49 protein-coding genes are annotated in these 57671 nt (G+C 42.8%); 20 read left to right on the forward strand and 29 right to left on the reverse strand.

All coding sequences use genetic code 11. The features are described from left to right. Window positions 1-138: 138 nt before the first annotated feature. From ssb to QO187_RS04010, 3 genes are all read right to left on the reverse strand, one after another. The gene (gene ssb, locus QO187_RS04000; protein ID WP_101204383.1) at window positions 139-762 is read right to left on the reverse strand and encodes a single-stranded DNA-binding protein; all 624 of its coding nucleotides are present in this window, start codon (window positions 760-762) and stop codon (window positions 139-141) included. 317 nt (window positions 763-1079) lie between these two features. Next, window positions 1080-1688, reverse strand: coding sequence for a DUF3833 domain-containing protein (locus tag QO187_RS04005; RefSeq protein WP_371547392.1), 609 nt, complete (start codon window positions 1686-1688; stop codon window positions 1080-1082). Window positions 1689-1817: 129 nt separating this feature from the next. Next, entirely contained in the window at window positions 1818-3182 is a 1365-nt protein-coding gene (locus QO187_RS04010) for an MFS transporter (protein ID WP_371547394.1), read from the reverse strand. A 667-nt stretch (window positions 3183-3849) separates the two neighbouring features. Here QO187_RS04010 and uvrA point away from each other — a divergent pair. Together uvrA and QO187_RS04020 are read left to right on the forward strand one after the other, a co-directional pair. Continuing rightward, window positions 3850-6756, forward strand: a complete 2907-nt coding sequence (gene uvrA / locus QO187_RS04015) for an excinuclease ABC subunit UvrA (protein WP_371547397.1) — start codon at window positions 3850-3852, stop codon at window positions 6754-6756. A gap of 311 nt (window positions 6757-7067) precedes the next feature. Beyond that, window positions 7068-7343, forward strand: coding sequence for a hypothetical protein (locus QO187_RS04020; protein WP_191114121.1), 276 nt, complete (start codon window positions 7068-7070; stop codon window positions 7341-7343). 144 nt (window positions 7344-7487) lie between these two features. Here the strand turns inward: QO187_RS04020 and QO187_RS04025 are convergent, their stop codons facing one another. Further along, complete coding sequence (locus tag QO187_RS04025; RefSeq protein WP_191114122.1) at window positions 7488-8456, reverse strand: P63C domain-containing protein; 969 nt, start codon at window positions 8454-8456, stop codon at window positions 7488-7490. 377 nt (window positions 8457-8833) lie between these two features. Here QO187_RS04025 and QO187_RS04030 point away from each other — a divergent pair, with 377 nt between their 5' ends. Then, on the forward strand, window positions 8834-9328 hold the full coding sequence (locus QO187_RS04030) for a transposase (protein ID WP_371547402.1): 495 nt from the start codon (window positions 8834-8836) through the stop codon (window positions 9326-9328). Window positions 9329-9420: 92 nt separating this feature from the next. Here the strand turns inward: QO187_RS04030 and QO187_RS04035 are convergent, their stop codons facing one another. Beyond that, window positions 9421-9702, reverse strand: a complete 282-nt coding sequence (locus tag QO187_RS04035; RefSeq protein WP_371547405.1) for a DUF503 domain-containing protein — start codon at window positions 9700-9702, stop codon at window positions 9421-9423. A gap of 117 nt (window positions 9703-9819) precedes the next feature. Here QO187_RS04035 and QO187_RS04040 point away from each other — a divergent pair, with 117 nt between their 5' ends. The 4 genes from QO187_RS04040 (at window position 9820) to QO187_RS04055 (ending at window position 13065) form a co-directional block, all read left to right on the forward strand. Continuing rightward, on the forward strand, window positions 9820-10608 hold the full coding sequence (locus QO187_RS04040; protein ID WP_371547589.1) for a threonine/serine exporter ThrE family protein: 789 nt from the start codon (window positions 9820-9822) through the stop codon (window positions 10606-10608). Continuing rightward, window positions 10609-11061: a threonine/serine exporter family protein gene (locus QO187_RS04045; RefSeq protein WP_371547408.1), complete on the forward strand. Its 453-nt coding sequence runs from the start codon at window positions 10609-10611 to the stop codon at window positions 11059-11061. Window positions 11062-11238: 177 nt separating this feature from the next. Continuing rightward, window positions 11239-12603, forward strand: a complete 1365-nt coding sequence (gorA, locus tag QO187_RS04050; protein ID WP_371547411.1) for a glutathione-disulfide reductase — start codon at window positions 11239-11241, stop codon at window positions 12601-12603. Between the two features lie 249 nt (window positions 12604-12852). After that, window positions 12853-13065, forward strand: coding sequence for a hypothetical protein (locus QO187_RS04055; RefSeq protein WP_057761343.1), 213 nt, complete (start codon window positions 12853-12855; stop codon window positions 13063-13065). Window positions 13066-13109: 44 nt separating this feature from the next. On the opposite strand, the gene QO187_RS04060 is transcribed toward QO187_RS04055, so the two are convergent. Together QO187_RS04060 and QO187_RS04065 are read right to left on the reverse strand one after the other, a co-directional pair. Next, on the reverse strand, window positions 13110-13733 hold the full coding sequence (locus QO187_RS04060) for a GNAT family N-acetyltransferase (protein ID WP_371547414.1): 624 nt from the start codon (window positions 13731-13733) through the stop codon (window positions 13110-13112). Window positions 13734-14100: 367 nt separating this feature from the next. After that, window positions 14101-15744, reverse strand: coding sequence for an FAD-dependent oxidoreductase (locus QO187_RS04065; protein WP_371547417.1), 1644 nt, complete (start codon window positions 15742-15744; stop codon window positions 14101-14103). A 243-nt stretch (window positions 15745-15987) separates the two neighbouring features. Between QO187_RS04065 and truD the strand changes: the two genes are divergently transcribed. Next, window positions 15988-17262: a tRNA pseudouridine(13) synthase TruD gene (truD, locus tag QO187_RS04070; protein WP_102092806.1), complete on the forward strand. Its 1275-nt coding sequence runs from the start codon at window positions 15988-15990 to the stop codon at window positions 17260-17262. Between the two features lie 111 nt (window positions 17263-17373). On the opposite strand, the gene QO187_RS04075 is transcribed toward truD, so the two are convergent. Both QO187_RS04075 and QO187_RS04080 read right to left on the reverse strand, forming a co-directional pair. Further along, entirely contained in the window at window positions 17374-18831 is a 1458-nt protein-coding gene (locus QO187_RS04075) for a diguanylate cyclase (protein WP_102092805.1), read from the reverse strand. A 292-nt stretch (window positions 18832-19123) separates the two neighbouring features. After that, window positions 19124-20005 carry a PHP domain-containing protein gene (locus tag QO187_RS04080; RefSeq protein ID WP_102092804.1) on the reverse strand — a complete coding sequence of 294 codons (882 nt, stop codon included), beginning with the start codon at window positions 20003-20005 and terminating at the stop codon, window positions 19124-19126. 291 nt (window positions 20006-20296) lie between these two features. Here QO187_RS04080 and ispZ point away from each other — a divergent pair, with 291 nt between their 5' ends. The 6 genes from ispZ (at window position 20297) to QO187_RS04110 (ending at window position 25206) form a co-directional block, all read left to right on the forward strand. Continuing rightward, window positions 20297-20848: a septation protein IspZ gene (gene ispZ, locus QO187_RS04085; protein ID WP_101205812.1), complete on the forward strand. Its 552-nt coding sequence runs from the start codon at window positions 20297-20299 to the stop codon at window positions 20846-20848. A 104-nt stretch (window positions 20849-20952) separates the two neighbouring features. Then, the gene (locus tag QO187_RS04090) at window positions 20953-21279 is read left to right on the forward strand and encodes a YciI family protein (RefSeq protein ID WP_102092803.1); all 327 of its coding nucleotides are present in this window, start codon (window positions 20953-20955) and stop codon (window positions 21277-21279) included. Window positions 21280-21335: 56 nt separating this feature from the next. Continuing rightward, window positions 21336-21725, forward strand: coding sequence for a hypothetical protein (locus tag QO187_RS04095; RefSeq protein WP_102092802.1), 390 nt, complete (start codon window positions 21336-21338; stop codon window positions 21723-21725). 124 nt (window positions 21726-21849) lie between these two features. After that, on the forward strand, window positions 21850-23919 hold the full coding sequence (gene mnmC, locus QO187_RS04100; protein WP_371547423.1) for an FAD-dependent 5-carboxymethylaminomethyl-2-thiouridine(34) oxidoreductase MnmC: 2070 nt from the start codon (window positions 21850-21852) through the stop codon (window positions 23917-23919). Between the two features lie 101 nt (window positions 23920-24020). Then, window positions 24021-24455 (forward strand): secondary thiamine-phosphate synthase enzyme YjbQ, encoded by a 435-nt coding sequence (locus QO187_RS04105; protein WP_371547426.1) that lies wholly within the window; start codon window positions 24021-24023, stop codon window positions 24453-24455. Between the two features lie 82 nt (window positions 24456-24537). Continuing rightward, a complete protein-coding gene (locus QO187_RS04110; protein WP_371547428.1) occupies window positions 24538-25206 on the forward strand; it encodes a hypothetical protein in 669 nt (222 codons plus the stop codon). 143 nt (window positions 25207-25349) lie between these two features. Here QO187_RS04110 and QO187_RS04115 read toward each other — a convergent pair whose 3' ends face one another. From QO187_RS04115 to ffh, 7 genes are all read right to left on the reverse strand, one after another. Further along, a complete protein-coding gene (locus tag QO187_RS04115) occupies window positions 25350-26027 on the reverse strand; it encodes a DUF4112 domain-containing protein (protein ID WP_371547430.1) in 678 nt (225 codons plus the stop codon). Next, a complete protein-coding gene (gene ubiA / locus QO187_RS04120; RefSeq protein ID WP_371547433.1) occupies window positions 26020-26937 on the reverse strand; it encodes a 4-hydroxybenzoate octaprenyltransferase in 918 nt (305 codons plus the stop codon). Before ubiA ends, QO187_RS04115 begins: the two co-directional genes overlap by 8 nt. Before the next feature lie 129 nt (window positions 26938-27066). After that, window positions 27067-27309 carry a hypothetical protein gene (locus QO187_RS04125; protein ID WP_371547436.1) on the reverse strand — a complete coding sequence of 81 codons (243 nt, stop codon included), beginning with the start codon at window positions 27307-27309 and terminating at the stop codon, window positions 27067-27069. Window positions 27310-27400: 91 nt separating this feature from the next. Then, window positions 27401-28300 carry a class I SAM-dependent methyltransferase gene (locus tag QO187_RS04130; protein WP_371547438.1) on the reverse strand — a complete coding sequence of 300 codons (900 nt, stop codon included), beginning with the start codon at window positions 28298-28300 and terminating at the stop codon, window positions 27401-27403. Between the two features lie 66 nt (window positions 28301-28366). Next, window positions 28367-29209, reverse strand: coding sequence for an undecaprenyl-diphosphate phosphatase (locus QO187_RS04135; protein ID WP_371547441.1), 843 nt, complete (start codon window positions 29207-29209; stop codon window positions 28367-28369). A gap of 142 nt (window positions 29210-29351) precedes the next feature. Next, on the reverse strand, window positions 29352-30053 hold the full coding sequence (tsaB, locus tag QO187_RS04140) for a tRNA (adenosine(37)-N6)-threonylcarbamoyltransferase complex dimerization subunit type 1 TsaB (RefSeq protein WP_371547592.1): 702 nt from the start codon (window positions 30051-30053) through the stop codon (window positions 29352-29354). Window positions 30054-30320: 267 nt separating this feature from the next. Then, window positions 30321-31868, reverse strand: a complete 1548-nt coding sequence (gene ffh / locus QO187_RS04145) for a signal recognition particle protein (RefSeq protein WP_102092792.1) — start codon at window positions 31866-31868, stop codon at window positions 30321-30323. Window positions 31869-32320: 452 nt separating this feature from the next. Between ffh and QO187_RS04150 the strand changes: the two genes are divergently transcribed. Further along, on the forward strand, window positions 32321-33085 hold the full coding sequence (locus QO187_RS04150; RefSeq protein ID WP_102091933.1) for an inner membrane protein YpjD: 765 nt from the start codon (window positions 32321-32323) through the stop codon (window positions 33083-33085). A gap of 85 nt (window positions 33086-33170) precedes the next feature. Here the strand turns inward: QO187_RS04150 and purU are convergent, their stop codons facing one another. Together purU and QO187_RS04160 are read right to left on the reverse strand one after the other, a co-directional pair. Next, the gene (purU, locus tag QO187_RS04155; RefSeq protein WP_160022284.1) at window positions 33171-34091 is read right to left on the reverse strand and encodes a formyltetrahydrofolate deformylase; all 921 of its coding nucleotides are present in this window, start codon (window positions 34089-34091) and stop codon (window positions 33171-33173) included. Between the two features lie 211 nt (window positions 34092-34302). Continuing rightward, complete coding sequence (locus QO187_RS04160; protein ID WP_371547446.1) at window positions 34303-42111, reverse strand: hypothetical protein; 7809 nt, start codon at window positions 42109-42111, stop codon at window positions 34303-34305. A gap of 485 nt (window positions 42112-42596) precedes the next feature. Here QO187_RS04160 and rpmB point away from each other — a divergent pair, with 485 nt between their 5' ends. Together rpmB and rpmG are read left to right on the forward strand one after the other, a co-directional pair. After that, window positions 42597-42833: a 50S ribosomal protein L28 gene (gene rpmB, locus QO187_RS04165; RefSeq protein WP_057761372.1), complete on the forward strand. Its 237-nt coding sequence runs from the start codon at window positions 42597-42599 to the stop codon at window positions 42831-42833. A gap of 128 nt (window positions 42834-42961) precedes the next feature. Then, window positions 42962-43117, forward strand: coding sequence for a 50S ribosomal protein L33 (gene rpmG, locus QO187_RS04170; RefSeq protein WP_010201403.1), 156 nt, complete (start codon window positions 42962-42964; stop codon window positions 43115-43117). Between the two features lie 185 nt (window positions 43118-43302). Here the strand turns inward: rpmG and QO187_RS04175 are convergent, their stop codons facing one another. The 11 genes from QO187_RS04175 to ispH all read right to left on the reverse strand — a co-directional run bounded on the left by QO187_RS04175 (window position 43303) and on the right by ispH (window position 53599). Then, complete coding sequence (locus tag QO187_RS04175; protein ID WP_101205798.1) at window positions 43303-43614, reverse strand: hypothetical protein; 312 nt, start codon at window positions 43612-43614, stop codon at window positions 43303-43305. Between the two features lie 221 nt (window positions 43615-43835). Then, a complete protein-coding gene (locus QO187_RS04180; RefSeq protein WP_057761376.1) occupies window positions 43836-44147 on the reverse strand; it encodes a hypothetical protein in 312 nt (103 codons plus the stop codon). Between the two features lie 106 nt (window positions 44148-44253). Further along, the gene (locus tag QO187_RS04185) at window positions 44254-44652 is read right to left on the reverse strand and encodes a hypothetical protein (protein ID WP_371547449.1); all 399 of its coding nucleotides are present in this window, start codon (window positions 44650-44652) and stop codon (window positions 44254-44256) included. Between the two features lie 211 nt (window positions 44653-44863). Continuing rightward, window positions 44864-45553 carry a ribulose-phosphate 3-epimerase gene (gene rpe / locus QO187_RS04190; RefSeq protein ID WP_057761380.1) on the reverse strand — a complete coding sequence of 230 codons (690 nt, stop codon included), beginning with the start codon at window positions 45551-45553 and terminating at the stop codon, window positions 44864-44866. A gap of 114 nt (window positions 45554-45667) precedes the next feature. Continuing rightward, complete coding sequence (locus QO187_RS04195) at window positions 45668-45949, reverse strand: TIGR03643 family protein (RefSeq protein ID WP_371547594.1); 282 nt, start codon at window positions 45947-45949, stop codon at window positions 45668-45670. Between the two features lie 229 nt (window positions 45950-46178). Beyond that, window positions 46179-47069: an S-formylglutathione hydrolase gene (gene fghA, locus QO187_RS04200; protein WP_057761382.1), complete on the reverse strand. Its 891-nt coding sequence runs from the start codon at window positions 47067-47069 to the stop codon at window positions 46179-46181. Window positions 47070-47182: 113 nt separating this feature from the next. After that, the gene (locus QO187_RS04205; protein WP_371547454.1) at window positions 47183-48664 is read right to left on the reverse strand and encodes a C13 family peptidase; all 1482 of its coding nucleotides are present in this window, start codon (window positions 48662-48664) and stop codon (window positions 47183-47185) included. A 320-nt stretch (window positions 48665-48984) separates the two neighbouring features. Beyond that, window positions 48985-50946: a molecular chaperone HtpG gene (htpG, locus tag QO187_RS04210; protein ID WP_371547456.1), complete on the reverse strand. Its 1962-nt coding sequence runs from the start codon at window positions 50944-50946 to the stop codon at window positions 48985-48987. A 515-nt stretch (window positions 50947-51461) separates the two neighbouring features. Next, complete coding sequence (locus tag QO187_RS04215) at window positions 51462-52277, reverse strand: thioesterase family protein (RefSeq protein ID WP_160022291.1); 816 nt, start codon at window positions 52275-52277, stop codon at window positions 51462-51464. Window positions 52278-52340: 63 nt separating this feature from the next. Further along, window positions 52341-52589: a hypothetical protein gene (locus tag QO187_RS04220; protein ID WP_371547460.1), complete on the reverse strand. Its 249-nt coding sequence runs from the start codon at window positions 52587-52589 to the stop codon at window positions 52341-52343. Between the two features lie 53 nt (window positions 52590-52642). Next, a complete protein-coding gene (ispH, locus tag QO187_RS04225; protein WP_057761392.1) occupies window positions 52643-53599 on the reverse strand; it encodes a 4-hydroxy-3-methylbut-2-enyl diphosphate reductase in 957 nt (318 codons plus the stop codon). Between the two features lie 373 nt (window positions 53600-53972). Between ispH and gmk the strand changes: the two genes are divergently transcribed. From gmk to QO187_RS04240, 3 genes are all read left to right on the forward strand, one after another. Beyond that, window positions 53973-54599 (forward strand): guanylate kinase, encoded by a 627-nt coding sequence (gmk, locus tag QO187_RS04230; protein ID WP_371547462.1) that lies wholly within the window; start codon window positions 53973-53975, stop codon window positions 54597-54599. A gap of 164 nt (window positions 54600-54763) precedes the next feature. Further along, window positions 54764-55024 carry a DNA-directed RNA polymerase subunit omega gene (gene rpoZ / locus QO187_RS04235; protein ID WP_057761396.1) on the forward strand — a complete coding sequence of 87 codons (261 nt, stop codon included), beginning with the start codon at window positions 54764-54766 and terminating at the stop codon, window positions 55022-55024. A gap of 346 nt (window positions 55025-55370) precedes the next feature. After that, complete coding sequence (locus QO187_RS04240; protein ID WP_371547465.1) at window positions 55371-57569, forward strand: bifunctional (p)ppGpp synthetase/guanosine-3',5'-bis(diphosphate) 3'-pyrophosphohydrolase; 2199 nt, start codon at window positions 55371-55373, stop codon at window positions 57567-57569. The last annotated feature ends 102 nt before the right edge of the window (window positions 57570-57671 follow it).

Genomic DNA, 57671 nt, shown 5'->3' on the forward strand with positions numbered 1-57671 from the left:
CAAGGTTGGATGGAGAATAATCTACCTAAACTATTTCATAATATGGGTTGTACTTCTTTTATTTTGGATTGACTATAGCAAGCATTAAAAAAGCCCTGCAGTTGCAGGGCTTTTTTACATTAAAGTCTAAGGTATATCCTAGAACGGAATATCATCATCTACAGGGCCGTCTGGCATTGCTGTAGGCTTAGATTGTGCAGGTTTCTGTGCTGGCTGATTGAACTGGTTTTGCTGAGCAGGCGCTTGATTATTAAAACTGTTCTGACCACCTTGAGCCGCTGGTTGGTTATAGCCGCCTTGATGTGCCATCTGGTTATTTGCTTGCTGACCAAAGTTATTCTGGTTGTTTTGGCCACCTTGATTATTATAGCCGCCACTCTGACCTTGGTTCTGACCACCAAAGCTATCTCCACCCTGACCGCCGCCAGTTTGACCATCGAGCATCTGCATTTGTTCAGCACGAATCTCAGTAATATAACGGTCTTGACCACTTTGGTCTTGGTATTTACGTGTGCGCAAACTACCTTCGATATAGACTTTGCTGCCTTTACGCAGGTATTGCGCTGCGATTTCACCTAGACGGTTAAAAAGTGCGATACGATGCCACTCTGTCGCTTCTCTTTTTTCGCCGCTTTGTTTGTCTGTCCACTGCTCTGATGTCGCAACCGAGATATTGGTTACGCTACCGCCATTGCTGAATTGGCGTGCCTCAGGATCTGCTCCGAGGTTACCGATGATGATAACTTTATTGACTCCGCGCATGATACCGTCCTTTTAGTTATGAATAATTTAATGAACTGTTTTAATCGTTATCTGATAGCATCAGTTGGCACTATCAATTGTATAATTTTACTTTAACCAATTTTTATCGAAATATCTATAGGCTACCTATGGTGCACGTCAGTCTATGTCGCTTAGATACTCTATCTTGATATACTAGTCGATATTGTAGAGTCCAATAAATAACAGGTAATAGATAAATATGCTGCTATTTTGCCATTTTAAGACGCTGAAGAACACCGTCTACCTTTATCGATATTGCATAGCACCTTACTTATTATCAAATGATTTAGAGATTTCTAGTTAGCATCAGAAGGCTTGCGATGCATGCTCAATGTCACGCTACCCAGCTCTACGCCAAATTTTTTCATCACTGAGCGATTGAGCATGACATCTTCATTGATAAGATACATCCAATCATCGAGCGTTACTTTATAGGTTTTGTCCTCGACAGGTAACTCTAATAAGTAATTCCAGTGCAACGTATTGCCAACCACTTTCCCTGTTGCCTCGCCAATGACATCACCTGCCACACCTTTCCAGCTGCCATCTGTCTGCTCAGTCAGACGCCATATACGCTGCGATTTCGTGCCATCTGCCCACGAGAACTTCTCGTTTAGGACAATGACATCATCTCCTTCGTGGGTCGCATCAATATCGACATAAAAGCGTTTTTTGACTTCGCCATTTCGACCTTGGAACATACCCCAACCATCAATTTGACCCGAAAAAAACTCATGCATGTCGAGCGTTGGTGTGGTGTTCTGATAGGCCTGAATATTTTGTGTAGCGCAACCAGAGGTCAGCAGCATGGCTGATAGACCAATACCTATTGTTAGCTTGGATATTGAGCGATGCGCCTTCTTTTTACCCTCAATGACATTACCAGACAACATAAATTTACTCATATTAATTCCTTTTAAATAGAGATAAATAGTTAGTTTCTATTGATTGATATTGGTGGTTTATGAGATTGCTGTCTGTACAATTTGTGCTATTTGTCTTTGTTTCTATATAGAAACATAAGCCTAAAGTTGTTATATATCTAGCGGACTCTGCGCCAAACTCGATAGCTGCTGACGTGAATCATCCGTCAACTGTGTCTTATCTAATTTTAAATAGGCGACTTGCTCTTTTGCCATTACGACCAGCTCATCAACACCATCTACTGCCAACATCTGCCGTGACCAATCTTGAATATTGATGTCTTTAGGAATAGTAACTGTCGTGCTCGATAGATAAGGAGGCTGAGAAATGGGAATAATGATAAGTAGTGCGGCACCCATAATAATAGCCAGCATGCCCCACGCCAACAAATTAGGTTGGCTCAATAACAGACCACCCATTGCCCCGCCTACAAATGCTCCAAAGAACTGACTAGAAGAGTTAAGCCCCATCGCCGTCGCTTTGTTGGCGACTGGTGCGCGCTTAGATATCCATGAGGGAATCGTCGCCTCAAGCAAGTTAAAGCCCATAAAGTACAGCAGCAAACCAAATATAATACCAACACCGACCTGACTACCAAGCGCGAGTATTACTAAAGCGGCGGTCATTAATGCAATCGCACCCAAAAAGACCTGACGCATTTTGCGTTTCTTTTCAGCGATTATGATAAACGGTATCGCGATGGCGAAGCCAATAAACAATAGCGGCAAATAAACCATGCCTTGCTGACGTACTGACAAGCCAAGTACGTCACTGAGCTGGTGCGGCAATATCACAAATATCGCTGTCATCGTCAGATGTAGCGCAAAGATACCGATATGTAAGCGGTTAAGATCGCCAATATTAAGGACAGTGGCTAACTGTTGACCGATGGTCTTATTATCCAGATTGTGCTTGAGCACGCGCATAGGCGTCGGTACTACCACCAATAGCAGCATCGCCAATATAGCAAATCCTGAAGTTAGCCAAAACAGCCCAGAGATACCGAGCGAGCCGACTAATAATGGACCAAAGGCAAAGGCCAGCATAATAGAGGTAGCAATCGTCAGCCCCATCGTGGCCATCGCTTTGGTACGCATTTCCTCACGAGTCACATCAGCCAGTAACGCCATCAGCACAGCAGAGACCGCACCACTACCCGCCAGCGCTCGACCAATAATCACTTCGTAAATATCCGTCGCATTTGCCGCAATCATGCCGCCGACAGCGAACAGTATCAATCCCAAAAAGATAATAGGCTTACGCGGGAATTTATCAGCAGCCAAACTCATCGGTATCTGAAAAATAGCCTGCCCTAAGCCATAAATACCAACGGCCAAACCAATCAAAAACGGCGTCGCGTGTGCATAATTGTCACCGTAGACAGAAAATACCGGCACAATCATAAACAAGCCAATCATACGTAAGGCAAAGATGCCACCGACTCCGAGGATTGCCCGTTTCTCTACGCTATTCATACTTGCCTCACTGGTTGATCATTGCTGGTTGCTCATTGCTATCTTTCACGACTAACACTTGCGCCATACCATGATTTATCACTACTGGTTTATCAAGGCATTGGCCTATAAATCAAGCCCCCTAGTATAAGACATTCGCCGTTTGGTTGCCGAGACTTTTGTCTTACTGGTGCAGTAACGTATGCGCCCTCAACCCAAGCCATTCATATTACGAGATTATTTTGTTACCAAGTGCATCAGATGCACAGTCATGCCTTGAATAATGCTGTCACCATGACAATAAAGTAAAACGTTGTCAGCACAATTAATGGCTCACTCACCCCATCTACGTAACGACGAACGCTTCTATAAAATGACATTTTGGTCAAAACCATAACAAACGATGCCTGTTACTTAACACTGATTTGATTTAGATTTGCTGAGTCCTATAAAAATAGTCATAGGAGCGACAAGCAACGTAAAGCCAAACAACAATAGAAAGTTAATAACTAGGTTGGCATAACTTTTACCTTATCAATATATGTACCTTTTATAACGACACTACTTATAACAACACTATAAATTTAGAATTATTCACCTTTTAACCAACCACTTTACTGATCTGTATTTACTTTTTGACTTGAGATATTTCCCAATCCCCTTTTAGCAAATAGGAAACCTGTAACCGATGGCACATGACCATATCGCAATACGCGGCGCACGTACTCATAATTTAAAAAACATCGATTTAGACATCCCACGAGATAAATTCGTGGTAATCACTGGCCTATCTGGCTCTGGTAAATCTTCATTGGCATTTGACACCTTGTATGCCGAAGGGCAACGTCGTTATGTCGAAAGCTTATCGGCATATGCTCGTCAGTTCCTCTCGCAAATGGAGAAGCCTGATGTCGATAGTATCGAGGGTCTATCCCCTGCGATTGCTATCGAGCAAAAATCAACCAACCATAACCCACGCTCGACCGTCGGTACGATTACCGAGATTTATGACTATTTGCGTCTGCTCTATGCACGCATCGGTACGCCATATTGCCCTGAGCATGGTGAGCCAATGGTTGCGCAGTCAGTCACTGAGATGGTCGATCAGGTCATGGCATTGCCAGATGACACTAAGATTATGATCTTGGCACCGGTGATACGCGAGCGTAAAGGTGAGCATACCGTCTTGCTTGAGCAGCTGATTGGGCAAGGTTTTGTCCGTGTACGCGTTGATGGTGATGTCTATGATACCGACGAGCTACCGACGTTGGATAAGAAGAAAAAACATACCATCGAAGTGGTGGTCGATCGCTTTAAAGTCCGTGATGACTTGGGCAACCGTGTCGCTGAGAGCTTAGAGACGGCATTACGTCTAGGTCAAGGACTGGTCACGCTACACTTTATGGATGGCAATCCAAAAGAAGGCGGTGACGAAAACCAAGTGATGTCAGCCAAACATTCATGCCCTGTCTGTGATCGTGCAGTGCCTGAGCTTGAGCCACGTATGTTTAGTTTTAATAATCCATACGGCGCATGCCCAAGCTGTGATGGTCTCGGTAAACGTCAATATTTCGCCGCTGAAAAACTGATTACTCATCATGAGAAGTCACTTAACCAAGGCGCTATCAATGGTTGGGATAAGCGTCATGCGTACTATTTTGGTTTACTTAGTACCGTCTGTAAGCATTTTAAAATCGATATGGATGCGCCATGGCAAGATCTGTCAAAAGAGCAGCAAGACCTTATCATGCACGGCTCTGGTAAAGAAAAGCTGACCTTTAATTTTACCGATGAGCGCGGTCGTAAGACCAATAAGACTGTACCATTTGAAGGTGTGCTTCCCTACCTAGAGCGTCGTTATGCCAAGACGCAAAGTAACCTCGTTCGTGATGAGTTGGCTAAATATCTCGCAGATACCACTTGTAACGTCTGTGACGGCGCGCGTCTGAATGAAATCTCACGCAACGTCCGTGTTGATGATCAGACCATTGCAGAAATCGTTAAGCTATCTATCGGTGATGCGGCTGACTATTATAAAACGCTAAAGATTGGCGGTCATAAAGGTGAAGTCGCCGAAAAAATCTTTAAAGAGATTAATGAGCGCTTAAACTTTCTCGTCAGCGTCGGGCTTGATTATTTAACACTCGCCCGTTCTGCCGAGACGTTATCGGGCGGTGAAGCGCAGCGTATTCGTTTGGCTAGTCAAATCGGTGCAGGTTTGATGGGCGTCATGTATGTACTTGATGAGCCGTCAATCGGTCTGCATCAGCGTGACAATGACCGTCTGCTAAAAACCCTAACGCGCTTACGTGACTTGGGCAATACGGTACTGGTCGTTGAGCATGACGAAGATGCGATTCGCCAAGCAGATCACGTCATCGATATCGGTATCGGTGCAGGCGTACATGGCGGTCATATTATCGCTCAAGGTACAGTCGATGACATCATGGCAAACAAAGAATCGCTGACTGGACAATATATGTCTGGTAAGAAAAAAATCGAGATTCCAGCTGTGCGTCATAAAGCCAAAACTATCGATGTAGAGGTCAAAGGTAAGGCCAAAGCCAAAAAAGTACCGATGACCATCGAGCTAAAAGGCGCGTCAGGTAATAACCTACACGATGTAGATTTGACCATTCCTGTTGGTATCATGACTTGTGTGACCGGTGTCTCAGGTTCGGGTAAATCAACGTTGATTAACCGTACGCTTATGCCATTGGCAGCGACTCAGTTAAACAGTGCCTCAACGCTGATTGCCGATAAGTTTGAAAGCATTAGCGGTCTTGAGCATTTGGACAAAATGGTTGATATCGATCAAAGTCCAATTGGTCGTACACCGCGCTCAAACCCAGCGACTTATACAGGCGTGTTTACCCCTGTGCGTGAGATGTTTGCCCAGACCCAAGAAGCACGTGCCCGTGGTTATAAGCCTGGCCGCTTTAGTTTCAACGTAAAAGGCGGACGCTGTGAGATGTGCCAAGGTGATGGTCTCATCAAAGTTGAGATGCATTTCTTGCCTGATATGTATGTGCCGTGTGATACCTGTGAAGGCAAACGCTACAACCGCGAGACATTAGAGATTCACTATAAAGGCAAAACCATCGCTGATGTGCTTGATATGACGGTTGAAGATGCCGTTGAGTTCTTCTCAGCGATACCAGCCATCTATCGTCGTCTGCAAGCACTGATGGATGTCGGTCTGAGCTATATTCGCTTGGGTCAGTCTGCGCCAACACTATCAGGTGGTGAGGCGCAACGTGTCAAACTGGCGCGTGAGCTTGCCAAACGTGATACGGGACAGACGCTGTATATCTTGGATGAGCCAACTACTGGTTTGCATTTCCATGATATCGATAAGCTGCTCAATATCCTGCATGCTCTACGCGATAAAGGTAATACTATCGTGGTCATCGAGCATAACTTGGATGTTATCAAAACGGCAGATTGGGTGATTGATCTAGGCCCTGAAGGCGGTAAAGGTGGCGGTATGATCATCGCTGAAGGTACACCTGAGGAAGTGGCGGAAGTCAAAGAATCCTACACGGGTATATTCTTAAAGCCAATGCTTGAGCAAGGTATGAAAGAAGTCAGCTAATACCCTTAAGTCCTGATTGATAAAAGGCCACTCTTTATAGGGTGGCCTTTTTATTGGGTGGAATAAAGCTATGCGCGAACCGCAAATCTAAATTGATATGCGTGTATAAACCCTCAAACTCTATTGCTTCGTTACGTTACCTTTCTTAATATTTATTAAATATACTTAAAAGTTAAATGTATTAATATTTAAGGGGTTAGATATGACGCGTAAACGCATACGATATAGAAACAACTGGTTAATAAAGATATAACCCTCACAAATTGCGTTACTCACTTTTGTACGACCTCTAAAACTTTTAAGGACTTCTTATGAAAAAATTACTATTTATTGTCTTAGCATCTACTGTTGGCGTTAGTGCCTGTGCGTCAAGCGGCACATCAAATGGTGCAAGCGATCGCAACCATCAAAGACCTGCGATGTCAGCGGATATGAAGCAAGCCATGGATGATTGTGCTCAACGAGCTGGCGTGAAAATGTCTAAAGAGAGTCGTCCAAGTAAAAGTGATATGAAAAAACTAGAAGCCTGTATGACTGCAAAAGGGTATAAAAAACCTGAAGGACATGGCCAAGGCCGTCCGCAATAACTAGCATTTTTTACATGACTGATGATGAAAGGCTACTCTTTAGGGAGTAGCCTTTTTTTGTTGGATTAGGTTTGGTTGATGTTGACATATAAAAACACTAAGCGAAAACTTGCCTAGGGTTTCATTTGATTAAGCATAAAATATTTAGTTGTTTGAGAGTAAATCATAATTTTCTGAAAAATCTGGATGTATTTTATCGACCGTCTCAAAAAACTCTTCTTTTGTTTTAGACAGTTTCATAATAGTAGTAACAGATGATACTAATTGCATTAGTTCTGGATGACCTTTGTCCGGAGTCAATACCTGATGTAATCTAGTGCCTTTATTACCTAGTTTTTTAGCTCTATTTTTTAGCTCTGGCAAAATTTCAGGCGCTAGTTTTTTGTATATAACTTTATTAGTCACATGTCCAAAAAATCCTGGACGCTTTACCTTCCCATTTTCAGGGGGATATGGCATGTCGTATAATCTAAACAATTCTTTATAATAGTCGTCAGGAAAAGTTTTAATCCAAGCTTGCAACTCATTATCTACGAACTTTTCGAATAGCTTAGCAAGTGCATCTTTTTTACGAGCTTCCTGATAGCCTGTAACTTCATCGACTAAACTAGTCATTCCTACTTGCGATAATGCTCTCACTAGTATTTCCGCTTTTTTAGCGGTGCCTATTTGAGACGGGTGCAATTTCTCCTCTTCTCTAGCTTTTAAATAAAGATCAGCAACTAGTGGAAGAATATTCGCATCATAACCGCTTTGAATATTACCTTTTAAATCGACATACTCAATCTTCTTAATTACTTTCCTTAAGTCATCAGATACAAAGGGCTGAAGATTTTTAGCATCCATAAAAGTAGGAATATTGACTAATCTTGCATTTCCTCTTCCAGGTCTATCAAGCGCATCAAAAACAGCGTTCTGTCTAATAACACGTACATCCCCTTCAATTACTGCTACATCTAAACTATTATCTCCGATCTTTATCTCACCTTCATAACCTGCTTTAGGCAAGCTAGCTCTATGTTTTCTTGCTTCTACTCCTTTCATAGCACGAGCCTTACGCTCTGATGTTGTCATTTTTGAAGCCGTTGCTTTACCACTGTTTTCGCGTCCCATACTTTTCAACTCCCTATTGGATAAAATTTAATTATATATACAAGTAAATTACTTGTAAAACTAAATTTTAAGTTAATTACTTGTATAATTGTATTACAAGTGATTAATCGGCAAAAAGCCAGCTCGTAGATTAGCTTGACGAAGGAAACCCAACAATCCAATATTAAGCTAAGTTAACATTGAATCTGTCGTAGGTTGGGTTAACGAAGGAAACCCAACTGTCTCGTATTCATCAAAACCAATTCGTTGGGTCTCATCCTTCGACACCAACCTACAATTTAAACGTGGAATCACCTACAATCCGTAGGTTGGGTGGAGCTTGCGACACCCAACAAAATTAAGTAATATCAGTTATTAGTTATAATTTGTAGAATAGCATGCAGTATCGAAGGCACTATCAAAAAGGAGCAACCTACTTTTTCACTATCAACCTAGCTGATAGGTCTAGCGATTTGCTAATCAAAGAAATTGCAACACTTAGACACTCCTTCAAACTTGTTAAACAAAAACACCCTTTCTACATTGATGCCATTGTTATCTTGCCAGACCATTTGCATATGTTATGTACTATGCCGAATAATAATGCAGACTTCTCTAAACGAATAAAACTCATTAAATATTACTTTTCTTATAACATGGCCAAAACAGAATCTATTTCGAGTAGTAGACTTAAGAAGAGCGAGCGTGGTATTTGGCAACGTCGATTTTGGGAGCATTGCATTCGCGATGAATCAGACTATCGAGCACATATTGATTATATTCATATGAACCCTGTTAAACATGAGTATATTAAACAGGTTAAAGACTGGCCATATTCCTCATTTCATCGATTTGTGACGGATGGCTTGCTTCCTATCAATTGGGGCGAATGAGAATATTTTTTTAAAGTAAACGTTGGGTGTCGCAAGCTCCACCCAACCTACAAGTTAGATATTTTTCAGACTTAAGGTAATTAACGTTTAACCTAAATAAACTCCCTTTCAACATTCATTACTCTTGCATCCACCGTACGCTCTAGCTTTTCCTCAATCTGACTACATTGCGACTCGACCTCACGTTTAGACAGCCCGACTATAACGAATGTCCATTCGCTGGCGTCATGGCGGTCACGCTCGCCACTTTCGCACACCGCAACGCTTGGCGTATTGCCAAAGCGCGCATGCAATCCGCCCATACGTTGGCGTTTTTCTTTTAATGAGCTACAGCCAGGTAAAGAAAAGGTCAAAGTTAGAATGACAATATGCATTTTATTCTCCTTGTGACAGTGGTTTACGCTTTATAATAGTAGCAAATAAGCACAGCAAGTTATGCTATCTTTACCTCTATCCATATCGATATCGCAGCCAATATGCATATTCCTCCAATGACTTCTATCAGCTACGTGCAGCAGCAGCGCATCACTCGGCTATGCGTGCGCTGCGGATTACTGCTTATGCAGTATGGCGCTGAGTCTGCCGTGGTAGTGGACTTATCGAAGCGTTTGGGGTTTGCATTGGGAATGAGTAGCGTCGAGTGTTCGCTAAATTTTAATGCGATCACTTTGACGACTATCTGTAATGAGCGTTGTATTACCACCACCCGAGATACGATCAATCAGAGCATCAATGTCAATTTATTGGTACAAATCCAGCAAATCATCAATAAAACCGAAGCCACTATCAATAATAATGATCTGATTGACCGCACAACCCTTGCGTTTGATGAGTTGGATAAAACGGTATACCCGACATGGCTAGTGGGCATATTTGTGGGCGCATCTTGTGCCGCGTTTGCTTATTTAAATGGCGGCAGTTGGTCGATTACCGCCGTAACCTTTATCGCGGGTATGGTGGCGATGTTTACTCGTATCTATTTATCCAAGCATCACTTTAACCCTTTTATTACCGTCATTGTGACGGCTTTTATTGCCTCTTTGATTGGGGCGACGACCTATTATTTTGATATTGGCAATAATGCCGATATTGCCGTGGCTTCTAGCGTGTTGCTACTGATTCCAAGCTTTCCGCTGATTAACTCTTTGTCCGATATCTTAAAAGGCTATGTCAATATTGGGATTGGACGTGCGGTTTTTACTTATATGCTGACCTTATCCGCCTGTGTGGGCATCGTGATGGCGCTGGTGTTACTACGCATACAGCACTGGGGGTTTTAGATGTGGTTTATTGAGACCGTTGTGCTGTCATGTATTATCACCCTTGGTTGGACGCTGATGTTCAGCGTGCCCAAACGCTATATTTTGCCGTGTTTGCTGATGACGGCGTTTGGCTTTGGGTTAAAAACGGCGCTTGTCTATCAGCATATACATCTGGTGGTGGCCAGCTTTTTTGGCGCGATGCTCGCCAGCTTTTTTGGCGTGTATTTTTCTAAAAAATATACCCTACCGCCCAAAGCGTTAATCTCACCCAGCGTCATCTGTATGATGCCAGGTATCGCCGCTTATAAGGCGATGGTCAGTATGGTGCAGATTGGTTACTTTGGCTTTTCAGACGAGTTATTTAGCCAAATGATGGTGTATTTATTCGAAGCCTTGTTTGTGACCTCAGGATTGGTACTGGGCTTGTCCATTCCTGGGCTGTTATTTTATAGACGGCGTGCCATAGTCTAGGCAGGTTTAAGTGGGTTTAAATGAGATTATTATGTGTTAGGCTATTTTTGTTTAAATACTTTTATAAACTGATGCTAGCTGGCACACCCTTATGATAAAAAACTTGTAAGATGGATTATCCATACCCATTACAATAGAGTTCAAAACTGTACCGATACTTAATGAAGAGACATAACAATGACAAAGCATTACGATTATATTTCCATTGGCGGCGGTAGCGGCGGTATTGCCTCCATTAACCGTGCCGCAAGCTATGGCAAAAAGTGCGCGATTATCGAAGCCAACCAACTGGGTGGCACTTGTGTGAATTTGGGCTGTGTGCCCAAAAAAGTAATGTGGTATGGCGCGCAAGTGGCTGAAGCTATCCATAAATATGCGCCAGACTATGGTTTTGATGTTGAGTTAAAAGGTTTTGACTTCCAAAAGCTGGTACAGAGCCGTCAACAATATATTGAAAACATTCACCGCGCTTATGACAATAACTTGGCCAAAAACGGCGTCGAAGTGATCAAAGGCTTTGCCAAGTTTGTCGATACCAATACCGTAGAAGTAAATGGCGAGCTGATTACCGCTGATCATATTTTGATTGCTACGGGCGGTCATCCTATTCAGCCAGACCTTAAAGGTGCAGAATACGGCATCGACTCTGACGGCTTTTTTGCGTTGAATCACTTGCCAAAACGCGTGGCGATTGTAGGTGCTGGCTATATCGCTGTCGAGATCGCAGGCGTGTTAAACAGTCTGGGTGCCGATGTGCATTTGTATGTGCGCAAACACTCGCCACTACGTACGTTTGACCATACTATCGTAGAGACTTTGCTGATAGAAATGGAACAAGCTGGCATTAAATTACACACCAATACGGTGATCAGTGAAGTCAATAAAAATGACGATGACAGCCTGGATTTGACCACCAACGATGGCGGTGAAGACTGTATCGATACTGTCGATTGCTTGATATGGGCGATTGGTCGCGCGCCATCGACAGACGGTATCAATCTGCAAGTGACAGGGGTTGAGACGACTGAGACAGGTAAAATCAAAGTCGATAAATTCCAAAACACCAATGTCGATGGTATTTATGCAGTCGGTGATATCATCGAGAACAGCGTAGATCTAACGCCTGTAGCGATTGCTGCTGGTCGCCGCTTATCTGAGCGTCTGTTTAATAATAAACCCAATGAGCACTTAGACTATACATTGATACCAACGGTGATTTTTACTCACCCGGCTATCGGTACGATTGGGCTGTCTGAAATCGACGCGATCAATCTGCATGGTAAAGAAAATATCAAGTGCTATACCTCAACGTTCACTGATATGTATAGCGCGGTCACTCAACATCGTCAAAAATGCACCATGAAGCTAGTATGCTTGGGCAATGACGAAAAAGTCATTGGTTTGCATGGTATTGGTTTTGGCGTCGATGAGATGATTCAAGGCTTCGCAGTCGCTATCAAAATGGGCGCGACTAAGGCTGACTTTGATAATACCGTTGCCATTCATCCAACTGGCTCGGAAGAGTTTGTGACGATGCGTTAAGCTCACTGTTTAACGTTTCTCTTATTCTTAGCTATTATAAAAAAGGATGCCATTTGAGCGTCCTTTTTTATTGTCAGTCATGACGTAAGCATATACCTTCGTATGCTTAAAACGCTCTTATGGCTTTTATATCGTACTGATGACTACTGTACTTTCTAATCATTATTCGCATTGAAAAATTTAAAGCAAGGCATACTGACAGCGCAATCCTGTTGCTGCTATGATGCCCTTAATACTGACCGTTGAGAGATGACTGTGTGGCAGGTGTACTTATTTATATTACCGATTGGGCTTGGCATCATGACATTAGCAGCGAGTTTGTTGTTCTTATTCGCTTATCTCATGTCGGATGATAATGCCACGCGCTTGCCAGCATTTAACTGGTTCAAGCGCTTAATCATTGTGGCATTTATGCTGCTGAGTATTGGTCTGTTTATGACCTTTGGTCATTTTTGGGGTTAATTTAGGTAGAATATTTTTTAATGCTTTTTACTAGGCCAAGTTGATTAGCTAACGACTTTTTCTAGTTCTAATAGCTCTAAATCATCACGCTTTGGCTCGCCATTGTTGCCATCATTGGGAAATGGCATTTTATTACCATTGAACTGATAACCACGACGCTGATAGTAAGCCAAAAGCTCAGGACGATGACTTAGTATAGACATAGTCAGACGGCTAGGCTGATTCAGTGACTGTAAATGACGATCTGCAAAGGTCTCAGCCGCTTGTAAAATCACATTGCCAACACCCTTCCCTTGTAGCACAGGATGTACCGCAAACATGCCGATATAGGCTTTCTTATTTGAGGCAGCATCAGTTTTGATATCGACAGCGATACAGCCAAGTATCTCACCCGTCTCATCTCCCTCACGATTGCCCGTTGTGGTTTTCGGATAAACAAAGTAATAGTGATTAGGGTCATTGATTACGGCGGCGAGCTCCGCTGATGTGGTCCTGATACCACCTATCAAATCGGCCTCATTGGTCCAACCTGCTGTCTCGCGATAGCAGCAATTCAATAATTGTTCAAGTGCGCCAATATCATCCAATGTCGCTTCACGCAAAAATACCGACTCTTTATCAAAATGGTCTGTTTTTATATTGCTGCTATTTATATTGTTTTCGCTCATATTATAATTTTTCCTTTTCCGTCTATGTATAGTTGCATTCAAATAATTTCGATACAAGAAAACCGAGTGCAAGCTATACATTAGTATACTTAATGAGGGTGACGATGTAGCGGATTTATGTGGATTTAGCCATATAAAAAACTGACTTAGATTACTAAGTCAGTCTAGGGGTATGTCATTACTTAGATTGTGCAGCTTAAAATGAGAAAAATTGTAGATAAACGAGGAAAAAATTGCCGTTAATATGAATATATTTGCAAAATTTCTGACGACGTTTAGCAAAATTTAGCCATTTTAAGACCACTAAATGTATTCATGTGCTAATTGATGACATGCCCCAGATACTAATACTTATTGTTTTATAGTACTAGCGCGATAATACATGCGCTTGCTCAATAATATCAAGCCCTGCATTAAGCTGAGCGCGTGTCGGTGCATGACCACGGCGTAATAGCTCGGAGAAGGCAACCAACTCTTTATCACGTCCAAGCGTACTTGCCGCACTAGCTCGTGTGTCTTCGCCGTCATCATCGAAGTAGTATTCTATATAGTCGTGCGTATCTGGCGTACCAAATAGAATATTGTGATCTGGTGTCTCTGCATGACCACTATAGCGTAGGCTCTTGCCATATTGCATGGTCCAAAAGAAAGGGATACGCGCCTCTAATGAGTCAACACTGTCGTCGCTTAGGATTGCAGCTGCCGTGACCATGCCATGCTGCAGCGCCACACGCCAATGCTCGATACGCATACGGCCCATTTGATTGCTGGCTTTTGCAATATCACCTAGCGCATAGACGCCATCGCGCAGCTGTAGATGCGCATCGACTTGTACACCATCTGGATCGTTAACTTCGCTCAATATCTCTGTACGTGGAGACACGCCAGTACCCAATATCACGATATCAGCATCAATATGCTCGCCATTCGCCAGCGTGACACCGCCTACATTTGAAAAAGTTTGGTTATCTCCATCCTTGTCTACTTGACGGTCAATCTTAGTGATTTCGTTGACGGTTGCGTCAAACACAAAATCGATGCCCTTCTCTTCATGTAACTTAATTAAGGCGTTACTCACCGTTTCAGAGACAATATTGCCCATCACGCGGCTACCTTGACCAATCACTGTAATAGAAGCTGTCGTACCAGCTTGTGCTAATGCCGAAGCGGTCTCCATACCGATAAAACCTGTACCAATGATTACCACCCGCTGATCATGACTGGCCGCTTTAATTAATTTGGCATCACTCATGCTGCGTAGCGTATATACACCATCCATTTCAGCACCTGTAATAGGTGGTAAGTTCGGTTTAGCGCCAGTGGCGACGACCAAGAAGTCTGCAGTCTGTCGCTCGCTGTTGCCATCATTATCCTCTATGACGACGGTCGCTTCATTGGGTAGCACTTCGCTAACCGTTTGGTTGAGGCGTAACTCAATATTGTTATTATTCACCCAGTCAACACCGCCCAATAGCAGCTTATCCTCGTCCATCTTGCCTGCCAAAAACGCTTTGGATAATAAAGGTCGGTTGTAAGGAGCTTTGTCATCTTTACTAATCAACGTAATCTTGCCGCCATAACCACCCTGACGCAACTGGTCGGCTGTCATAAATCCTGCACCGCCACCACCAACGATAATGGTATGAGTGTCAGTTAGTTTATCATTTTCGACCTGCCCCATTACCTGAGTTGAGGTATCGACTGTCAGATTATCACCATCATGAGTCAGCTCATACTGAGTCAAACCCTTTGTCGCTATCGGCTCTAATAGTGAGCCGTCACGACTATCAAAAGTCGCATGATGCCAAGGACAAACTACCCGATTGCCACAGCGTAATCCGTTACCCAAATCTGCGCCCGCATGTGGGCACTTACCATCGAATGCCCGGAACTCATCGTCATCATGAGTGATTAAAATGATACTATCGTCTTCTTGCTTATACGACTTCATACCACCGCTTGGGATATCCGCTTTACTGATGGTGACTGTGTTGATCGTTGCGTCGGTCATAATGCTTCCTTAACAGTTATAATGATGTCTAATGACAGCAGGTTGAAAATGACCGTAACCAACCAGACAAATTCAACTTATCCTATTATTTTTAATATGCTATGCATTGATAGTAGCAAGAGCGCCTCGCACACGATGTTTTTTTGTATGTTTGCTGCGTTGCAAAACGTAATTATGCGACTTTATTTTCCGCACTCCTTTTACTTCTAATCATCATTATTAAACAAAATAAAAGACGACCTTATGACTTCTCAAGACAACCAAAACGACATAACCACTACTGCTGGAGCCGGTTTAGATAGCCAAGCTGTAGCTATTGATCCAACAGCCAGTGAGCAAATTGACCTAGCTCATATTGATGTTGCCACTATTACAGATACTGCAAATTTGCCACAGCCAAGTTTGCAGCCAATACAGCAAGCGACTTATAAAGCCAATACGACTGATTTTATCGTTAATGAGCTATTGCCATTAGACTTCACTGGTGAAGGTGAGCATTTATGGCTACATATCGAAAAATCAGGCATGAATACTACTTATCTGGCGAAACTACTGTCAGAGTGGGCAGACATTCCATTACGTGATGTTGGCTACTCAGGGTTGAAAGACCGTCACGCGTTGACGACTCAGTGGTTTAGTTTGCGCATACCAAAGAAGCAATTGCCACCTACTGAGTTTGCACCAGTGGACATTGGCGAAAATGAGACTGTCACTATCCTTGCTCAGCACTGGCACAATAAAAAACTCAATCGCGGTACGCACCGTGCCAATCAGTTTGTTATTACTTTACGTGATATCCAGTTTGCGAGCGTTGGTGACAAAAATGGCGAAAATAACGCATCACCCGAGCAACTACTATCTGCAAAAGAGGCCGTCGAGCAGCACTTAACGCGCATTGGTGAAAATGGTGTACCCAATTATTTTGGTCCACAGCGTTTTGGTCGTCAGGGTAACAACGTCAGAGAAGCTTTATCACTGTTTGCTCGTCCGCCGCGAGAGCCGCGCCCACAACCAAAAAAGAGCAAACGTAAGCGTGCCCCTCGCGAGCAAAATACGATGGAATTGTCTGCTGCGCGTAGCTTGATATTTAATGAGATATTGGCAGCACGGGTACGTAATGGCAGCTGGAACACTGGCCTAGCAGGCGAGGTTTTTAATTTGGATGGTTCAGGATCGATATTCACTAGTGAGACACTAGATGATACGTTACATGCTCGTATTGATAGTGGCGATATTCACCCAACTGCCGTGCTATGGGGTACGGGTAACGATAAAGTCATCGGTAGCGCTGCAGATTTAGAGACCGAGGTAGTACAACACAGTCCACTACTTATGCAATTGGCAACTGGATTAGAGCAGCGTGATATCAAAGCGCAAAGACGAGCGCTACGCCTACCGATTGAGGCGTTAAGCTGGGAATGGTCGGACGATCAGACGCTAGTATTAAACTTTACTTTGAAGACGGGTAGCTTTGCCACAAGTGTGCTCGCAAGTTTAGTGCAGGAATTAGCGTCTTGATTGGATTAAATCGAAGCCTCAATTGGACCAATCAATAGAATATCAGCCATACCGATAATACTTATATAGTGTTAGCGGTATGGCTGTTTATTAATGGCTGATCGTTAATGACTAACAGCTTTTATAGAGCCATTGCTTACCGCCTTCTTTTTCAGCCCACATCTCATTTGCACTGACAACTTGATTGCGACCACGGTGCTTGGCTTCATATAAGGCCTTATCCGCTGTGCTAATAAGCCGCTGGCAGATATCACTAGGCAGCTTTTGCATTGAGGCTATTTGGCTTTCCGCGCGCTGAGTAGCAATTGGCTTGATAAGAGGTGACGTTCGAGCGACAGTCTTTTGCTGCGTAATCGTTTTGTAGCCTTGCGCGATACAATCTCGCTCTTCATGAGTTAAAGTATATAACCCAAAGCTTGCTGTCACATTAAAGTCAGCCAGACCTTCAATCTTCATAACATGTTCAGCAATATTGAGGCGTAATTGCTCGGCAATCATCATAGCACTATCGTGCTTCGTATCTGGTAATACAATTAAAAACTCTTCGCCGCCGTAGCGACTGATGATTGTCTTATCTGTTAATGATTGCGATAGCGTCTGCGAGATTTCAATCAGAACCTGATCACCTACATCGTGTCCATAATTATCGTTAATCTGTTTGAACCAGTCCAAATCTAACAGCATGACGCTTAAGTCTTGATATTCTCTCACCGTTGCCAAGGCATACTTCATCTTTTTCAGACCGTAGCGACGATTTTTAAGCTGAGTAAGCTCGTCCTGATTGGCGTGTCGTAAGGTCTCAAATCGACTATCATCTAATACCAACAGTAAGGCACGGAACATATAGACTATAAAAATCGCTTTTGGCAGCGCTAAATATAAATGCGTCGACCGCCAAAAAAATGCGGATGAGCGCTGTAGCTCGTTGATACTATCCCAATTTAAGACGTTGTTTTCAAAAGCCAACGCAGCAACCGCATTTTCAGCAGCCATAATCTCGTTGTAAGTTAGATAGTTATGACTTTCAAGCATGGGATGAATGACAGTCAATTGGCGTAAGTTAGGCAGACTGATACCAAAGTAAGGTGACATGATCGCTAATAGCATCAAGATAATATGCAGCCAAAACATACGCCAAGCATAGCGGCGCTTAATCAGCATCATGCCAAGCATAGCGCCGCCGACGAGCGACACGCCTGCAAACAGACTGCTATACCCTATCATCACAACAACAGTAGAAATGTAGGCGGTGTAAACCAAAACCAAAGCTATCTGCCATCTGCTTAAAACAATGTCATTATCATTGCTCGAATGAAATAAGCCTTTTACCATGCACAAAAAAAACAGTCCAACAAAGCTAATCCCAAGCCATAATGGATATAAATAATGTATGTTCACATAGGTGTTTAACGCATCTTGCTGCCACCAGACATACAAGCACCAGAACCAATGCAATGACACTTCTAACACGATAAATAAGGCCATCAGCGATGTTCGGTCAGCAGCCTGCCACTCAAAAATCATTTGAGAGATTTTGTTGTAACCTAGATGGGATATCGATACAGCCATAGAAGGGCTACCGCAGAGAGTATAAATGCATTAAAGGTGTAAATGCGTTGAATATATAAGCGCTAAAATCAGAGTGAAAGCATATTATCCGCTCTGAAATTTTCATATCAAGTGTTACAAGTTCTTGCCTTATTATCAATCTATTTTACGCATTTATTTCCCAATAATTTCTCTATGAATGCAATTTTGTTTACTTACCCATTCTTAGCCTTATTCATCATGATAAATAAGGCCCTATTGCTATTGAAAACAACCTTATTAGAAGTAACTGTAACAAGGTAAATCCTACTCACTAAGCAAGCGTTGCAAAAGACTCCCAAACCCCTTGCTGATCATCATTCAAAATAGGAACGTCGCCCAAACGTCGCCAAGGCATGTTACTACCATGAAAGTCACTACCAATAGATGCCGCAAGACCATGCTCAGCAAGGCTACGGTCGACCATTCTGCGGGTACTAATCGGCTCGCTAGTGGCTGGCAGTTCACAAGCATCGCCACCAAGCTGCGCAAACTCTTCGATCAGTTTACGCACGCGTGTCGCTGATAGTTGATATCGCGTGGGGTGTGCGAGCACCGCTTTGCCGCCGCAAGCATGAATCAGCTCGATACCATGCTGCATCGTTAACGCCTCGATTGCTACATAAGCAGGTTTGTTATCTGCTAGGTACTTATCAAAGGCTTTTTGAACGGTTTTGACCTCACCGCGCTCAAACAATACCTGTCCAATATGGGCGCGCCCGACTGCTTGTGGGTTACCGCCTGCTTTATCGAGCACTGCCTGCCATAGCTCATCATAACTAATATCTAATAGCTCACTCAATTTTTCGGCGATACGCTGACCACGAGTGGCTCGACTGTCTTGCAGTTGCTGCAGCGTTGCATGCATTTTTTCGCGATCAGTAAAGTCCAGTCCAAGTACGTGAATAATTTTATTGGTGGATTTATTCTTTCCGTAACCACCGCTTAATGTATGTTCACAACTGATCTCAACACCATTAATAATTTGCATATTGCAGGCACTGGCAGCGTCTCTTGCCTCATCAATCCCTGCCAGCGTGTCATGGTCAGTCAATGCCAACACATTGATGCCCGCTGCATGGGCACGTTGTATGACCTCGGTCGGTGCATAGGTACCATCTGAACAAGTACTGTGGCAATGTAAGTCAATTTTCATAAGCTGAGCCTTAAAGTGTTAAATAAAATAAGAGTAGAATAAAAGCTAGTGAGCAGACAGTCATTGTTACGATTATGTGCGTTGTAGTTTGTCTTGATGATTCTGTAGATTTAGCAGTTATCGTTACTGTATTCGTGTTTATATTTGGCCAGTGGCATGGTCATCAGTCGCAATAAAAAAGTATTACTCTGTAGGTCGCGTATATCGCATGATTATCGTGTTGATTGCTTTTTTTTGGTGCGGTAGACGTGTAAACTACCCCATACGTTTTTGTTGGACATACCCTTTGCTATGAAAGCATTATTAGACTTTATTCCCTTAATTGCCTTTTTTATCGCGGCGCGTTATAACGGTATTTTAGCAGCGGCAGGGGCTTTGCTCGTCGCCACTATTATCGTTTACGCCATTCATTTTATCCGTCAAAAAGGTAAGTTTGATAAGCAGCAATGGGTTGTCTTATTATTAACGATTTTATTCTGCGGCGGCACATTACTGCTGCGTGATGATATTTATCTGCGTTGGAAATCGCCCATTATCAATGGTATTTTTGCGTTGACACTATTCGTCAGTGCCGCTATTAATAAGCCATTGATGCAGCTTGCTATGAAAGAGGTATTTACCCTGACGCTTAGCGGCTGGAAAAAGCTAACCGTTGCTTGGGCATTGTTTTTTGCCCTAATGGCTGTACTACATTATATCACAGCGTTCACAATGTCAGATGAAGCATGGATCAACTTTAAGACCTATGGCTGGATTCCAATTATGCTGGTGTTTGTTGTGGCTCAATTTGCCGTGTTGAAAAAGCATCTCAACCCTGCCCTAACAGACAAAGCCACTAAATAGTTTCTGTTGCCTTGTCATAGCAGCAATCACTTTGTCGCTATGACGTTTATACTAAGCCCACATAAGCTCATCATTACTTTTTTATTATTCACTAAGGAAGTCTCATGTCTTTATTTGCAATCATTGGTCATGACGTGGCTAATAGCAGTGCACAACGTCTGATTACTCGTACTGAACATATTGAACGCCTAAAAGCACTGCATCAGCAAGGCCGTCTTGTTATCGCAGGTCCAACGCCTATCGAGCATGGCAAGAGCGATATGTCAGGCAGCTTAATCATTGCGGATTTTGATTCTATCGAAGCGGCTCAAGCTTGGGCAAACGATGAGCCTTACTTACGTGATGGCGTGTATAGTCATGTCGATATCAAACCATTTGTGCAAGCATTGCCAGCACCAACTGACAGTAACAATCAAGTAGCTGCATCGTGATCCAGAGAGTCTCTTTTTCACCTACCTGCTTCTACAAAAGTGCCCTGACTGGTCTCATGTTAGCGACAGCTGTTTCGGCGCAGGCTGCACCCACTACGCCTATAACACCTGCTGTTGATGCAACCGATCCGACAGCAATGATGCCATTGACTGGGCCAGTAGCGGCGCGTGCTTTGCCAACGAAAAACTCAGCGCTAGATATTAATGATACCTTGGCGGCACAGTTGCAACCATCTACTAAAGCATTGTCAGCTGCCAATCAAGAATTGCTCAGCCGTAATGCACAACTGCAGCGCCAAGTAAACGATTTACAGACTCAAGTAAATGTCTTGGTTTACGAAAGTAAAGGACAGTTGTTTCTATATGGTGCGTTTACCGTTTTGATTAGTCTATTAGTCGGTATTTTTGTCTCTTGGTTGGTATTTGTCCGTCGTGAGCGCTGGTAGCATATGCTGTGCTCGCACTGACTTGCATTACTCTACTTCGCTGCGTCTAACCAAATGTCGATATCATTGATCCGTCACTACTCATCGTTTAGCTACCGTTTCTGATATTTCTAAGAAGTGCCTCATGTCTACCGCTAATCATAAAAACCCTGAACACTTAAACGTTATCACGCCTGCCAAGATTGACTGGCAAACGGATGATACTGGCAATATGGTGCCAGTATCAGGTGAGTTTGGCGATGTGTATTTTTCTCATGCAGATGGTTTGGCAGAAACGCGTCACGTGTTTCTAGAGCACAATCAGTTACCAGAGCGTTTAGCACACCTTGCACCAAAGCAATGTTTTACGATTGCTGAGCTAGGCTTCGGAACTGGGCTTAATCTACTAGCAACATGGCAATTGTGGCGACAATTACGTGACACCAATCCGCAATTAGCAACGGCTCGCCTGCACTTTATTACTACTGAAAAGTTCCCTATACCGCTAGCGGATTTGACGCAGATACTTGCTTTATGGGGTGAGCGCGCGCCTGAGCTAATGGCATTTATTAAGCCACTTTTGGCTGCATATCCGCACCTGATTGCAGGCTGTCATCGTTTAAGTTTTTCTTATGATAACTTAACCGTCGATATGTGGCTTGGTGATGCAGCAGAAAGTCTAAGCAAACTGGTATTAGACCATTCTAACCAGCATACGTCTTGTATTGATGCTTGGTTTTTAGATGGTTTTGCGCCTTCTTGCAACAGTACGTTGTGGGCTGACAGTATCTTTGGACAAATGCAGCGTCTATCACGCCCTCATACGACTGCCGCTACTTACAGCTGTGCAGGTATCGTCAAGCGTGGACTAAGAGAGCATGGCTTTCACATTAAGAAAGTCAGGGGTTTTGGTCGAAAGCGAGAAATGCTCACCGCCACCATGACCGATACAGACCATATTGACGTTACTAGTGATAATAAAAATTGTGATAACGAAAGCCACGATGCGAAGCATATAACAACAGATAGCATCTTTAATCACACTGCCATCATTGGTGCAGGTGTCTCGGGTTTACTGACAGCTTGGTCGCTTGCCAATCGTGGTATTACCGTTACTTTATTAGATAAATCAGCGCCCTTGGCAGGTGCGTCAGGCAATCCTAGAGCATTACTTGCGCCCAAAATGACGCCGATTCACCATGTCGATGAGCATCTGCATACCATCGGTTACCTCCATAGCAGCAGGCTATATCGAGACCTTAATCGAACAGCCACACAGCTTAATACAGCATCAGTACTTGAACTGACTGGCGCCCTTGATTTACTCATAAAAGCCAATATCGGTACGGAACAAATTGCCGACTATCCTGACGAGATGGCGACCACCATATCGCATGAGCAAGCACAAATTACTAGTGGCTTAAAAGAGCAGAACTTATCAGAGAACTTGTATTTACCGCAGTCTGGTCTGGTCAATCCACAAGCATTAAAAGACATCATGCTGACTCATCCGCTCATTCACTTCCAGCAGTTAGAAGTGACTAAAATCAACGAGACTGATCAGCAGGTTCGTATCGAAGGTATTGATGAAAACCTTAACACTGTCACTATGACTGCTGATAATATCGTCATTTGCGCGGCATTTGAGAGCCATCAATTAGATCAGCGTATTTTTGATTGTCGTAAAATTCGTGGGCAGCTGTCTTGGTTTACCCCCTCGACGGAGCAACTAACAAAGCTACCTAAAATACCGCTTAAATATAGTGGTTACTGTGCGCGGTTCAAAGCACAGAGTGGAGATGACGAGTTAAATACTGTGGTCGCTGACGAGCCCTATTTATTGCTTGGTGCGAGTTTTATCCGCAATGACACAAGTACTGACATACGTGACGAGGAACATCATATTAGCCGAGACAAGCTCATCACTGCTATACCTGAAATGGCATCTGTCATTCCGGCAGATACGAGTCTATGGCAGGGACGATCTGGCATTCGCACCCAAACGCCTGATTACCACCCTATCGTTGGACAATTGGCAAATAGTCAGCGGAGGATATGGACAATGAGTGCGATGGGCGCAAAAGGTTATGCATTGGCACCTATTTGTGCTGAAGCATTAGCAGATATGATGCTAGGGTCATTCGCACCACTGTCAGAGACGATGCTCGCACGCTTATCACCCAATCGTACACGTTTACAGACGCCGCTTGTTTAAGAATAAATGGCTCTTGTGTAAATAACAGCAACGATTTCCATAGTTCATACTGTCTTATGATATCTTAATTTGATGTCGACTCTAATAATGAGATATACCCCATGAGCTATTATCAAACCACCCTTACTCTACCCGCCTATGCGCGTGGCATTCATATCATTACTCCGAAGGTTGAAGAAGCGATTTCTCAGCTGCTACCTCACTCTGCCAAGGTAGGGTTGGTTCATCTGTTTTTGCTGCATACGTCAGCCAGTCTTGCGATCAATGAAAATGCTGATCCAGATGTTAGACTAGATACAGAGGATTGGCTTAATAAAATCGCACCAGAAGATCAGCCAGAGTATCGCCATACCTTAGAAGGATCAGACGACCTGCCAGCGCATCTCAAAAGCATGATGCTTGGAGTAAGCTTGACTATACCGCTTGTCGATGGTGAGTTAGGACTGGGCATGTGGCAAGGTATTTACTTATGTGAGCATAGAAACCTTCAAGAATATGGCGGACAACGTAAGCTGGTGATTACGGTAAATACGTAATAATATACTGTCAATAAATAACAGATTGACCCTTGCCAATTACCACATTTACATAGAGCGCCATTAACGGATAAAGCTGATTATGAATACTTCTGTCTCAAAAACAATACACTCAAATAAGTCTAAGCGTCTATGTATTACCGCTCCTGCTATTTTCTTCAGCCTGTTGCTACTGACTGCTTGTCAAAAAGATCCAGAACCTGAAGCAACTGATACAACTACAGCTGAGACCTCAACGCAAACCACGCCAGTAACGACCAATATCAATGTTGATGAAGCTGAAAATAGCAACGTTGATGCAGCGGAAGATAGCAACGTAGATGATGCTCAAAATGTAGCGCAGAATGATACTGATTCAGAACGTGATATGAGCTTAACAGAGTTAAATAAAGATCTTAGTGATACTACGTCCACGGCAAATGATAGCGCTGAAAAACCTAATCCAGAACAAGCTATTAAAGGCGCACAAATCACTGATGTCCGTTATAAAAGTGCAGCAAGTGAGAGTTTGTCCGTGGTCTTTGAGACGTCGGCAGCTGGCATGCTTAACGCTATCATTACTCGTCCCAACCAGCCAAAAATGACCTTAAGCGCACCCGAAGGCCAAGGCAATAATCCTACGTATCAATCAGCTGACGGCAGTATCCAACTCGTCAGTCATGCTGGCGGCGGCACTATCGACCTTATCCGAAACAATAAAGTCACTAGCTTTGATGCCGTCAGTGCTGAAGCAGAAGTCATCACTGAATAAAGTCTGAGGCGGCCTTTGTTTCAATGCCCTATTTAAAACCATAAAAAAGGCGGCAAACGTTATTATCGTTGCCGCTTTTTTCGTTTCTGTGTATTACTCTCCACTGACTCGTCTCTACTAAGCTTTCTGACAAGTAATTGTATTTAACCAAACCCAGTCGATTGACCAAACATCCCAACCAACCAACTTATCACTGTCCACAGCCCCCAACCGACAAATACAATGACCAGCAGGCCAAGAAAATCAGGGACGTGCAGATATAACCAAGCAACGATTGGATTACGCCAAAAAAACCCAAAACGGCTTTGCTGCTGCTTGTCTTCTAGTGACTGGTGCAAAAACGGTCGATCCATATGCATGGTTTCGGTAATACCATACTCATGGTGTAGATGCTCGTGCACGATACCCAGGGTCTTACGGCTAGGGCGAATGAAAATATCTAATAGCGTACCAATGCCAGGTACGATACCAACGACCATATCAATAACTGCCAATCTAACCGCTGGCGTCATTTTATGAGCGGGCACACCTAACTGACGCCCTAATATAAATGCATAACTGGTCAATGCCAATCCTGCCAAATCTCCTGTTAGTGGAATGGTCGAAAGCGCCGCATCCGCACCCATTCCTTGCTTAGTAAAAGGCACTCGCACCAGCGAATCCATGGTATTAGCAAATTTTGCTAGCTTACGCTCAGTTGCGATAACTTGCTCACGAGTCAGACCATGTTCGGCAAGTTTTGCTTGATAGTCCGTAACTGACGCATTCGTATCAGACAGTTTCTTTGATTTGAACCTCGGCAATTTATCGAACTTATCCATTTAGCGTCGTCCATATGCAAGTAACTGCGATGAGCGCAAAGACATAGCGCCCTACCCAGATATTAGCTAAGAATGCCTGAAAGCAAGCCAAAGGATTGCGACTGGCACAAGCGCTGTTTTGTTTGGCAAACATCATCGCAACAAGCGCCAACCCAAATACTGGGGTTACGCCTAAAGTGGTCGGGGCAAAGTAATGCCACATAACCACACCCATCGTTAGCAAAAATAGCATCTGGAGTATTGAGATGATAATCACATCATAACGACCGAATAGTATCGCTGTTGATTTCACGCCAATCTTTAAGTCATCTTCACGGTCAGCCATGGCGTACTGGGTATCATAGGCTACTGTCCAGCACATATAAGCTAAGAATAGCAGCCAACACCAAATATCAGGAGCGCCCTGCACCGCCACATAGGACATCGGTATCGCCCACCCAAAAGCAGCTGCTAAAAATACTTGCGGCACGTGCGTATAGCGTTTCATAAATGGATAAATAAATGCCAATACAACGGCACCAAGCGACCAATAGAACACAGCTATGGGCAAGAAAAATAGTAGAATAGCACTTAACAGCACCAGTACTAAGAATGCAGCGACGGCTTCTTTACCAGATAAGCGTCCATCTGCTAATGGGCGGCCTTTAGTACGAGTCACATGACCATCTACTTTGCGATCCGCAAAGTCATTGATCGCACAACCAGCCGCTCGCATAAATATTGCACCAAGGGCAAATATCGCAAATACTTTGATACTTGGCAACGCTGCTGTCATTCCTTGCTGCTGCGCTTGACCCATTGCAGCGAGTAGTACGCCCCATAATGTTGGCCATAAGAGCAGCTCAATGCCGACTGGCTTATCAAAACGGGTTAGTTGGATGTATGCTTGTAGCTTGTCTTTAAATGTCATGGCTTTTTATTATCATTGTTGAATACTTTTTATGCGCGCTTATATATTTAACTCAGAGCAACTAAATTAATTTTTGAGTGGGTTGGTTGCTTAGTTTTAATGGACTAATTACTAAGTTTAATGGTCTGGTTACTGAATTTGTTGCCACAATTTATTCGCTTCGATCAGTGATAGCTCAGGATATTGCTTGCGCAAAGCTTTTAGTGCTAGGACTTTGTCTTTTTGTTTAGCTTGCTGACGTAAAAATGCCAGTTGCTCTTGTGGATTGCTCAGCTCTTTTAACCGTGCCTCAAGCCGAAGAATGCGAGTACGCAGCATGATATTAATCAACAATAGAATTGCACCCATAACCCAAATGATTAACGCTGACATTCCTTGCTCCTAAATCCATTAACTTTGAACATATAAGCTGATAACTTGCGTACATTTATAATCGTACATTCTTTACCGCAAACAGCAGCTGTCAGACAAAATACCCATCAAAGCGTACGGCTTCATTATGCCAGCTTTCACTAGCAGGCTCATCAGCAAGCAGCGGTGCAAACTGTGGACGCTTTACAACCACGCGACCTTGGCCTTGCGTATTTTGTTTAACAACGGTCTGTGCGCTATTTAGCAGCTGTCGCTCTTCATCTGATGTTGGTGGACGAGCCAATTGATGCAGTGCTTGCATATGCTTACCGACTTTTGCCCCTTTGCCTGTTTTGCTATCTTGATAGCTATCCTCTGGAAACATCGGATCCAGATAGACGACATCGACTGCCATAGCATCGTCTATTGCGGTGCTTGCTTCTAGATTCGCAAAATAACTGAGCGCATCAGTGTTAATAATCTGTAGACGGCTCATGAGCTTTTGCCAATTGGGTAGCGCACTCATACGCTGCTGCTCTGCAAGTAACAGCAATGCCATCAACGGCTGCTGCTCAAGCATAGTGACTTGGGCACCAGTACTGGCCAATATCAAACTATCATGCCCAAAGCCAGCGGTTGCATCAATAACATGACTATCTGATGTGATTTTGGCTGCTTGTAATAGCAGCTCAGACTTACGACCAGCACTCACTACACGGCGCTGCAACTTGTCCCACTCAGGTGCCACACTGAGCCCATCACTTAGCCATGATAGCTTGTCTTTATCATCTAATAATAGAATAGGCTGAGTAGATGCTTGGCTCAATTGCTGACGTCGCTTTTGAGTTATTTTCTCTGTAGCGACCTCTACATCTAAGATAATTGGTAATGTATGCTCAGCTATCAATGACTGTAGGCTCTCAACCTGTGCTTGCTGGCTGTCATTGACGTAGAATAACTGACAATGTACAACAGCATCTGTCTCGTCATACGTTTGGGGCACATTTGTCATAACCATCATCCTATTTGCTGCTTATTTTCACTATAAATTACTGGCGTGTTAAATCATAATGCAAATCTAGCTAGCCATTTGATAACCAAAGCCCCAAGCGGCGACCAACACGATAACACCCGTGATAATGCGTAACCAAGCAAAAATAGTAAAGTCACGGCGACTTACCCATGCCACAAGTAAGCGGATACAAAGTAGCGCCACTACAAATGATACGATGGTTCCAATACCTAGCACCAGCCAGTCTTCACTGTTGGTCAGTACGTCACCATGTTTGAGCAAATCTAACAGTGCCGCGCCTACAATGACAGGAATACCTAGAAAGAAAGAAAACTCAGCAGAAGCCTTACGTGAGACACCTAACCACAACGCACCAATAATCGTAGCACCTGAGCGTGATGTCCCTGGTATAAGAGCTAAACATTGGAACAAACCAATCATCAACGCAGTTTTTATGCTGACATCTTCAGCTTCTTCTGCAATGACCGTTTTAGGACGCTTTTCCACGTAAAATATCAGTAGACCGCCGATGATGAGCATAATGGCAACGACGATAGGATTAAACAAATAAGCTTTGATTTCATCGGCAAAAGTAAAACCAACAATCATCACAGGGATAGTAGAGACAATCAGACTCAGTCCCAGCTGTCTAGGATTGGTCATGCCCTCTGCTTTACCAGTCAGCAAGCCCATCAGCGCTTGCCATAACCTACCCCAATAGTCATAAATCACTGCTAAAATAGCGCCAAGCTGTACCACCACGACAAATAAATCAACTTTTTCTTTAGTCCAGAAACCCATCACATCTGCTGATAGAATCAAATATCCCGTACTAGAGATGGGTAAAAATTCAGTGATACCTTCAACGATACCCATGATGACAGCCTGAACAAATAAAACTATATCCACAGTGACTTTCCTAGAAACAGATTGGCCTAAAAAAACTGGCCTAAAAACAGACCGATTGGCTGTCCTATATTAACGTTGATTTTGTATTGGTATGTGCTTGCTAAACACTAAAAAGCTGGCTGCAAAAAACATATTTATAAAGCTATGCTTTGCCTTGCTCTTTAAGTGTTTTCCAAGCTTGATTACGTAGATATTTTGGCAATGCCTGCGATGCTTCCGTACCACCATCATTTGCAAACTGAGCAATACCAAGCTGCCCAATGACAACCGCATCTGGCCAAACATCTTCATGGCAGTCTTGCTGATCATGTCGTGCCAACAGCGTTGCGCCATTACCCGCAATAGGCAGGTTGAGCTCTGTTTGGCTATCATAATCTAATAGCTGCTCTGTACTATCAGTACCATCAGCCAATACTGGCTGCATAATGCTATGACCTAATTTGTCATCAGTTACCAACTCATACTGCCCAAAGTAGACTTGCTGCATACGAGCATCAAGGGCGCTGTATAGATGTGTCAGCCCATACTTCTGATACGCGCATTGTGCGATTGCTTGCAGGCTTGAGACGCCAACACAAGGCAAATCATGCGCTACAGACAGAGCCTGTACCACTGCCGTATTGATGCGGATACCACTAAACGCACCCGGCCCGCGATTGAATATCAAAGCCTGTATATCAGCAAGACGTAACTGCGCCTCGGATAATGCAGCATCAATCATGGGTAAAATCTGCTGAGTCTGCTGACGCTTTCCTGTTTCGGTATGGCTCGATAGTACCTGTCCACTCGAATCTAAAATCGCGATCGAACACTGGTCGAACACGGTATCCATTGCTAAAAACATCACAACCTCGGCTTTTACTTTTGGCGTTCTAAATTGATTTGTCAGATTTTACTAATTTTTCATCACGATCCATCGTTCATGCACTATAAGAATACTGACAGAATGGAGCAGCGCCTATCATAGCATTTAGGGTACACGAATTTTATTAATTTCTATATTTTTCACACTTTATTCATCTGTACTTATTCATAGCTAACCATAAAAAACCCTAAAGCTTAGGTAGCTTTAGGGCATATATAAAATACTTTCAGTATGCATCACGATGGCTTAGAAGCGTGTTTTAAACTTCTTTGGTGCTTGGTTTTGCATTTCTTGCATTTGCTTTTGCATCTCTTCAGTGCTTGGCATGTTATTTGGATCCAGTCCCATTTGCTTGGCCATTTGTTCTGGATTCACGTCTTTAGTACCACCTTGCTGACCGCCACCGCCAAACAATGGACCGCCGCCACCTGCTCCACCGCCGCCGCCCATTAATCCTTGCATAGACTTCATCATTTTACTAATGCCTTCAGGCTTTGAAATCATTTTCATCATTTTTGCCATTTGCTTGTGTTGCTTGAGCAAGCGGTTAACGTCTTGAATCTCACGTCCTGAACCTGCAGCGATACGGCGCTTACGACTTGGGTTAATCTTGTCAGGGTTTTTGCGCTCAAATGGCGTCATCGAATTGATTAATGCTTCCATTTCACGTACTTTTTCTTCTGGTTTGGCGTCTTCGACGGCTTTTTGCATATCTGAGCCGCCCATACCAGGCATCTTATCCAAGAAACCTGCCATGCCGCCCATGCTCTTCATTTGCTGGAACTGGGTCAATAGATCCTCAAGGTCGAAGTCACCGCCCTTTTGCATCTTTTTCGCCATTTTTTCGGCTTTATCACGGTCAATTTTCTGCTCAACTTCTTCGACTAGACTCAGTACGTCACCCATACCAAGGATACGCTGCGCGATACGCTCAGGGTGGAACAGCTCTAGCTCGTCTAGTTTTTCACCGCGGCCCAAGAACTTAATTGGCTTGCCGGTGATAGCGCGTACAGAAAGCGCTGCACCGCCGCGAGCATCACCGTCAGTCTTAGTTAAGATAACACCCGTCAACGGCAACGCATCATTGAAGGCTTTTGCGGTATTGGCAGCATCTTGACCCGTCATGGCATCGACGACGAATAGCGTCTCAGATGGGTTAACCGCAGCAGTTAGCGCCTTAATCTCATCCATCATGGTATCGTCGATATGTAGACGACCAGCGGTATCAATGATCAGAATATCTTGATATTGGATTTTGGCTTCTTCTATCGCACGTTTTGCGATATCAATTGGATTCTCATCTGTGCTTGAGTTCACAAACTTAGCATTCACTTGACCGGCTACTTGCTCAAGCTGTTTGATAGCCGCTGGACGATAAACGTCGGCAGAGACTAGCATGACTTTTTTCTTTTGACGCTCTTGTAAATACTTTGCCAACTTACCAGCTGTAGTCGTTTTACCCGCACCTTGTAGACCTGCTAGCAAATAAACAACGGGCGGCTTACCTGTCATCTCTAACTGCTGATTGGCACTGCCCATCATTTCGGTCAGCTCGTCGTGTACGATTTTGACAAATGCTTGACCTGGCGCTAACTCTTTTAGCACCTCAGCACCAAGCGCTTGTTCTTTTACGCGTTTTACAAAATCACGAGTGACAGGCAACGCCACATCAGCTTCTAACAACGCCATACGCACTTCACGTAGCGTGTCTTTGATATTGTCTTCGGTCAACTGTCCGGTACCGACGATGTTACGTAGGCTCGACGATAAGCGTTCTGTTAAGGTATCAAACATAAATAACTCTCAATTAAAATGGTTTTCAATTAAATAATACGCAATGAAAATAACTCTAAATCAAACCATTAAAATGGTTCGTAAATAATATTAGGATACGCTATAAGATATTAGGATATTGCATGACAAGGGACATGATAAAAGAATTATATTATCAATACTATAGCATTAACATGGCTCAAAACTTATAGTCGTTTCGCAAAGGACACAGCGATTATAATTGTAGTCAACTTTTTATAGATGACATATTTTATGTTTTGCGCTATGCAGCACTTCTGATCATTTATAAGTTATAAGCAAGATGGTGCTCAATTGGCACCCATTTTATGATAAATTGGACGATTATTCTAATCATTCTGATAATACCACTTTAGCGACACATTGAGCGGCAGTTTATGCTCAGTATAAGATGAGGCTTTTTATCTGTGCACTTTGCATTCTTACTTGCTAGCATGGCTTATATCTTAGTCAGCATCCATATTGGTTGGGCGCTGGTTCAGGACAAACCTATCCACAAAAGCCTCAGTTTGGGCTTATTGCTGGTCGGCATGGCGGCACATGCGGCACTGCTATATCCATACGTTGTGACGCTGTATGGTTTAAATTTCAACTTATTTAATATCATCAGTCTGACCAGTTTATTTTTCTTATTCTTTTATCTATTGTTCTGTTTATATCGCCCTATTCTTAGCCTTGGTATTTTGGCTGCACCCACTGCGCTAATAGGTATGACGGTCGGTTATGTCGGCCGCGCCCCTTATCAACCACTAACGGATGTCAGTATCGGACTTGAAATCCATATCATATTATCATTAGCTGCCTATTGTGTGCTGTTGATGGCTGCGGTACAAGCGCTATTTTTACGGCTACAAATACGTGAGCTCAAGCATCATACCATTCATCGCTTTTGGGTCAATAAACTACCCTCCTTGCAAAGTATGGAGAGTTTATTATTCGATATGCTATTGGTTGGCTTTGTATTGCTAAGTATCGCACTGGGGATTGGGTTTATCTATGTACAAGACTTGATGGCGCAGCATATTGTGCATAAGACTGTTTTTAGTCTACTGTCGTGGTTATTATTTGGTGTGCTACTATTCGGTAACTGGCGTGCAGGCTGGCGAGGCAAACGTGCGGCTAATATCACTATTTATGCTTTTATCCTATTAGCCATTGGCTTTGTTGGTAGCAAGTTCGTCTTAGAAATGCTCCTATAAAATATATGTTCAAAAAAAGGCGGTCAGTAACTGTTGCTACTGACCGCCTTTTTTACATTTTTAGCCGACTCACTACTAATTCTTCTTAGTTAAATACGACTGTCTTATTACCCGCCACAATCACACGGTTTTGCACATGCCAGTTTACAGCACGTGCTAATACGTTGCGTTCGATATCACGGCCGATAGCACGCAACTCTGTCACCCCTTGGCGATGCGTCACACGGTGTACATCTTGCTCAATGATAGGCCCTTGATCAAGCTCAGCTGTGACATAATGCGCAGTTGCTCCAATAAGCTTAACGCCTTTATCGTAAGCTTGACGATAAGGATCTGCACCCACAAACGCAGGTAAGAATGAATGATGAATATTGATAATCTGCATCGGCCAACGTTTGACGAAATCTGATGACAATATCTGCATATAGCGCGCCAATACTAACAAGTCGTTACCTGCCATCAACTTATGAATCTGCTCTTCTGCCTCTGCCTTATTGTCTTTGGTCACTGGCACATGATGAAAAGTAATGCCAAAGTTTTGTACTGCTTGCTTTAAATCAGGATGGTTGCTGACCACGCAAGTAATCTCGCAATCGAGCAATCCACGCTGATGTCGCCATAATAAATCTAACAACGCATGATCAAATTTAGATACCAAAATACCAACTTTAGTCTTCGTTGCATTATTATGTAGACGCCAATCCATATCGTGACGCTTGGCAACCGTATGCGCAAAGCTGGCTTCAAAATTCTCGATAATATCGCTTAATCCTGCCAAGGCAAACTCTAAACGCATAAAATATTGACCACCTTCATGCGCTGTTGAATACTGGTCAAGCGTAATGATATTAGCACCATAACGATGAATAAATTCAGAGACTGCCTGTACGATACCCGCTTGATCTTTGCATTTGATGAGCAGCGTGGCTGTATCAATAGCGCTAGGAATCTGTTTGCTCTGAGAAGCTATGGTCGATAATGAAACCGTTTTAGTGTTGTCTGACATAATTCGCCCAATATAAAAAATGATGACTTATCGCTGAAAAATTGCTGACAGCATAGTAAACCGGTTATTTTAATCTTTTTTGCAATATTTTGCTGAGCGAGTTGGTTGTTTTTGGTTATTTAAGGTGATTTGGTTGTTTAGAAAGATAAAGCAAAAACCCCCGACATGTGGTCAGGGGTTTTAAAATATCACTTTTCAGTATTTGGCAATGTTATTCGACTTTTATAGTTCTGGTAAAACCTGCTCCATTACTCACGACGCCTAACGTAGCTCCCAATTCAAACGCTTGATTAAAGTCTACAATAAAGCTGTTGTAACCTTGCGATTGTGCATTTGGACTGACACCATTGATCGATACTGCATAGCTTGGCTGATATGGTGAAAGTATCACTTTCGTAGTATCTTTTTCAGCATCGATATTAACACTCAAGCTATTCACACAAGTTGCGTTACCTGGACCAAATGGGCTAGCGTCTGCGATCCAAGGGCTGAATAAGGTATCACCAGAGATATCCAAGTCACCATCCAAGTATGGTAGCGAATAATTCAGGCTTTGGGTATTTTCACTACCATTCAGGAAAGTTGATGCGTCGAACCTTACTTTTACCCAGTTTGAATAACGGATGGGATAGCGAACTTGGAAATCAGCACGTCCCTCTGCATCAGTGACAAACGAATAACCATCTTCAGCAAATGTCCCACCAATGATAGCAACTGGGTTAATTGTATCCAGTACACCATTGTTATTTACATCATCGTCATTATCCAAGATGTAATTATACTCTGGACTGTCTTCACTCGTAATCCAGTTAGACCGTAACAAAATGGCAGATTTTTCAGAGAATGTTTTAGGTTCTGGCGTACTGATGTTACCTTCTCCATCTACTGTATTAGCCCCTTGATACGAAGTGCTACTATCTAGCAGACACACGCGACCTTGTGCATACTCTACTGCGTAAGACTTGATAGATACCTCTTTGTTGGCCACGGCTTGTCCTGAGCCATCCATAACCGATATCGAGCCATTAACTGTATAGTAGATGTCGTCAGAAGATATTTTATTAGCAAACGTCAATGTTGTATAAACAGCATCTTTTGATACGGTAATATTAGTGGACTTGCTACCAATATTATTAGGGTCATTCAATAGTCGAGCGTTGAGTGTCACACCATTAATCGGTGAGCTGGCGTTTGCCAAATACACTACACGTGCTTGACCTTTGCTATCAGTGATAGCAGTTGCAGCAGATAGCCTTCCTGCTGAAGAATCGGAAGCACGGCTAAAGACGACTGTTTGCCCTTCGACTGGTACATCATTTTTATCTTTGACGGTTGCGACAAGCTCCGTACTGCTACCTGGTGTGATAACTGATCTTACAGCTTGGAACAGTACCTTAGCTGGCGTAGTAGCTCTAAAACGTGTGTCTACGGTTGTTTGATACTTAAGACTACCCGCAGTACCTGTAGCGAATATACCTAGTACTTTAGCCTCTAGTACTGCTGTACCTGCCAACTCAGACGTTAGCTTCACAGGAACTGTAATCGTATAGCCATTTGCAGCTATATCAGTAGCTCTGATTCTTCTTGTAAAAATGACATCATTGTTGCCACTGCCATTATTAAACTGCCCAATAGTCGTTTGCACTTCAATAGTCTCACCAACCAGACTTTGTGCTAATTCTGGACTATCAGCACGAATTTGGACATTGATAGTTTGCTGCTCATTAACATCGTAAACGTCTTCAATATCGATGAAACTAATACCCGCTTGCGATACCTTAACCAAATCAATGCTACTGGTACTACGCTGAGTGGTCAGCTCTCGCTCACCCGCTGCTCTCACGAAGACACGTAAGTTACCATTGCTATCAAAGCTCAAATCATTTTCGTTGATTGTAAAGCTAGCTTTACCTTCTGAATCGGTGGTCGCGGTTGCATCACTAGCAATAAGGTTGCCGTCAGTATCAATGAGCTCTACGTTGGCATTTGCAATCGCAAGTCCCGTTCCATCAGTTAAAGTAGAAGACAGGGTGGTTGTACTGTTATCTTTGAGATTTTTTTCAGATGCTGTAAGGGTAAGTGTTGTGCCAATTGCAGATAAGCTCAGAGACTTTTGTTCCCGCACTTCCATATTGACAGTACCGTTAGCATCATATTGCGGCGTGACGATTTTAGCATTAATCACGACACTATGATTGAGGCGAGCATTGATACTATTAGCTGCTAACAATACACCTACGTCAACCCGACCACTACTATCACTCACAACTGTACTAGATGTAGTCAACGCAGCACCGCTTGCTTCTAAGTTTTCAATACTCAGCTGTATTGGCACTCCTGATAAAACACCACCATTACTATCTGTCACTCGGAAGGTCGCATTAGTCTGATCGCCACCAGTATTCAAAGTAGACTTATCAGAAGACGCTATTAGCTGATAGCTATCGATCGTAGCGGTATCTACTGCAACGATATAGTTTTGTACTAATGAAGTGTTTTCGGCAGTTGTTGTGGTCGCTGTTAATCGAATACCAGCTTCTAACGTTGCTTGGTTAACGTTAGCCCCATCTTCAAGAGTTAAGTTAAAGGTAGCTACGCCATCACTATTGGTAGTAGCAGTACCGTTCGAGATACTGACACCCGTTTTTATAGGGTCATCAACGTTTAAAGTAACTTGACGATTGGCAATAGCACCGTCTGTATTTTCTAAACGAACAAACACTTTGAACGTATCACCTTTGGTATTGACGACTTTATTTGCACCAATAGTAAGACTTTCAGTCGTACCGCTTGGATCAGGAGTTAGTGTCTTAACAGTACTGATTTTTGTAGCAATATTATCATTCTCATCAGTAGCTGAAAATACGACTTTGAAGCTACTACCAATGGCTGATTTTTGCGCATTCGTTAGTCCAGCTGGTACAGCAAGTGTGAAGCTCGCTTTACCTGAGTCATTCGTGGTTTGCGTACCACTGGTTACCAATCTAACCCCTTGAGCTGCAACAGCAGCAGGAAGCGCTAAATAAACCTGCTTATCCGCAATGACATTGTCCTTGCTGTCTTGGGCTATTACCTCAACCTGAGTCTCACCACCATTTAGATTTAGTGAATTTGGTGTGATAGCTATTAAATCAATAGCCGCTTTGGTTGACTGTATATTGAACTGAATATCTTGTTTTTTACCCGTCAATGTCTCAGTTAAGGTAGCCGTTAACTTTTGGTTTTTGAGTGTCGCTTTTTGCTCTGCAGTTAAGTTGCTTGGCACAATAACCGTAAAACTCGCTGCACCCGTAGCGCTGGTTTCGACAATATTATTATTTACACCCGGCTTACCGTTTACAGTTAATAATGCTGCTAACTCTTTATTCGCAAATTCTAATTGGATAGGCTGACCACTGATGCTTATATTGGTATTCCGAGTACTTAATCCAGCGTTCACCACAGCCGTATCACCTTCCCCATTCAATGTATAAAAAGGACGATTATTAATAAGGTTTGGTGAATTTAGTACTGTCAGATCAACTGCTGGCGTTAGTACATCTACTTTTGTGATAGTAGATGTATAAGTTTCCTCTTTTTCGACATACGACAGCTGGTAGTTAATACCTACACGCTTCAGTTCGGTACGCTCTGCTGCGGTTAGCCCTTTTGGAATAGTAACAATAAATGTCGTCTCACCACTAAAATCAGTAGTCGCTGTCGTTTGATTGACTGTAACGCCATAATCGAGTGCGGCTTTACCCAATTGAATAGCAACTGCTTGCCCTTTAACTGCTGTTTGATTGGCTTTATTTGATAGCTTAATGCTAATAGTGCCTTGACCACCAAGCTCACTAATAGAAGGCGTGATGATCTCGCTAAATTCTAAGCTAGTAACCGGCTGTACGACATCAATTTTGTTTTCAATTTTTGCTTCTGTACCATCGCTATCCGTCAAGGTAGCGGTATAAGCAATATCCGACGCCACCAACGACGCACGCTCGTCCTCATTGAGATCTTGGCTTAGATTTACGGTGAATACAGCATTGCCAGCTTCATTGGTTGTTTGTTCATTACCTTGGATACTAACGCCTGCCACATCCTTAATCACAAGCTTGACGTTTTTGCCAGCTGCAACACTACCGTTAGTCAGTTTCGCAGATACTTGAATCGTAAACTGCTTGTCTGTGACAGTGACCACTTTAGGTGAACTGATAGACGTCAATTTAATATCGCTCTTTTCTACAGCCGAGGTAATTTTTACAAGTGAGCTGCTAATACTGCTGCTCGCACCTGAATCTTCGATTGCCTTAGCAGTTAGTACAAAATCTTCGATCACTTCTAGCGCGTCTTTTTGTTTCTGCGTCAAGCCTGCTGGAACCCGAACGGTATAGCTCACCATACCTTTACTATCAGTCACTTGCTCAGAGCTGCCTTCGATACTCAGTAGACCTTGTTGGGTTAAAGCACTAGGTAAGCTTGCTGTTACTTTTTGACCTGTAATAGCACCACCGTTTTTGTCATTGACACGGAAGCTAATGATAGCGCTGCCACCTGAGCTTGATAACTGAACTTTATCACTAGTACCAAAGTTGATCTGATACTGTGCTGCCGGAATAATGACAGAGGCATTGTATCCACTGGTCACTACACCATCAGTATCAGTCAAGCTTACTGTATAATTGATACCTGACTTCACTAGTGCTTCACGTTGAGCTTGAGTCAAATCTTGACTTATCTCTACAGTGAATGTCACATTGCCCGACGCATCTGTTTTTTGCTCGTTATCTTTAATAGTCATGCCTGATACGTTATTAAGCGCTAGCTTAACGACTTTATCAGCTGCAGCGCTGCCATCTTTACGCTTACCTGATACGCTGATCGTGAACTGGTCTTTTAGAACATTCACTACCTTAGGGTTAGTCTCTGAAGTTAATACTGTCAAACTTGACTGAACTTTATTGCTTATGCTGATAGGCGTACTAAGAGCGCTGGTACTAGCGCCTGAAGTCTCGACTAAGTTGGCTGTCAGGAAAAATCCACTGGCCTTTTCTAAAGCTGCTTTTTGTGTAGCCTCTAATCCAGTAGGGATACGAATAGTATAACTTACGATACCTTTGTCATCTGTTGTCTGCGCAGCCGCACTATCTAAAGTCAATAACCCAGAGTCAACTAAAGATTTTGGTAGACTGACTGTGACTTTTTGATTACTTATAACGCCGCCGTCCTTATCATTCACTCGGAAGCTCACAATAGTACTACCACCTGAGCTTGATAGTTGTGCATTACTATTACTGCCAAAGTTGATTTGGTACTCGGAACTCGGGACAGAGGCTTTTACACTGTAGTTTTCAGTGGCAATACCATCGTCATCAGTCAATGTAGCTGTATAAGCAATACCTGTTTTTGCAAGTGCTTTGCGCTGTTCTAAGGTCAATGCTTGGTCTATATTCACGGTAAAGACTGCATTACCAGCACTGTTCGTGGTTTGTTCACCACCTTCAATACTAATGCCTTTTATACTATTAATGGCAAGCTTCACGGTTTTACTGGCGGCCGCACTACCGTCTGGACGCTTGGCAGATACCTGAATCGTAAACTGGTCTTTTAAAACGTTTACGACGCTAGGTGTGGTTTTTGCTGTCAGGACAGTTTTGCTCTTACTAGGGTCAGCAGTCAATAAGACGCGATTACTGCTAGTATTGATACTGGCACCTGAGGACTCAACCAGACGAGCAGTTAATACAAACTCACCTGCTTTTTCGAGTTCTGCTCTTTGTGTAGCAGACAGCCCTGCAGGAATGCGTACCATGTAACTTACGTTACCCTGAGCATCAGTTACTTGACTTGCAGCACTCTCAAGCGTTATTAAACCTTTCTGCGTCAAGCTGCTAGGTAGACTCGCTGTTACAGTTTGGTTGGCAATGACGCCACCATTTTTATCATTAACGCGGAAGCTTAAAGTCGTAACACCACCAGTGCTTAACAGTTTTTCACTACTGCTGCTTCCAAAGTTTAACTTATATTCAGCTACTGGAATAATAACTGGTGCTTTGTATTGCTCGGTGGCTACGCCATCTTCATCTGTTAATGTGATCGTATAAGTAATACCAGACTTCACTAACGCTTCACGCTGGGCTGTTGTTAAATCTTGGCTTACATTGATGGTGAATACTGCATTGCCTGATACATCCGTAGTCTGCTGGTTACCTTGAATACTCACACCTGCTACATTGGTGATCGTCAATTTCACTTCTTTCTCAGATGCCGCACTACCATCTGGACGCTTACCTGCAACTTGTATTTGGAATTGATCCTTCAATATATTGACCGCACTAGGAATGTTTTTCACAGTTAGGATCGTTTCACTTTCAGCCGTTACTTGGATACGCTCACTGTTGATGCTGCTACTGGCTCCTGATGTCTCAGTAACTTTAGCTGTCAAGATAAAGTTACCAATACCTTCTAGCTTGGTTCTTTGTGCAGCACTCAAATTGGCTGGCACACTAACATTATAACTAACCATACCCTTACTATCAGTTACTTGGGCAGCGGCACTGTCTAAAGTTAAAAGGCCAGTATTTACAAGCTCTTGAGGTAGGCTGGCAGTTACTTTTTGATTGGCAACTGCTCCACCATTTTTGTCATTGACACGAAAGCTAATAACAGCTTCGCTACCAAAACTAGAGATTCTACTTTTATTTTTTGTCGCAAACTTTATTTGATACTGAGAATCAGGGATATACGCTTCATTACCATAGGTGTCTGCGGTTACTGCACGATTAGGCTCTGATAAAACCACAGTGTAATTCACACCTTTCTCTACAATTTCTTTACGCTGCTCTGTAGTCAATGTAGAAGCTATGATTAGACTGACCACTGCTTTACCAGTAGCATCAAAGGTAAGAGCCTCTGTACTAAGCCTGACTCCAGCTATCGAATTGTTAAGTTTGATAGTTGCTTTCGCGCCATCGATATTCGTCGGTACTTTAGAGTTTTTGGCAGTAGCTGTAACAGTTAGAGGTTGCTCATCTCCATAAGCATTGAGCAATTCATCTCTACCTTCCACATCCAACACATAATCAGAGGTAGGCAGTCCTATAGATAAATTACCAGTTTCTTGCTTAGTCGCCCCACTTTGCTCTTGGATGCTAATAGCATATGCAATACCTTCTCCTATTAATAAAGCATCGCGCTCAGCTTTTGGAAGATTTTCATCTACCTTTACTTTGAAAACCGCAATACCATCTGTATTTGTGGATTTGCTATTACCGCCTATGATAGAAATACCTTTGATGCTATCAATACCCAAACCAACCGCTACGTCTTTGACGCGAGCACCCTTACTATTTTTGGCAATCACACTAAGGGTTGCTGTATCACCATATACATTTAAGACGTTATTGGAAACCGAACTAGTGGTCAATGAAGTACTTATATCAAGCTCACTTTCAACAACTTGAGTCCCATCTCCACTACCCTTTCTACTAACTGAGACTTTCAACTCCTGTGGTGCAATAGCTGTACCATCTGCTTTATTGGCAGTGGCCATTAAGGTAAAGCCGTTTGCAATTAACGCCTCTTTGTCTGCGACTGCCTGTGGGTTCAGCTTTAGTGTATATACTGCATTACCATCGCTATCAGTCACTTGAGTACTTTGACCTTCGATAGTGATACCGTTGGTTTCAGAACTCACTACTTTTAATGTAACTGCTTTGCCGATCATCGCACCACCTGATCCTACCTCGGCAGCTTTAACTGTAACATTGAAAAGAGCCTGCTCATCAGATAGCTCGATGATAGTAGGCGATGTACTAAGCTTTTGTAAAAAGAAATCAGGCTCAACCTCTGGCACTTGCTCTCCGCCACCATCGCTACCATTATCTTCGCCAGGCTGCTGAACCCCCAAGTCAGGTGCGGGTGCAACAGAATCTACAGTGTCACCATCACCGCCTCCACCACAACCTGCTAACGCTAGGGCGCAAGTCAAAGAAGTAAGTTGAAACAACTTAGAAGTAAAAGGTAATGAGCTATATGACATGTTTTTGACTCCGTATGAGCAGTAATTTATCTGAGCAAATAAGCAAAAAACCATTACCCAGAATCAGAAGAGATTGGTAATGATACATAGATTTACAGTAATACTGGTGTATTAACAGATTGTATTAAATATATAACAGCAACTTTACTGACTTTTGTTATAACTTACAACTAAAAATTAATCTTTACTATTAAACAATCAACAACATAGAGCGCTCATTTCAGGGTATAATAGCCCTCCTTTAATTCGACAGTTATTATAAAAATATTTGAGTATTCATCTGTTTTATGGTATAAATGTCGGCTTTAAAATTTTCTGAATTGGTCAGCCTGTTATTTGCCTTTAGATAGCAGCAAAACCAGCTCAACCTTCATATAGTTTTGTTTGGTGCAAAGCTGCCGCTTGCTGTGTCCATGCCGCAAAAACGTGCAACTTGCCCAGACTGGTATGAGAAAAACTCATACCTCATAGATTAGGAGTTCGCCATGTCTCGAGTTTGCCAAGTGACTGGAAAGCGCCCTATGGTGGGTAATAATGTTTCGCATGCAAACAACAAAACCCGTCGTCGCTTTCTACCAAACCTTCACAACCATCGTTTTTGGGTAGAGTCTGAAAACCGCTTTGTACGTCTACGTGTGTCTACCAAAGGTATGCGCATCATTGACAAACTTGGTATCGATAAAGTGTTAGCGGATCTACGCGCACAAGGTCAAAAAGTTTAAGTTAAAAGTAGCAGCTGGGTGATGACTCTCATCATTTAGGCTGCTGTTTTGCTACATTAGTTGTGGCAACTCATTCTTTGAGACACGTACCTATCGTTTGAAGACCCCTCATTTACAGGAAAGCTATCATGAGAGATAAAATTAAATTAGTATCAACAGCTGGTACTGGGTATTACTACACCACTACTAAAAACAAGCGCACTATGCCTGGCAAAATGGAAATCAAAAAGTTTGATCCAAAAGTACGCCAGCACGTGATCTTTAAAGAAGCTAAAATCAAATAACTCCCATCATTTGTAGAAGGCATTTTTATAAATACTTTCTATAAAGAAGTTATTTGAACAAAAAAAGGGTTTATCAATTGATAAACCCTTTTTTTATGACTGTAGCTTCATGTTGCTAAGCTACGTCTTCAGTCATTTGCCTTGACCAGTATTTATTTTAACTGGTGCTCAAAAATAACCAAAAATTAGCTGTAGTGTGTTGGTTCTTTATCATATACATGCGCATGCCACTTACTCATTTGCTTTTGCATAATGACCTGAATCGCAGCATGAATCATATGTTGACCAATCGCTTGAGTATCGCTACCAAGTAGTTCTTTTAGCTTGTCAGAAAAGTCAATCGTCATCAGCGGCGCTTCATCTTGTTCAGCATCACGCAACAACAATCTACCATCATCTGCTTCCACCAACTCTAACGTGGTTTCTTTGGCAAATCCTGCAAATTGATCGCTACTTTCGTTATCTACTTCTATATCATTATCGATATCGTATGGCATTAATGTGTTCCTTATTATCCCGTTTAGTACTGGTAGAGAAACTAGTCATTGCAAAGCAGTCATTTCTTAAAAATAAACTCATTCGGCAAATCTATCGTCTTACAGTAACGCGGGTAAATCTGTCTTACTCATACAATGGACGCTTTAACATTGGAATTCAAGGGCTGTCACATAAGTCTTCGCAATAAAAGCAAACTTGAATGCCATGTCGTTTGTATATATTAGTGCCAATAACGTAACTTTCCTAATGTAAATAAGAAGGCCACAAACATTCCAAGGTAATAAACCAGCTTTAGCTCAAGGCTAGGATCACGATACTTAAATGGCAGTGCAACGGTGGCCGTCGCAGTGGGCAATATCAGCAGCATAAGCAGCCAGTTTTCAATGACATTTAGCCAACCTTGTAAGTCGGTTCCGTGACGTAGTGACGCCAATCCCATTAATAAACAAGCGATGATTAAGCTAGTAAATAAGCCATTTGGTAAATCTTTAGGATAGATAATTTTAGCAATACTGGCTGGTACGATTCTCATATAAAATTCCAGTCATGCTTGTAGAACATGGCTTAATGATTAAAAAATATAAAATATCACGATATTATGTAGGCGCGAAAAAGCATTATACTTATAGCGAAACTACTTAACTGTAAGTACCCATCAGCCATAGCATCGATATACAAGAGGTCAAATAACCCAAACTAATCGCATTCCAACTTTCGATATGCAGGCCTTTAACTTTATTAAGTATGCGAGAGCCTACCCAAAAGAACAGCGGAATGCCTAGCATAAATGCAGGCACAATGACTGCAGCATGACGTAGCACTGTTTCAACATCATCACCAACCATCAGGCGAAAGCCATAACCTGCCAAGCTCAGTACAAGTGCAAACATCGCTAAGCCAATGGTGATACCTTTAGGTACCAAACTGCGCTGCGGTGTTTCACTTTCAAGTGCTTGCCTAGCTTGCTGATTCAACGCTTCATGAGAGCTTGCTTGCTCAGAAGGCTCTGTTGAACTGCTAGAACTGTTTGTGTCCATATTTCACCTTTGCGTGACTGACCATTATATAGAGTTGATTCAATTTAAAAGAGAAACAAGGCAACTGAGTGCAGATGTAATGCGATACTTCAAGCAAGGTTAACGCTGTCGCTCTTTTATATGGGGTTAACTATTATAGTCATAAGTTATACAGCACATTCTAATATTGTTATTGTATGGCTAATAGCGTTTATTAACCATGTAACGCTCGCTAGCTGTTGTTGGCTAATAGCAACTCTGCGCGCATCTCATCAATAGCCGCTTTATAATCTTCCTGATTAAAAATCGCAGAACCCGCAACGAACATATCAGCACCCGCTTCAGCAATCGCACGTATATTACTGGCTTTGATACCGCCATCAACTTCCAATCGAATATCTCGGCCACTAGTAATAATACGCTGACGGACCTGACGGACTTTATCTAAAGTACTATCGATAAACGACTGTCCACCGTAGCCCGGGTTCACACTCATTAATAAAATCTGATCTACTTTATCCATGACATAATCAAGATAGTGTAATGGTGTCGCTGGATTCAATACCAAGCCACACTCTGCGCCGCCATCTTTGATAAGTTGAAGCGATCGATCGATATGAGCGCTGGCTTCAGGATGGAAAGTAATGATACTAGCACCCGCTTCCAAGAACTGCTCAATCATACTATCGACAGGTGAAACCATCAGATGCACATCAATTGGCGCTTCAACACCATAGTCGCGCAACGCCTTACAAATCATGCTACCAAACGTCAAATTGGGTACGTAATGATTGTCCATTACATCAAAATGAATCACATCGGCACCCGACTCTAGTACCTTCTCAACTTCTTCGCCCAACCGCGCGAAATCAGCTGAGAGTATCGACGGTGCAATAAGATAAGGTTTAGCAGGACTGTTCATAATTGAGCTACCTAATTCATGTTTATATAAGATATTGATAAATTAAAAAGGAAATTTCAAGCGGCTCACCTATACTGCAAGCCCTTTATGTACTGATGTTAAATACTTAATTATCTAACGCTGCTTGTATTGGGTTTTGCAGTAAGCACGGCCAACTTCAAAGGAGCGCTTTGCTTCATGCTTGGTGGCACGATTGCTCACTCTCTGACGCCATAAGCGAAAAGATGAAGGCTTTAGCTCTTGGCGCATGAGTTTGATAACCCCAGTCTCATCGAGACCGTAGCTATGCTCTATAGCCCCAAATGGCGTTCTATCTTCCCACGCCATCTCTATCACGCGAGATATTTGTACATCATCAAGTACTCTATCGCCAGCGTCGTTGACGGTTTTTGCAATCAGCTCGTCTGACTTAACTTGAGACACTTCATCACTATAATCATTGCTACGTTGTTTATTTTGTAGAGCAGCATCCATATCAGCTTGCATAGTCGTTTTTGTAGAACTCGTATCTGCTGACTTATTCTTTGAATTAGAAGCTGTCAAATCTTGATAACTTGCCATAAAAATCACCTGTTGAGCATGAATGGAATAGCGAAAAATGTATCACGGTCATCTGCAGGGCATCTTAGCTCATTTGAGCCATATGCCAATGATGTTCGATATGATCATTAATCACCGTTTGGATAAAATAATAGCTGTGGTCATGCCCCGCTTGATAGCGTAATGTTAAGGGCTGTTTGGCTTTTGCACAAGCGTCTTGTAGTTTAGAGGTCTGTAGCTGACCTTCTGCTAAGAAGTTATCAGCTGCGCCTTGATCAACCAAAATGCTCGAATACTGCTGACCGACCTTTTCAATCATTTGTGAGGCGTCCGCTTGTGCCCATAGAGACTTATCATCACCGAAGTACTCTGTATAAGCAGCTTGCCCCCATGCAGACTCACTGGCTGCGCATACTGGCGATAAAGCCGATACGCTGACAAACTTACTTGGGAACTTGAATCCTAGCAATAACGCGCCATGACCACCCATTGAGTGTCCTGTGACACCGATACTGTGAATAGGAAACTCTGAACGTAGTAAGTCATATAGCTCATCGACGATGTAGCTTTGCATGTTGAAGTTGTCTGACCAAGGCGCTTGGGTCGCGTCAACATAATAGCTTGCACCTTGACCGACAAAATAGCGATCGTCGTTTGGTACATCACTATCTTCACTACTTCTAGGCGAAGTATCAGGTGCGATAAGTATCATACCAAGCTCGCTACATTTTTGCTGAAAATGCGCTTTATGAGTGACATTATCGGCATTACATGTCAAACCTGATAGGTACAATATCGCAGGACAACGTCGTCCAGCCAAGGCTTCATCAGGTAGATAAATACTAAACGTCATAGATGTTTTGGTAGACGTCGACTCGTGGCTATAATAATGCTGCTCACCGTTGAAACAGCGATTCACGCTTTTTTGGGTAAGCTGTTTATTGGTAGATAAACTATGACTATAAGAATTCTGCATGAGTGATATCCCTTTTATTCAAAATAGAACCAATGACGATGTTTAATAAATGCTCAACATCTAATAGTAAATCTGATATTGGCATTTATAAAATGCCAAATCTTACTTTGTGCTTATTCAGCGGCTATCTCTACTTCGTCTACTGACAGATTAGTAGCACTGTCAGGTAGAGTATTAACCGTTATAGAAGTAGCATTATTTGTAATACTAGCAACGGATGGCCGCGCCTTATCAAACAATACTTGTTCAAATGCAGGTAATGCTGTCTCCATTAAACTACCAATCACCATTTGTGGCTCTGATGGCTCAAAGCCCATGGCGCTCTCACGCTCATTGACCCGTATACTGGCGTCCTTAAAAGCTGACTCAAAACTGGTATTCCCTCGTAGGCTTTCAGCAAAAAACGCTTGACCAAAATAGGTCATCTCAGCTGTATTCGTGCAGCCAAACGAGGCTTTGTCAGCGGCTGATGCAGTAATCACTACCGTGGTTGGCGATGCCAATTCGTCAATAAACGAACCTGAGTAGCAGGCAGACACCACAATCACACGCCAGCGAATACCCGATGCGTCTAGCGCGTCACGCAACCATGTAGCATCTAAATTATCCATCGCAAGCGGCGGGTTTGCCAATTGGACGATATCTTGGTTACCATGTGAAGACAACGTCAAAAACAACACATCTTCATCCGCGTTCATCTGCTGACCGATTTTCTTTAAGCCGCGTAGGATGCTGGTTTTGGTCGCAATTGGCTCGTCCATCCAACTATACGTATTGTTAATTAAAGACAACGAGTGCCCACTAGTCCCAAAACGCACATCAAACAGCTCACGTACTTTACTGATCTCAGAACGAAAGACGTTTTGACCAGAGAACCCTGCCACACCCATAAAGTACCAGTCGGTTTTGCCATCGATACTTGGGTCTATACTATCCAATGCTTGCTGTAATAGACGTGGCTGCTGATACAGTGCCGCCTCTTCTAATACAGGCTCTACAGGTATTTGCTTAAAAATTGGCTGATCTGCGACATTACGCTGCCAGATAGTCAGCAACGCTACCGCACCGACCAATACAATGATTCGCTCCCACCATGGTATACGCAGACGACGGGAGAAAATCCAAAGTAACGCTAGCGTTTGCCATAAGAACAATACTAAAAACAGTACTGGTAAGAACGAATAACTCCAATTTGGCAACCAACCATAGCTACCAAAAAACTGCACCAAGCTTTGTAATAAGGCTGATAATGTATCAGCCACCAACCAAAGTACTACTGGTACAAATACCAATGCTTGGTTGCTGGCTCGCCGAGCCAAAATAATACCACCAAGCAAAATAATCATTGGCCAGATCAAATAACTGACCAATCCTTGCTCATTAAATATGCTGCCACTTTCAGCAGCTAACCATGAAAATAAGACATTACTACCAAGCGCCAATAACGCAAATACGGCAAACTGTACAAAAGTAGGTTTAACCCAAGAAAAAGCCCGTGTTGAGCCCACTAGCATCCACAAGGTTGCAATAATATTGGCAGCGAAATTGAGCGAAAAACGCTGAAGCGAGACGGTTTTTAACGACGTAAGTGACAAAGACTTAGACCTCTAGCCAGTCGAGAAAAATAAAATGACTCAATGATAATTATCTTAATGTAACAGCCGCGCGGTGCAATCAATTAACGATTTTTTGTACAGCATGCAGACATCGATTTATATTGAATTCACGATGGAGTGATTATAGAAGATGACTAGCATTGCCTAATATTTTAGCTCGCTAATCTATCGCGATTGTAACGGATTGTCGGTTAAGAGGATAAGGCTGATTTGTAAAATTCACTCAGATTTGGCTAAAAATTCAAATAAAAAAGGAGGCCTCTTATATAAAGCCTCCCTTTTTTGCTAATTACTAAACATTATCTCATCAATAGCTCATTGACGCGTTTTAGATAAGCGGCTGGATCATCTAGCTGACCGCCATCTGCCAATAATGCTTGATCAAAGATCACTTGCGCCAGATCATCAAACTGCTCACTGCTTTCAAGCTTTTTGATGAGTGGATGATCAGGGTTTACTTCTAGCGTTGGCTTACTTGCTGGTACGTCCTGACCCATTTGCTGTAGCATCTGAATCATTTGTGGTGATAGCTCACCTTCACCAACAACCAAGCAAGCTGGACTATCGACTAAACGAGTAGACACTTTGACGTCTTTAGCACGCTCGCCCAATGCAGCCTTTAGTTTATCAACTACTGGCTTTAGCGTTTCTTGGGCTTTCTCCGCTTCCGCTTTTTCTGCTTCATCTTGCAAGTCGCCTAGGTCTACTGCGCCTTTGGCGATGTTTTGCAGCGGTGTCTCATCGAATGAGGTCAAGAAGTTCATTGCCCATTCATCAACACGGCTGGTCATCAAGATAACTTCGATGCCTTTTTTCTTGAATAGCTCAAGTTGCGGGCTGTTTTTCGCAGCGGCTAGATTATCAGCGGTGAGGTAGTAGATGGCTTTTTGACCATCTTTCATACGGCCTTTATAATCTTCGAAGCTTGTTACCAAACCGTCTTGGGTGCTGGTGGCATAACGCAATAGCTTAGCAATACGTTCTTGATTGCCTGCGTCTTCGCCTAGACCTTCTTTGATGACATCACCAAACTCTGCATAGAATTGGGCAAACTTCTCTTGCTTCTCATTGTCTTCGCTATTAGCAAGGCTTGCAAGTAAGGTCAAAATACGGCGAGCGTTACCATCACGAATAGATTTTACATCACGTGACTCTTGTAGTAGCTCACGGCTCACGTTCAATGGCAAATCTGCTGAATCAATCACACCTTTCACAAAACGCAAATACATCGGTAGCAATTGCTCAGCTTCGTCCATAATAAAGACGCGCTTCACATATAGCTTTAGACCATGCTGCTGCTCACGAGTGTATAGATCGACTGGCGCTTTTTTAGGGATATATAATAGCTGCGTATACTGTACGCGACCCTCTACACGGTTATGCGTCCAAGTAAGCGGCGCATCCATGTCATAAGAGATATTCTTATAAAAATCGACATACTCATCATCTTCAATTTCAGAGCTAGAGCGAGTCCATAGTGCACTGGCTTTATTGATTGTTTCCCACTCATCAGTGAGTACCATCTCGCCACCAGCAGGCGTGTCGTCGTTCTCGTCTTCTTTTACATCTTCTTGCCAAATCTCTTTACGCATTTGAATTGGCAAACTGATATGGTCAGAGTATTTATTGACCAAACGCTTAATTTTACTGCGATCTAAGTAGTTATCTTCACCCTCGCTATATTCTTCTTTTAGATGCAAAGTAATCGCCGTACCGCGCGTGTCTTTGGTAATAGGTTCAACAGTAAAACTACCAGTACCATCTGATACCCAGCGCACGCCTTTATCCGCAGGCTCGCCCGCTTTACGTGATTCGACACTGATGGTATCAGCCACAATAAAACCTGAGTAAAAACCAACACCGAACTGACCAATCAATTGTCCGTCTTGCTTTTGTGATTCAGACAATTTGTCTAAAAATGCCTTGGTACCTGATTTAGCAATCGTACCTAAGTTTTCGATTGCATCGGCTTCGTTCATACCAATACCATTGTCGGTAAAGGTAATAGTTTTGGCTGCTTCATCGACGGCGATGCGGATTTTTAATTCGCCATCATCTTCATAGAGGCTATCATCATTTGTGCCTTCAAAGCGCAACTTATCACAAGCATCCGACGCATTAGATACCAATTCGCGGACAAAAATATCAGCGTTAGAATATAGTGAATGCGTTACCAAATGCAGTAACTGCGCCACTTCCGCTTCAAACGTATGTTTTTTTAATTCTGGATTCAGACCTTCAGCTTGAGTTGCTTCACTCATAAAAACTCCTTTAAATTCTATGAAAGACCTATGATCAGATAACGATACACTTACTAAAGCCGTTCTCATAATGTTAGAGAACCTGCCGTATGCAATACCGTTAAACTGTCTATACTAATAGGGGCATTGAGAAAAAATTCAAGCTCAAAAGCCCTATTCAATAAAAAACACCGCGCTGGTTTACCAAGGCGGTGTTCTGGTATCAGTTGTTTGCTTGGTTATTTAATTGCTCAGTTATTTTCTGATATAGCAATCAAAGCGCAAACAACAGCAACTATTCTGAATATGCTTCTATCAATAACTCCCAAAGAGTCGTCAGCTTTTTTGAAAATTGAGTATGGTTTTTCATAGTAACCTCTATGTCGATTAACATCGGCTTGTTAGTAATATTATCTTTTTAGTAATATTGACTTGTTAGCTACTATTAAAACCATTTCCCTATTATTTGTATAATTAATTGATTATAACGTATTGTTTCATTTTTCAAAATTATAAACTGGCTGACTCTTAGCCGTTTAACGTGGCATCGGACGAATAGTAAGGATTTGCTCACTACGACCAAAAGGCCCATGTACATCGTGCAGTACCGCACTGGTCAATCCGATACCATCATCGCCATATTGTTGTACAGCCTCGATACCGAGCCAGCGACCTTTTGGCGAGCGATGCATATGGATTTGCAAATCAGTATTGGGGAACATCCACTCTAACTTAGATAAACCAAGACCCAATCTTGGTACAACACCATTGGCAGTATCGACCATACCTAACAGATGCACCAAGTCATCAGTCGGCTTGCCTTCAATCATGTCGAGATCATTAGTAATCCATACCATACCGCGACCAGAGCGACGGTCTTCTGTCGCTACTAAACGCACGCTTTCAATAAAACCGCCCGGCCAGCCTTTCATACCTTCCCAAACTGGCAATTCTTCAGGTTTGTATTCTGCTGGTTGATCTTCAAGTCCGGCAATCTCACTGGTATCTTGAGTAATCAGTCGCCACGCTCTTGCTATAATGGCGTCACGGCCACGGCTGCTCATGACCGCTTCAATCAGCTCAATAGTCTTACCTGGTCGAATACAGCGAGTAGTAATAGTAAAATCGTCAAGCGGTATTAGCCCCAAGATATCAAGACTCACACGTGCGATACGAATATTAGGTTGTGGCGCAAAGCTATTAATCTCGGCTGTTAATAGGCCTGTTGCTGGCGCCATGTGCTGCTCATGCTCATTCCAAGCACCTTGAGCATGCTTGGTTGGCTGATAATACGCAACACTGACACCGTCTTCTTGTAATTCTCGTTTAATAAATTTGTAATAAGCAGTCATAGCTATTCTCTCTTTCCTATATTTGGCACTTTCACCTGTATTTTTTATTTATGCTTGTACTTTCTATTTATGGATAAGCTCTTGTTTTCTTAGCGTGAGAATCCGACGAGCTTTTTGTATGAAAAACAATAAACAAATCATGACTACTGCGAGCATCGCGTAAAAAAAGCTTTTTTCTGCCATAAACTTCATAATATTCATAAACAATACGAAGACCACTGCTGCCATCACTAGCATATTGAGTTTCAGTTGTTTGTTGACTTCAGCGAGCGTGGCCTCTGACAATACAAAGCGGAATTTTGGTTCTTTCATGCGACCTTATCCATATAAATGATGATTCATACAAATACAAACGTAAACACTAGTTACTTACCAACCTGAGTGACAGGAATCCGCAACGCTTTCGGTAGACTAAACGTTACATTTTCTTCAATACCAGATAGCTCACTAGGTAGATCGCCACCCCAGTCTTGCAACTGTTGCAATACTTCTTGGATCAACACTTCGGGCGCGGATGCACCAGCGGTCACGCCTATACTCTGCACACCATCTAACCAACGCTTGTCCATCTCACTGGCATTATCAATTAAATACGCTCGACAATTCATACGCTCAGCCAGCTCTCGCAAGCGATTAGAGTTTGATGAGTTTGGCGAACCAACTACCAAGACCACTTCACAGCGACTGGCCAAATCTTTTACCGCATCTTGACGGTTTTGAGTAGCATAGCAAATGTCGTCTTTGCGAGGGCCTTGGATACTAGGGAATTTTTCACGTAGCGCATCGATGACGCGCGCAGTATCATCCATCGACAAAGTTGTCTGAGTCACAAATGCCAAGCGTTCAGCATCTTGTACAGTCAATGCGGCCACATCACCTTCATCTTCGACCAGATGAATCTGCCCACCATGGCGACGATTGAAGCGCCCCATCGTGCCTTCGACTTCTGGGTGTCCTGCATGTCCAATTAACACTGCATCCATCCCATCTTGCGCAAACTTTGCCACTTCGATATGTACTTTAGTTACCAACGGGCATGTTGCATCAAACACCGTCAAATCTCGGCGCTCTGCTTCATCTTCAACTGCTTTGGAGACCCCATGAGCGGAGAAAATAACGATAGAGCCGTCTGGTACTTCATGAAGCTCTTCAACAAACACCGCACCACGATTGGCCAAGTCTGATACTACAAACTTATTATGCACAACTTCATGACGGACATAAATAGGCGGCTCGAAACGCGTCAATGCTTCATTAACAATCGCAATTGCACGGTCCACACCAGCACAAAATCCACGGGGATTGGCAAGATAAATTTGCATAAAAAGGCCTATCATTGGATAATTTATAGTTAAAACGTATTTTTGAATTTTTTATTCAAAAGTTGCGGCGAAATCAATGCTCTACTTTAGCATAATTTGCTTTTGTCGCTCTCTAAAATAGCTGTCTACTCATAGCAATATTTTATAGGCAAACCTCAGCATACTTACGACATATTGCAAAACCAGCTTTAACTTGTATAAAAGCAGTTTATAATAATGCATCTATTATAATTTCTATCGCCATACATGATGGCGTTTTTTATTTTTTCCAGTCTTTGTTTTTAACTGAGGCACTGCTTAACTTTTTATCAACACGCATTTATTACAATACATTTTACAAGTTACTAAGAAACTTTCTATTAGGATAAATTGTATGACAGGTTCATTATTCATCGTTACTGCTGCTTCAGGTACTGGCAAGACCTCACTGGTTAAGCAATTGCTTGCTACCACCAATGACTTGACTGTCAGCGTCTCTCACACCACTCGCGCACCACGCCCAGGTGAGATTGATGGTCAGCACTATCATTTCACAGATACCGATAGTTTTACCAATGGTATCAATGCAGGTCTATTTCTAGAGCATGCTGAAGTATTTGGTAACTATTATGGCACATCAGAAGAAAGTGTACGTACCCAGCTAGCGGCGGGTATTGACGTGATTTTGGAGATTGACTGGCAAGGCGCAACGCAAATTAGAAATATCTTTCCCGATGCCATTATGGTTTTTATTCTACCACCCAGCATTGCGACATTACGTCAACGTCTCTCAACCCGCGCGCAGGATTCTGTAGAAGTTATAGAGCGCCGTCTAGCTGGCGCGGTCACCGAAATGGCACAATATGTGAATGCTGACTATGTAGTAATCAATGATAATTTTGATGTAGCCTTAGCTGAGCTAAAAGCCATCATCGTGGCCGACAGGCAGACACTTGGTCGTCAGCAGCAGCGCTATCATCGTACGATTAGCAACTTGCTAAACGCTCAGGTAGAAGAGTAAACTAAGCACAAGCAGCTAATCTCGTAAGTAGATATAAAAAGCAACTACGCGACTTGGCAAAAAATGCTATAATATTTAGCTATCCCCCTTTATATTTTTGATATTATTTTTATTGAGTGGCGGGCAAGGTCCGTTACTAATAAAAACAACCGAGGTAGCTATTTATGGCACGAGTGACGATTGAAGATTGTTTGGATAATGTTGATAATCGCTTTGAGCTAATTTTGGTCGCAAGCAAACGCGCCCGTCAATTGGCCAAAGGTATTGCCGAACCGTTGGTTGACGTTGATAACGACAAGCCTACAGTATTGGCACTACGTGAAATTGCCGCTGGCAAAATCACACGCGATATCCTAAATCAGCCAGAGCATAATTTTGCTACTAGCTCATTAGATTTAGCATTGTCAGGCGACCACAGCTTCTAGTAGGCTGTTTTGATAAGATGTATTTTATAAAGCCAATCGTGTTTTTATAAAATAAATACACATCTTAATCAACTATAGAGACCACAGCATAGGCTGTGGTTTTTTGGTTGTAATAATAATGTATTGGCTATTTTGGTTACCATTTATCCCCAAAATAGACCACTGAGTGAAATTTTTTCATCGCCCACACGCTTATCAGTTGACATTGAAAGCGATTTGCGATTAATTAGAGAATGGCCTATCCCTACTTAAATTTCGTATGGTTTGGTCAATATTCAGTCACCATTCACTGCTTACTTCGATCCAGGATCAAGTCAGTCAGTCATGGAAAATAGGATCGTCATTTATGAGTCAAACCCTACCCAAACTCAGTCATCATCTCGTCGATGACGCTCAATATAACTTGCTGCGTTCAGTCGGTTATCTCACTGCTGCTGAGCGCCGTGACATTATTGATGCTTGTGAGTTCGGAGATATTGCGCACATTAAAGACAAGCGCAAATCAGGGGAACCTTATATCACGCATCCAATCGCTGTCGCTGAGATACTAGCGGGCTTTCGCTTAGATCGAGATACCATCATTGCAGCAATCCTGCATGATACGGTCGAAGACACCGAAGTTAGTGATGAGCAAATCAAGCAGCGTTATGGTGAAATTGTATCAAGACTGGTCGATGGTGTGACCAAGCTAAAATCTTCTTCGCATAACAAGCAGCAAAATAAAGCGGCCACCTTTCATAAAATTCTGACCGCTACCCTCGCTGACCCGCGTGTACTCATTATCAAGCTTGCTGACCGTCTACATAATATGTCTACGCTTGACGCAGTACGTCCCGAGAAGCAGCGCACTACAGCTCAAGAAACCTTAGATTTTTATGTGCCATTTGCCCGATTAATGGGTCTGAATGATATTGCTGACTATATCGAAGTATTGTGTTATCGCAATTTAGACTCCGATATGTACAACAAGTTGTCTGATAAACTGCTACAGCATGGGCTTGGACGTAACTTTCAAAGAGAGTCCATTCATCGTTATTTGAGTATCGTGCTAAACAACTTGGATCTCAGTGGTCTGGTCAAAGTCTTAGACAATCGCGTGGTCATATATCGTCAGTTTTTCCGCAATCGCGGTGAGATTAATGCGCTACTGCGTCATTATGCGTTTGAGATCGTCCTCGACAATATCGAAGCCTGCGACAAGCTGGCCTATTATTTGATCAAAAAATATCAGATTGATGATACCCATATTGCGGATAATATTCGTCGTCCGCTGCCAGGTGGTAACCAGTCCCTCACCCTCATCTATGAGCGTGACAATGATGTGGTAAAAGTCACTATATTGACCAAGCAAATGCAGAGCGCCGCTAGACTTGGGGTCATTGGTGCAGAGCACGCATCTGATGTTAGTCAGTCGGTTATCCAAGCGTCATTGCGCAACATGAAAGATTTGGTCGATGAAGATAATCTGAATGAAAACAGTCCTGATTTCTCAGCAGCGGTCTCTACTATTAATGAGCTGATGGATTATCTGCACTCTAGTAAAATCATTTGCTACAGTCCCCAAGGGCGTGCTTACGAGCTTCCACAGGGTGCAACAGCGCTAGATTTTGCCTACGCGGTCGGGCCTATGATTGGTAACGTTGCCGTTGGTGCAAATATCGATGGCAAAGCTGCAAAGCTTGGCACCGTGGTAAAAAATGGACAGTCCGTTGAGATAGAAGTGAATAGCCACTCAGAACCGAAAGCAGAGTGGCTGGGATTTGTAGTGACTAACAAAGCCCGTGAAGAGATTTTACGTTGGTTCAAAGATCTGTCTGTCACTGACAAACAACACCATGGCAGGCAAGCATTGGATCGTGCGCTCCGAACGCATCAGAAAAGTTTTGATGATTTGACAGACGCAGACTGGAAAGACCTGACTGAATGGCGCGGTCTGACAGAAAAAGATGCGTTATTTGAACAAATAAGCTCAGGTACGCTACTTCCTCAGCTAGTCGTGACACGTTTGTTTAGCGATGAGCTGAGCGATCTACAGGCAAAAGTACATAGCGATGACATGACCCAACCGCAACAGTTGATCGCTAATGCTGCTGGCGTCGAGCTTGATTTTGCCAATTGCTGTCATCCGATATATGGCGACCCTATCGTAGGGCATTTATCGCGTCATGGTTTGGTCGTTCATCGTCATAAGTGCTTCTCACTGGACGATATCCGAAAAGACAATCCTTATCAAGTGATCCAGTTACGTTGGCGCAATGACAATGCGGTCAAACAAGGTGACATCGGTGAGCACGATCTAAAAAACAGTGGCAAGATTCGTTTTCCTGCTTATTTAAAGCTCTCTATTGCGCTTAGTGACGAGCAAATCAGTAAAGTTATCTATCACTTACGCCAGCTCAATATGGGTGTTGAAACCGTTGATGTTCGCAATACGGATACCATCATTCATATTGTAGTACGTAGTCGCAACCACTTAGCACAGGGCATTCGTGAACTACGCTCGCTGCTAGGTTTCCCTAACATTATACGGTTATATCAATTATAATAAGCACATTTGCATCACTGCTATAGTCGTGATGCAAATAGCTAAAATAGAACTGCTATTCTAGTAGCAATGAATCACTCACATAAAATATAAAAGGGACAC

It is taken from the genome of Psychrobacter sp. Arc9 (genome assembly GCF_041431295.1).
In the GTDB taxonomy this organism is placed as follows: domain Bacteria; phylum Pseudomonadota; class Gammaproteobacteria; order Pseudomonadales; family Moraxellaceae; genus Psychrobacter.

Coding starts and splice junctions, on each gene's coding strand:
- ssb (WP_101204383.1), bottom strand. CDS start 762: ATGCGCGGAGTCAATAAAGTTATCATCATCGGTAACCTCGGAGCAGAT.
- QO187_RS04005 (WP_371547392.1), bottom strand. CDS start 1,688: ATGAGTAAATTTATGTTGTCTGGTAATGTCATTGAGGGTAAAAAGAAG.
- QO187_RS04010 (WP_371547394.1), bottom strand. CDS start 3,182: ATGAATAGCGTAGAGAAACGGGCAATCCTCGGAGTCGGTGGCATCTTT.
- uvrA (WP_371547397.1), top strand. CDS start 3,850: ATGGCACATGACCATATCGCAATACGCGGCGCACGTACTCATAATTTA.
- QO187_RS04020 (WP_191114121.1), top strand. CDS start 7,068: ATGAAAAAATTACTATTTATTGTCTTAGCATCTACTGTTGGCGTTAGT.
- QO187_RS04025 (WP_191114122.1), bottom strand. CDS start 8,456: ATGGGACGCGAAAACAGTGGTAAAGCAACGGCTTCAAAAATGACAACA.
- QO187_RS04030 (WP_371547402.1), top strand. CDS start 8,834: ATGCAGTATCGAAGGCACTATCAAAAAGGAGCAACCTACTTTTTCACT.
- QO187_RS04035 (WP_371547405.1), bottom strand. CDS start 9,702: ATGCATATTGTCATTCTAACTTTGACCTTTTCTTTACCTGGCTGTAGC.
- QO187_RS04040 (WP_371547589.1), top strand. CDS start 9,820: ATGACTTCTATCAGCTACGTGCAGCAGCAGCGCATCACTCGGCTATGC.
- QO187_RS04045 (WP_371547408.1), top strand. CDS start 10,609: ATGTGGTTTATTGAGACCGTTGTGCTGTCATGTATTATCACCCTTGGT.
- gorA (WP_371547411.1), top strand. CDS start 11,239: ATGACAAAGCATTACGATTATATTTCCATTGGCGGCGGTAGCGGCGGT.
- QO187_RS04055 (WP_057761343.1), top strand. CDS start 12,853: ATGACTGTGTGGCAGGTGTACTTATTTATATTACCGATTGGGCTTGGC.
- QO187_RS04060 (WP_371547414.1), bottom strand. CDS start 13,733: ATGAGCGAAAACAATATAAATAGCAGCAATATAAAAACAGACCATTTT.
- QO187_RS04065 (WP_371547417.1), bottom strand. CDS start 15,744: ATGACCGACGCAACGATCAACACAGTCACCATCAGTAAAGCGGATATC.
- truD (WP_102092806.1), top strand. CDS start 15,988: ATGACTTCTCAAGACAACCAAAACGACATAACCACTACTGCTGGAGCC.
- QO187_RS04075 (WP_102092805.1), bottom strand. CDS start 18,831: ATGGCTGTATCGATATCCCATCTAGGTTACAACAAAATCTCTCAAATG.
- QO187_RS04080 (WP_102092804.1), bottom strand. CDS start 20,005: ATGAAAATTGACTTACATTGCCACAGTACTTGTTCAGATGGTACCTAT.
- ispZ (WP_101205812.1), top strand. CDS start 20,297: ATGAAAGCATTATTAGACTTTATTCCCTTAATTGCCTTTTTTATCGCG.
- QO187_RS04090 (WP_102092803.1), top strand. CDS start 20,953: ATGTCTTTATTTGCAATCATTGGTCATGACGTGGCTAATAGCAGTGCA.
- QO187_RS04095 (WP_102092802.1), top strand. CDS start 21,336: ATGTTAGCGACAGCTGTTTCGGCGCAGGCTGCACCCACTACGCCTATA.
- mnmC (WP_371547423.1), top strand. CDS start 21,850: ATGTCTACCGCTAATCATAAAAACCCTGAACACTTAAACGTTATCACG.
- QO187_RS04105 (WP_371547426.1), top strand. CDS start 24,021: ATGAGCTATTATCAAACCACCCTTACTCTACCCGCCTATGCGCGTGGC.
- QO187_RS04110 (WP_371547428.1), top strand. CDS start 24,538: ATGAATACTTCTGTCTCAAAAACAATACACTCAAATAAGTCTAAGCGT.
- QO187_RS04115 (WP_371547430.1), bottom strand. CDS start 26,027: ATGGATAAGTTCGATAAATTGCCGAGGTTCAAATCAAAGAAACTGTCT.
- ubiA (WP_371547433.1), bottom strand. CDS start 26,937: ATGACATTTAAAGACAAGCTACAAGCATACATCCAACTAACCCGTTTT.
- QO187_RS04125 (WP_371547436.1), bottom strand. CDS start 27,309: ATGTCAGCGTTAATCATTTGGGTTATGGGTGCAATTCTATTGTTGATT.
- QO187_RS04130 (WP_371547438.1), bottom strand. CDS start 28,300: ATGACAAATGTGCCCCAAACGTATGACGAGACAGATGCTGTTGTACAT.
- tsaB (WP_371547592.1), bottom strand. CDS start 30,053: ATGTTTTTAGCAATGGATACCGTGTTCGACCAGTGTTCGATCGCGATT.
- ffh (WP_102092792.1), bottom strand. CDS start 31,868: ATGTTTGATACCTTAACAGAACGCTTATCGTCGAGCCTACGTAACATC.
- QO187_RS04150 (WP_102091933.1), top strand. CDS start 32,321: ATGGCTTATATCTTAGTCAGCATCCATATTGGTTGGGCGCTGGTTCAG.
- purU (WP_160022284.1), bottom strand. CDS start 34,091: ATGTCAGACAACACTAAAACGGTTTCATTATCGACCATAGCTTCTCAG.
- QO187_RS04160 (WP_371547446.1), bottom strand. CDS start 42,111: ATGTCATATAGCTCATTACCTTTTACTTCTAAGTTGTTTCAACTTACT.
- rpmB (WP_057761372.1), top strand. CDS start 42,597: ATGTCTCGAGTTTGCCAAGTGACTGGAAAGCGCCCTATGGTGGGTAAT.
- rpmG (WP_010201403.1), top strand. CDS start 42,962: ATGAGAGATAAAATTAAATTAGTATCAACAGCTGGTACTGGGTATTAC.
- QO187_RS04175 (WP_101205798.1), bottom strand. CDS start 43,614: ATGCCATACGATATCGATAATGATATAGAAGTAGATAACGAAAGTAGC.
- QO187_RS04180 (WP_057761376.1), bottom strand. CDS start 44,147: ATGAGAATCGTACCAGCCAGTATTGCTAAAATTATCTATCCTAAAGAT.
- QO187_RS04185 (WP_371547449.1), bottom strand. CDS start 44,652: ATGGACACAAACAGTTCTAGCAGTTCAACAGAGCCTTCTGAGCAAGCA.
- rpe (WP_057761380.1), bottom strand. CDS start 45,553: ATGAACAGTCCTGCTAAACCTTATCTTATTGCACCGTCGATACTCTCA.
- fghA (WP_057761382.1), bottom strand. CDS start 47,069: ATGCAGAATTCTTATAGTCATAGTTTATCTACCAATAAACAGCTTACC.
- htpG (WP_371547456.1), bottom strand. CDS start 50,946: ATGAGTGAAGCAACTCAAGCTGAAGGTCTGAATCCAGAATTAAAAAAA.
- QO187_RS04215 (WP_160022291.1), bottom strand. CDS start 52,277: ATGACTGCTTATTACAAATTTATTAAACGAGAATTACAAGAAGACGGT.
- QO187_RS04220 (WP_371547460.1), bottom strand. CDS start 52,589: ATGAAAGAACCAAAATTCCGCTTTGTATTGTCAGAGGCCACGCTCGCT.
- ispH (WP_057761392.1), bottom strand. CDS start 53,599: ATGCAAATTTATCTTGCCAATCCCCGTGGATTTTGTGCTGGTGTGGAC.
- gmk (WP_371547462.1), top strand. CDS start 53,973: ATGACAGGTTCATTATTCATCGTTACTGCTGCTTCAGGTACTGGCAAG.
- rpoZ (WP_057761396.1), top strand. CDS start 54,764: ATGGCACGAGTGACGATTGAAGATTGTTTGGATAATGTTGATAATCGC.
- QO187_RS04240 (WP_371547465.1), top strand. CDS start 55,371: ATGAGTCAAACCCTACCCAAACTCAGTCATCATCTCGTCGATGACGCT.